Below are 55,731 nucleotides of genomic sequence, written 5' to 3'. Positions count from 1 at the left end.
TGGTTGCGGAGCTTGGCGTCCAGGTTGGACAGCGGTTCGTCCATCAGGAACGCCGACGGGTGCCGGGCGATGGCCCGGCCCATCGCGACGCGCTGGCGTTCGCCGCCGGAGAGCTGGGCGGGGAAGCGGTCGAGGAGTTCCTCGATGCCGAGCATCCGGGCGGTGGCGTCCACCCGGGGGCCCGGGTCGGCGCCGGGGGACTCGATGCGCAGCGGGAAGCCGATGTTGTCCCGGCTGGTCATGCTCGGGTACAGGGCGAAGTTCTGGAACACCATCGCGATGTCGCGGGCGGAGGGCGGCAGGTCGTTGGCCCACTCGCCGTCGAGCAGCAGCGTGCCCTCGGTGATCTCCTCCAGGCCGGCGATCATGCGCAGCACGGTCGACTTGCCGCATCCGGAGGGGCCGAGCAGGACGAGGAACTCGCCGGGCGCGATGTCCAGCGTGAGCCGGTCCACCACGCGGGCGCCTTTGGCGTAGACCTTGCTGATGTCGTGCAGGGAGATGGCGCGTGTCATGAGTGTCGTCCCTGGGGCCTGACGGGGCGTGTGAGTCACGGAAGTTAACGGAACGCACTCGGCCGAGGGAAGACACCGGGCGGCATCACGCGCTGCCGTCCAGCAGGTGAGAAAGCGGAGCGGAGGATTCAGGGCCTTGGGGGTGGTGGTGGGCCGACCTGCGGTGGCGGCGGGAACGCCGCCACCGCAGGTCACTTGACGCCGGTCAGGTGGGCGAAGACGACCACGTTGCTGGAGTATCCGGTGCGCCGGCTGAACAGGCCGCCGCAGGTGATCACGCGCAGCTCCGGGCGCCGGGACGGGCCGTACACCTCCTTGTCCGGGAAGCCGGACTTGTCGAACACCCGCACCCGGTCCACCGTGTACACCGCGGTGCGGCCGTCCGCACGCCGCACCTCGATGGTCTTGCCGGGCTTGACCAGGGCGAGCCCGGCGAAGACGGCGGGACCCTTCGTGGTGTCGCGGTGCCCGACGGCGATCGCGGTGCCCGGCTCACCGGGCGTGGGTCCGCCCTCGTACCAGCCGACGAGCTTGGGCCGGTCGACCGGGGGTGTCTCCAGCTGCCGGTCGTCGTTCAGCCGCAGCCCGGTGACCGGTGCGTCGATCCCCAGCGACGGGACGCGGAAGGTGGTGGGCCGGGACCTGGGCAGCGGGCCGGCCGGGGGCGTGGGGCGGGCCCGGACGCGTGCCACCTTGGGACCGGGCCGGGGCGGGACCGCCTGAGGGGAGCTGCGGGGCGGGGCCGGTGCGCCGGCGACCGCCGCCGGGCCCGCCTGGGCCGGGGCTGCCGGGTGGTCGTGTCCCGAGCACCGGACCCCCACCGTCACCAGGACGACCGTCAGCACGGCCGTCCTGGTGAGCCGGTAGGCACGGGTCCGGTACCAGGGCCTGCGTCTGCGCCTAGGCGGCACCATGGTTGCGCCGGCGCATCATCCGGAAGTACACCGCGGCACCGATGGCGACCACGCCGACGCCGGCCGCCGCGGTCACCGGCGTGTAGGCGGCCGCCGTGTCGACGAGCCCGCCGCCGCCCGCGTGCACGCCGCCGCGCGGCCCGTTCTGGTCGTGGCCGCCCCAGGCCGCGTCACCGCGCTGCTCGTGGTCCTCGATCTGGCCGGGGCCGTGCGCCCGGTTGTCCTTCTCGGGGCACTTGACGCGGAAGATCTTCTCCTTGGGCGTCCCGGCGATGATCCAGGTGAGCTTGTACTGGCCGTCGGCCAGCCCGAGCACGTCGGTGTGCCCGGCGCCCCCGGCCAGCGGGATGGTGCCCGTGGTGGTGGCGGCCGTGGGCAGCGGGGGCTGCGCCTCGATGGTGTAGGCGACGGTCGGCAGCCGGTCGAAGTTCACCGCGTCCAGGTAGAACTTGCAGACCACGGAGTCTTCCTTGGAGACGCCGTACGGAACGTGCTCGTTGTGGATCCGGATGTCGCCGTTCTCGCCCTGAGCCACCGCGGCCGGCGCAACGACCCAGGACGCACCGGACGCCGCGAGGGCGGTGAGGACGACGGCGGCGCCGGCACGGGAGCCGAAGGGACGTGGAAGTGTCAGGGTGGGCATACGGTTCCTCCGAGTCAGGACGATTTTCATACAAATCGCTCTTTCGCCCTGGACTCTGCGACACGGACCCTACGGGTCACGGCACCGCGCCCGGCGCGTCGTCAGATATCGCTCGTGCGGCGCAGCCGGGACCGCCTGCGCGCCTTCCCCCCGGCCGGCCGGCTCCCGCCGCCCGGCGCCCGCAGCGCGATGCCCGACGACAGCAGCAGCAACGCCCCGAGCATCACGAACGGCGCCGCCACCCCGGCGACTCCGGCGACCAGGCCGGCCGCCCCGGGCGCGGCCACCTGACCCAGGCGGTTGCCCGTCAGCCGCAGGGCGAGCGCGGTGGAGCGCGCCTCGTCGGGCGCCGCCTGCACGACCGTCGTCATGGACAGCGGCTGCCCCACCCCGAGGCAGAACCCGAGGGCGACGAGCATCACTCCGAGGGCCCACACGGGCAGCGGCAGCGCGATCCCGGCGCACAGCACGCCCGCCAGCAGACAGGTCGCCGTCAGCAGCAGTGTCCGGCCGAGCAGCCGCAGCAGCGGGGTGAGCACCAGACGGCAGGCGATGGTGGCCGCCGCCCGCAGGGAGAGCAGGACGCCGACGACACCCGGCGCGATGCCGCGGTGCTCACCGACCACCGGGAGGTAGGCCGTGAGCACGTCCGTCGCGGAGAGCACCGCGAGGCTGACCAGGATGCCCGCCGGAACGCCCCGCGTGCGCAGGATGCGCCCCACCGGCACCGGTTCCGTGCGTTCGGTACGGGACGGGGGCGCCGGGCGCCGGTGCTCGATGCGCCACAACGACGTGAACGCGACCCCCGCGCCCGCCCCCGCGACGAGCAGGGCCAGGGCGCTGCTGCCGGCCCGGTCCGCGCCGCCGATCAGGGCCCCCGCGGCGATCGGTCCGACGAGCTGGCCGAGGGAGGCCCCGATGGTGAAGTGGCCGAAGTTGCGGTCCTGTTCGTGCGGGGCCGACTGGCGGGCCACCAGCGACTGGGCGCCGATCACGAAGCACAGGTGGCCGAGGCCCATCACCCCGCTCCACACCGCCATCGTCCCGAGCGACCCGGCGAGCCCGCTGAGCGCACAGCCGCCGGCGATCAGGACGACACCGGCCGGCAGCAGCGGCGCGCACCGGCCGTGGTCGGTGCGCCGGCCGAGCGGTACGGCGGCGAAGAGCGGCAGCAGCGCGTACACACCGGCGATGACGCCGACCGCCCGCTCGTCGGCGCCCAGCGCGAGGGCCCGGTAGGAGACGGCGGGCCGGGCCATCGACACCGCCCCCTGCGCGAAGCCGAAGGCGATGACGAGGCGGAGCAGCCAGCCGCGGTTCCCACCGGGCGCCATGGGTTCTTACCTCCGGGAGGGGGTCAGACGGTGCCGAAGAGGACGGCCGAGCCGAGCACCACCAGCGAGGTCAGCGCGGCCCACTTCACGACGAACCGGGTGTGGTCGCCGAACTCGACCTTGGCCATGCCGACCAGGACGTAGACGGCCGGGACGAGCGGGCTGGACATGTGCAGCGGCTGGCCGATGATCGAGGCCCGGGCGACCTCCACCGCGGAGACGCCGTGCGCCTGTCCCGCCTCGGCGAGCACCGGCAGGATGCCGAAGTAGAAGCCGTCGTTGGACATGAAGTAGGTCAGCGGGACGCTCAGCAGGCCGGTGACGAGGGCCATGTGCGGGCCCATGCCGGCGGGGATGTTGTCCACCAGCCACTTGGCCATGTGGTCGACCATGCCGGTGCCCTGCAGGACGCCGGTGAAGACGGCGGCGGCGAAGACCATGCCGGAGACGTTGAGGACGTTCTCGGCGTGCGCGGCGATCCGGGCCTTCTGGTCCGGCATGTGCGGGAAGTTGACGGTCAGCGCGAGCGCGGCGCCGAGCAGGAACAGCACCGGGATCGGCAGCCACTCCATGATCATGGCGGTGAGCAGACCGACGGTGAGCAGCGCGTTGAACCAGTACAGCTTGGGGCGCAGGGTGGCGCGGTGCGGGTCGAGGCCCTGGAAGCTCTCGTCCCCGGACTCCTCCGGAAGGTCCACGCCGCCGCCCGAACCGCCGGTCGCCTGCTTGCCGCCCGTACCGGAACCGGAGCCGGCGCCCACGAGCACGGTCTCCTGCTCGGCGGGCTCCTCGACCAGCACCTCGTCCAGCGTCAGCACGCCGAGCCGCTTGCGCTCGCGGCGGCCCAGGACATAGGCGAGGGCGAAGACGAACAGCAGGCCCACGGCCAGGGCCGGGATCATCGGCACGAAGATGTCGCTCGCGTCGAGCTTCAGCGCGGTCGCGGCGCGGGCGGTGGGGCCGCCCCACGGCAGCGTGTTCATCACGCCGTTGGCCATGGCGGCCACGCCGGTCATCACGACCAGGCTCATCTTCAGGCGCTTGTACAGCGGGTACATCGCCGAGACGGTGATCATGAAGGTGGTCGAGCCGTCGCCGTCCAGCGACACGATCGCGGCGAGCACGGCGGTGCCCACGACGATCCGCAACGGGTCGGCTTTGCAGAACTTGAGAATCCCGCGCACGATCGGGTCGAAGAGCCCGACGTCGATCATCACACCGAAGTAGACGATCGCGAACATCAGCATCGCCGCGGTGGGGGCGAGGCCGGTGACTCCGTCGATGACGTAGTCGCCGAGCTTGGCGCCCTTGCCCACGAAGACACAGAACAGTGCCGGTATGAGCACGAGCGCCGCGATCGGCGACATCTTCTTCAGCATGATCAGGACCAGGAAGGTCGCGATCATGGCGAAGCCGAGGATGGTCAGCATGAGTGGATACCTAACGTTCGCCCTTGAACATCCCACCAGGGGCCGGCGGTGCGACGACGTTAGGTCGCGTCAAACAGCGTTAACAAGACGTTGACGTGCGAGCAATAAGCGCAAAACTCCAGGTCACAGCTCTGCCGAGGTGAGCTGGGTGAGCGTTTCGGTCACCGCGGACACTTCGACGGGCACGCCGTTGAGGACCGCGTTGCCGGACAGCGGGTCGAGCAGGCTGCCGTCGAGGAGCTGGTTGACGTTGGCTCCGGGGTCGGTGGCGGCGTGGCTCAGCCGGGTGCCGGGGCGGTCGTGGCCCCAGCCGTGGGGCAGGCTGACGACACCGGTGCGGACCGCGTCCGTGACCTCCACGGGGGTGGTGACCTCTCCCCCGGCGCCCTTCACGCGCACCACGGCTCCGTCGCGGATGCCGAGGCGCTCGGCGTCGGCCGGGTTCATGTGCAGGGTGCAGCGGTTGGAGCCGCCGGTGAGGGCGGGGATGTTGTGCATCCAGCTGTTGTTGGAGCGCAGATGGCGCCGCCCGACCAGGACCAGCCCGTCCGGGCGCTCGCGCAGGGCGGCCCGCAGCCGGGGCAGATCGCCGGCGATCGGCGCGGGCAGCAGCTCGATCCTGCCGCTGAGCGTCTTCAGCGGCTGCGGCAGCCGGGGCCGCAGCGGGCCGAGGTCGATGCCGTGGGGGTGGACCAGCAGCTTCTCCAGCGTCAGCCCCTCGGGTCGTACGCCGAAGCCGTCGCCGTAGGGGCCGAGGCGCAGCATCGCATCGAGCCGGCGTTCGGGGCCGTTGTCGCCGGTGAGCTGTGCCGCCAGTTCGCCGGGGTCCCGGCCGTGCACGGGTGAGTGCGGGTCGCGGACGGCCTTGGCGAGGGTCTGGTCGATCACCATCGCGTCCACGGCGGACGGATCGGCACCGTGCATGCCGGTGGCGGCCAGGATGAGCCGGGCGAGGATCTCGGTCTCGGCCATCCGGTCCGGTTCCAGCGGGACGGCGGGGCGGGTGTAGCGGACCTGGTTGCGCACGGCGAGGGTGTTGAAGGCGAAGTCGTGGTGCGGGCTCTGCGCGGGCGGAGGCGGCGGCAGGACGACGTCGGCGTGGCGCGAGGTCTCGTTGAGGTACGGGTCGACGCTGACCATGAAGTCCAGCGAGGCGAGGGCCTTGTCGAGGCGGTCGCCGTCGGGGGCGGACAGCACCGGGTTCGCGGCGATCGCGATCAGCGCGCGCACGGGTGCGCCGTCCTCGGTCGCGGTGTCGATCTCCTCGGACAGCGCGGACAGCGGCAACTCGCCCTTGGCCTCCGGGTGCTTGCTCACCCGGGAGTGCCAGCGGCCCAGTCGGAAGCCGCGCCCGGGGCCGGCCGGGCGGGGCGCCCTGTCCGTGGCGGCCAGCGGGAACAGGGCGCCGCCGGGGCGGTCGAGGTTGCCGGTGAGGATGGTGAGGACGTCGACGAGCCAGCTGCCGAGCGTGCCGAACGGGACCGTGCAGCTGCCGATACGGCCGTACAAGGCGGCGGACTCGGCCGCGGCCAGTTCGCGGGCGAGGGTGCGGATCACGCCGGCGTCGAGGTCGCAGGCGGCGGCCACGGCCTCCGGGGTGAAGTCCCGTATCGCTGCCTCGAGTTCCTCGACGCCCTGGACGTGTGCGGTCAGCTCGCCGAGCCGCACGAGCCCTTCTTCGAAGAGGACGTGGGTCATCGCCGCGAGGAGCAGGGCGTCGGTGCCGGGGCGGATGGCGAGGTGCCGGTCGGCGAGCCGGGCGGTGCGGGTGCGGCGCGGGTCGATCACCGTGAGCGTCCCGCCGCGGGCCTTGAGCGCCTTCAGCTTGCCGGGGAAGTCGGGGGCGGTGCACAGACTGCCGTTGGACTCCAGCGGGTTGGCGCCGAGGATCAGGAGGTGGTCGGTGCGGTCCAGGTCGGGGACGGGGATCAGGTTGGCGTCGCCGTACAGGAGCCCGCTGGAGACGTGCTTGGGCATCTGGTCGACGGTGGAGGCGGTGAACAGGCTGCGGGTGCCGAGGGCGCCGATCAGGACCGGCGGGTAGAGGCCGCCGGCCATGGTGTGCACGTTGGGGTTGCCGAGGACGACGCCGACGGAGTGCGGGCCGTACCGCTCGGCCACCGGACGCAGGCCGTCGGCGATCGCGTCGAAGGCCTCCTGCCAGGTGGCTTCGCGCAGTTCGCCGTCGCGGCGGACCAGCGGGGCGCGCAGCCGGTCGGGGTCGGAGTCGACAGCACCGAAGGAGGCGCCCTTGGGACAGACGAAGCCCTTGCTGAAGACGTCGTCGCGGTCCCCTCGGGCGCCGGTGACCCGGGTGCCCTCGATCGTCAGCGTCAGCCCGCAGGTGGCCTCGCACAAGGGGCAGATTCGCAGGGCGGTGCGGGACACGGGTCCTCCCGGGGGGTACGGCACGGCACGGCGTCACGGGTGACGCGCGGACCCGGGTGAGCATACCGAGCGGTATGGGCGAAGGGGAGGGCTGAGGGGGGTTCGGTGTGCGGGTGCGGGTGCCTGCGGCGCTGGGGGGCGTTTGCCTGCGGCGCCGGGTGCGTTGTCGTCTGCGGTGCGTTGTCGGGTGCCGGGTGCGTTGTGCCTGCGGCGCCTGGTCGTGATTCGGGTGCGGGTTCGTTGTGGCTGGTCGCCCGTGCCTGCGGCGCCTGGTCGTGTTTCGGGTGCGGGGTTCGTTGTGGCTGGTCGCCGGTGCCTGCGGCGCCTGGTTGTTCTTCGGCTGCGGGCCGGTGGGGGCTGGTCGCGCCGTTCCCCGCGCCCCTTTTTTTGCCTGCGGCGGCCCGTTGCGGTCCGTCGTGGCGGGCGTCGCCGCCTACGGGCGGTGGTCAAGGCGGGGCCGCGGTGGGGGGTGTCCGTCCTCGGTCCGGCCGGCCGTTTGCGACGGGGGTGCCGTGTCACGGTGCCGGGCGCTGCGGGCGTACACCCCCCACCCGTCCCCTTCCCGCCGTACGCGGGTGCGGGCCGTCGTCCGGCTGGGGTCAGTCCAGGGCCCGGCTCAGGTACGCCCGCAGGAGTTCGCGGGTTTCGGTGATGATGTTCTCGTCGCCCTCGGGGTTCATGCGGAACGCCAGCTGGACCAGGGTGTCGGCCGTTTCCACAGCGACCAGGAACGTGCGGCGCAGTGCCTCGTCCGGTTCGCGGCCCAGGAAGCCTGCCAGGAGGTCCGTCAGCCGGCCGGCGACGCGCAGGTTGGGTTCGGTGTGGGCGGCGCCGATGGGTATCTGGTTGCCGAAGTCGACGAGGGAGAAGCCGGGCGCCGTGCGCTTCATCGCGAGGTACTCGTCCAGCACCGCGTCCATCGCCGCGCGCCAGTCGCCCCGGGTGACCTTCTTGAGCCGCTCTACGGCCCGCTCGGTGTAGCGGTCGAGGTTGCGCTGGGCGAGCGCGTCGGCCATCTGCCGCTTGTTGCCGAAGAACCGGTAGACCGAGCCGATGGGCACGCCCGCCCGCAGCGCGACCGCACGGGTGCTCAGGGCGTCGTAGCCGACCTCGTCCAGCAGGTCGGCGCACGCGTCGAGGATCCTGGTCAGCCGTTCGGCGCTGCGCCGCTGCACTGGCGCTCGGCGAAGGGATGTCGCGTCGGGCACGGGCATCATGATGCCTTTCCGCCGGGGTCCGGTGAACCTCGGCCCCCGGCGCTCTGTGTTTCCTCCGACACCGTGATGTCCGCCGTGCTCTGCACCGCCTTGCCGTCGGCGGCCCAGACCGTGCCGTCGTCGGCGTAGAGGCGGACCGTGACGTGGTGCAGGCCGTGCGGGACCAGGCGGGCCGGCAGCCGGTACGCCGGTGTGCGCAGGTCGGCGACCCGGTGGCCGTCCACCGACAGGCGTGCCGTGCCGCGCCCGGCCACCGCCTCGGCGCGTGTGCCGGCCGGTGAGAGGCGGAAGCGGCGCAGGATCAGCCGTACGTCCCACGCGCCACCCGCGTGGGGCTGCACCTCGACGCCCACCTCGGGCGCGTGTTTCGCGCCGATCTCGCGATAGTGCCGCCCCTCCTCGTCCGTGTCGTCCAGGACCTTTCCCACGGGGCCGGCGGTGTCCCCCGTGCCCTGTTTCTCCCGGTCCCTCGCGTCGCCCGAGCCGCAGCCCGCCGGACCGGGAAACAGCAGGACAGCGACCACGAGGGCGCCGAGAAACCCACGCCTCCATGCCATGTCCGGAGCGTAGAACAGCCGTCCGGTCCGCCGGATCCTTCTGAGGTCGGGTTCCGGCCGTGGTCCTCCGGTAGGGCCCCGTATCCCCCTTGCGCCGGCGAAACCGCAATCCTACGGTGTTCCATAGGAATCCGGCGACGCAAGAGCAGCGCAAGGGAGCGAAGTGCATGAGCGGGGACGCGCGCAAGAGAGCCGAGGGGCTGACCTACCTGTCGGGGTTCGGCAACGAGCACAGCTCGGAGGCCGTCCCCGGCGCCCTGCCCATCGGCCGCAACTCGCCCCAGCGCGCCCCCCTCGGGCTGTACGCGGAGCAGCTGAGCGGGACGGCGTTCACCGAGCCGAGGGCGCACAACCGCCGCTCCTGGCTGTACCGCATCCACCCCTCGGCCGCCCACCCGGCGTTCACCCGCACCGGCAACGGCGCCCTGCGCACGGCCCCCTTCACGCAGACCGCGCCCGACCCGAACCGGCTGCGCTGGAACCCGCTGCCGGAGCCCGGGCCCGAGACGGACTTCCTGGCCGGGCTGTGGACGCTCGGCGGCAACGGTGACGCCACCCAGCGCACCGGCATGGCCGTGCACCTGTACCACGCCAACGCCTCCATGGACCGGGTGTTCAGCGACGCGGACGGCGAGCTGCTGATCGTCCCCGAGCGCGGCGGGCTGCTGCTGCACACGGAGTTCGGACTGCTGCACGCCGAGCCCGGCCATGTGGCGCTGATCCCGCGCGGGGTGCGCTTCCGCGTCGAGCTCCTCGACGACAGTGCCCGGGGCTACGTCTGCGAGAACTACGGCGCGCCCTTCCGCCTGCCCGACCTCGGTCCGATCGGCGCCAACGGTCTCGCCAACGCCCGGGACTTCCAGGCGCCGGCCGCCGCGTACGAGGACGTCGAGGGGCCGGTGGAGGTGGTGAACAAGTTCTGCGGCAACCTGTGGCACGCCACCTACGACCACTCCCCGCTGGACGTCGTCGCCTGGCACGGCAACCTCGTGCCGTACGTCTACGACCTGCGCCGTTTCAATGTGATCGGGACGATCTCCTACGACCACCCGGACCCGTCGATCTTCACGGTGCTGACCTCGCCGAGCGATACCCCCGGACTGGCCGGTGTGGACTTCGTCGTCTTCGCGCCGCGCTGGCTGGTCGGTGAGGACACGTTCCGGCCTCCGTACTTCCACCGGAACGTGATGAGCGAGTACATGGGCCTGATCGAGGGCGCGTACGACGCGAAGGCGGAGGGCTTCGTGCCGGGCGGCGGCTCGCTGCACAACATGATGTCGGCGCACGGACCGGACCGGGAGACGTTCGACAAGGCGAGCAGCGCCGAGCTGAAGCCGCAGAGGCTCGACGACGGGCTGGCGTTCATGTTCGAGACCCGCTGGCCGGTGACGCTCACCCCGCACGCGGCCCGCGCGGACCACCTCCAGCAGCGTTACGACGACGTCTGGCAGGGTCTCGAGCGTCACTTCCGTACACCGTGACCCGGTTGCAGTGACCCCGCCCCGACCGGTACGGATGGCCCCGTGACCTCCTTCGCTCCGGATTCGATCGTCCTGAACCGCAAGCTGCCGCTGTGGTACCAGGTGTCGCAGTCGCTGCGCGCCTCGATACTCGGCCGTTCGCCGCAGGACCCGCTGCGCCTGCCCACCGAGGAGCAGTTGGCCGGGCACTACGGCGTGAGCGTGCTGACCATGCGGCAGGCGCTGAAGGAGCTGGAGGAGGAGGGGCTGATCACCCGGCACCGGCGGCGCGGCACGTTCATCGAGCCCGCCGCCCAGCGGGGCGCCCCGGTGCGGCTGCTGGGCTCGGTGGACGCGATCGTGGCCCAGCAGTCCGGCATGGTGACCGAGCTGCTGGAGCACGGCAGCGGTCCGGTCCCGGCGGAACTCGCCGGCTTCTTCCCGGAGCTGGCCGAGGCGGCGACGTACCACCGGCTGCGCAGCGACGAGAAGACGGGTGAGCCGACCAACCACGCCCGCAACTGGGTGCGGCCCGAACTGGCCGCCCGTATCGACCCCGGGGACCTGACCCGCTGGCCGATGACGAAGGTGCTGCGGGACGTCGTGCGTGCGGACATCAGCCGGATCACGGACACCGTGGAGGCCCGGCTGGCCGACCCGGAGACCTCCCGGCTGCTCCAAGTGCCGCTGCTGAGCCCGATCCTGCACTACACCGGCGTCACCTACGACCAGCAGGGGCGGGTGCTGGACGTGGCGGTCATCCACTACCGCGGCGACCGCTTCTCCTTCACGGTCACCCTCGACGCGCATTAGCGCGTGCCGGAGCCCGCGAGGCCCGGGTGATCCGTACGGCGGCGGCCGGGCCCGTCGTACGATGCCCGGCGTGACGTACGACGACGTTCCGTTGCTGGCGGACCTCATGCCGTGGTCCGTCGCACCGCCGCGGCTCGGCCGCGGCTGGCCGGCGGGCCCCGACGCCGCGTCCCTGAAGGCCCGTTGGGACGCCCTGCTGAAGGCCGGGGCCCGCGACCGGGAGGCGCTGTTCGAGCCGACGCGGGCGCGCACCCTGCAATCGGCTGTCGGGCAGCTGCCCGGGCAGCGGGCCGGCACGGAGAGACTGGCGCGGGCGTCGGGTCCGTGCCCGGAGCCGGTGCGGGCGCTGGTCGCGCCGTTCGACGAGCAGTGGCTGATCCCCGACCACCGGCTGATCGACGCGGCCCGCCCGGAGCTGTGGCGGGTGGCGGACGAGCGGCAGGTGTTCGTGGTCGAGCTGCCGGACGGGCTGCTCGCCACGTCGTGCTTCCCGCTGCTGCGGGGCGGCCGGGTGCGGCCGCTGTACCGCCGCCCGGACGGCACGGAACCCAATCTCGCGCCCGGCCTGACCACCCATCTCGCCGGTCTCCTCGGCCTCCCGGTCACCGCCACGGACGTCCTCGCCTGGACGCTGACGGCCGTCCGTACCGACCACACCGTGCCGCTCACCTCCGATCCCGGGCTGTGGGCGCGCGGGGTGGAGCTGGGCCGGCGGGCCCTGTGGCTGATGCGGCGCGACGGCGAGCGGCCCAAGCTGCCCGGCGGGCGCCGCCCCTACGTCCGCGCCCCGCTGCCGCCGCGCCCGCTCACGCTGCACTACGACCGCGAGGAGGAGGCCCTCCACCTGGAGGACGGCCGTGTCGCGCCGGTGCCGACGGCGGCCTGGGACTACGAGGTGGACGGCGTGCGCGTGCTGGAGCAGTGGTGCGCGGCGCGGATCGCGGAGGGCGAGCCCGGCACCCTGGCCGCCATCCGGCCGGCGAAGTGGCCGCAGGCGTGGACGTCGGAGCTGCTGGAGCTGATCACCGTCCTCGCCCTGCTGGCGGACGTCCGCTCCATGCAGCAGGAGTGCGAGCTCTCCTGCCCCGTCACCGCCTCCGGTCTGCGCGCGGCGGGCGTCCTGCCGGTCCCGGCGTCGGCCCGCCGCCCGGCCTCCGTCCTGGACCATCAGGAGGAGGGCCCGGAGGGGCAGTTCGCGCTGCTCTAGCGAGGGCCCTGGTCCTGTGTGCGGGGTCCGAACGCGTCCAGCACCCGTCCCAGCGCCCGCTCGAACACCGCCTCCAGATCGATCGGCCCGGCGTCCTCCGAGAACGCCGCCGCCATCCGCGGGTACAGGCCGCTCGACACCTGGGCACCCAGGTAGGCGATCCGTACGGCGGTCTCCTCCTGCGGGGACCAGGGCAGGGCCCGGGTGCGCTCCGCGGTGGCCAGTTCGTTCGCCGTGTACGTCGTCACCACGCCGTTGATCATGGCGATGAGCTCCATCTTGGTGCCGTAGGACTCCTGGAGCGGGTCCAGGCAGGCCAGACAGTGCTCCAGATAGCGCAGGGCGTTCGGACTGAAGCCGTAGACGGGTGACATCAGGCGCGGCACCCAGGGGTGGCGGTGCATCAGCGCGCGGGTCTGGTGCGCGACCCGGAGCATGTCGGCGCGCCAGTCGCCGCTGGGCTCCCACAGCTCGTGCTCGGCGCTGACCGCGTCCACCATCAGCTCGTACAGGTCCTCCTTACGGGGGACGTAGTTGTACAGCGACATGGTGCCGCAGCCCAGTTCCGCGGCGATCCGCCGCATCGACACCGCGTCCAGCCCCTCGGCGTCGGCGACGCGCACCGCGGCCTCGGCGATGCCGGCCCGGGTGTACGCCGGTCTCGGCCCGCGTCCGGTGCGCTCGGGGCGCGCCCAGATCACTTCGGGTACGGCCGCTCGGCCCGCCATCGGTCATCACCTCGCCCCCCATCGTAGTTACGTACACCGTACGTAGTGCGGTATGGTCCTGCCATGACTTCTACGTACGCTGTACTTAGTGAAGGTCTGGAGAAGCGTTTCGGGGAGGTGCGGGCCCTCAGCGGCCTCGATCTCGCGGTGCCGGCGGGCACGGTCTGCGGTCTGCTCGGGCCGAACGGGGCGGGCAAGACGACGGCGGTACGGCTGCTGACCACGCTGCTGCGCCCCGACGCCGGCTCCGCCCGGATCGCCGGGCACGACCTGGTCCGCGAGGCCGACGCGGTACGCCGCCGGATCGGCGTCACCGGGCAGTACGCGACGGTCGACGGGGATCTGACCGGGCGGGAGAACCTGCGGCTGTTCGCGCGGCTGCACCGGGTGCGCGGACCGGCGGCGCGGGCCGGCGAGCTGCTGGAGCGCTTCGGGCTCGCCGAGGCCGCCGACCGCCCGGCGTCCACCTACTCGGGCGGCATGCGGCGCCGGCTGGATCTCGCGGCGAGCCTGGTGAGCCGCCCCGACGTGCTGTTCCTGGACGAGCCGACGACCGGTCTGGACCCGGCCGCCCGCAACCGGATCTGGGAAGCCGTGCGCGACCTGCGCGCGCAGGGCACGAGCGTGCTGCTGACGACGCAGTACCTCGAGGAGGCCGACCGGCTCGCCGACGACATCGCCCTCGTCGACCGCGGCCGGGTCGCGCACACCGGCAGCCCCGCCGAGCTGAAGGCGATCGTCGGCGCCCAGGCCGAGGTCGTCGTCGCGGACCCGGACGCGCTGGCCAAGGCGGCGGCGGTGCTCGACCGGCTGACCGGCGCGGAGCCGTCCTTCGACCACGACCGCCAGGCCGTGGCGGCGGTCACCCGGGACACCACCCTCACCCTGCCGCACCTGGTGCGCGCACTCGACGCGGCCGGGGTCCCGCTGCTCGACGCGAGCATCCGGCCCCCCACCCTCGACGACGTCTTCCTCAGGCTCACCGACCGGACGGAGGTCGCGGCATGACCGCGCTGAGGTACGACGGAACGGCGATGGCGGGCCGGCAGCTGCGCCGGCTGCGCAACAACCCGGGCCTGGTGGTCCTCACCCAGACCATGCCGGTCACGATGCTGCTCTTCTTCGGGTACGTCTTCGGCAGCGCACTGGCGATGCCCGGGGCGCAGTACCGTTCCTTCCTGGTGCCGGGGCTGCTGGTGGCGACCGCCGCGAACGGCCTGATGACCGGCATGTTCCAGGCCGCCCAGGACATCCACCGGGGGGTGACGGACCGGCTGCGCACCCTGCCGGTGAGCCGGGCCGCCGTACCGCTCGGGCAGGCGGCCGCCGATCTCGCCGTCACGGCCGCGGGGACGGTGCCCTTCCTGCTGGTCGGGCTGCTGGTGGGGTGGCGGATCGAGGGCTCGGCGCTTCAGGCGGCGGGCGCGCTGGGACTGCTGCTGCTGTTCCGGTTCGCCTGTTCCTGGGTGGGGATCTTCCTCGGGCTGCTGAGCCGCAGCGAGGAGGCGGCCGGGCAGCTGGGCAGCTCGACGTTCATGCTGCCGCTGCTGTCCAACGCCTACATCCCGGTCGACGGCATGCCCGGCTGGCTGCGCACGCTCGCCGAGTGGAACCCGATCAGCGCGGTGACGACAGCCCTGCGGGACCTGTTCGGCAACGCGCCCGTGCCCGAGGGCGCCGCCTGGCCGGTGGCCCACCCGGTGGCCGGCTCGCTGGCCTGGTGCGCGATGCTGCTGGCCGTGTTCGCACCGCTCGCCGTGCGCCGGTACGCGCGCGGGGAGAGCTGAATCACTGGAGAGCTGAATCACTGCTGACAAAGCGGGGGCAGCGGGTCATGATCCGGTCCATGGACCAGCTCCCGCTGCCCCTGGAGGGCATCACCGTCGTCGCCGTCGAGCAGGCCGTCGCGGCCCCGTTCGCCACCCGTCAGCTCGCCGATCTCGGCGCCCGGGTGATCAAGGTCGAGCGGATCGACGGCGGTGACTTCGCACGCGGCTACGACACGGCCGCGCGGGGCCTGGCCTCGCACTTCGTGTGGTGCAACCGGGGCAAGGAGTCCCTCGCGCTGGACCTGAAGGACCCGCGCGGCCTCGCCGTCGTGCGGCGCCTGGTCGCGCAGGCGGACGTGTTCGTGCAGAACCTCGCGCAGGGCGCCGCGGCCCGGCTCGGCCTGGACGCGGCCACGCTGTGCGCGCTTCACCCGCGGCTGGTCGCCGTGGACATCTCGGGGTACGGCGCGAGCGGCCCGTACGCGGACCAGCGGGCGTACGACATGCTCGTGCAGTGCGAGGCGGGGCTGGTGTCGGTGACCGGTACGCCGGAGCAGCCGGTGAAGGCGGGCATCCCGGCGGCGGACATCGCGGCCGGAATGTACGCCTTCTCGGGCGTGCTGGCGGCGCTGGTGCGACGCGGGGCGACCGGCCGGGGCGGTCCGGTGGAGGTCTCGATGCTGGAGGCGCTCGCCGAGTGGATGGGTCATCCGCTGCACCACGTCCTGCACGGCGGCACTCCCCCGGCCCGTACCGGTCTCGCGCACGCCGTCATCGCGCCGTACGACGCCTACCCGACGGGCGACGGCGGGCAGGTGCTGCTGTCGGTGCAGAACGACCGGGAGTGGCGGCGCCTGGCCGAACAGGTGCTGAAGCGGCCCGAGTTGGGGACGGACCCGGAGTTCGCGACGAACGCCGCGCGGGTCGCCCGCCGGGAGCGGACGGACGAACTGGTCGGTGCGGCGCTGGCCGAGCTGGGCACCGACGAGGCGCTGGCGCGGCTCCAGGCCGCGGGCATCGCCTGCGCGCGGCTGCGGAACGTGGTGGAACTGGCGGAGCATCCGCAGCTGGCGGCCCGTCAGCGGTGGCGTGAGGTGGGTTCGCCGGCCGGACCGCTGCGGGCGCTGCTGCCCCCGATCACGCTGCCGGGCGGGGCGGAGCCGCGGATGGGGGACGTGCCCGCGCTCGGCGAGCACACCGGGGCGGTGCTGCGTGCCGTGGGGATGACGGACGACGAGATCGCAGCGCTGCGCCGGGACGGTGTGGTCGCCTGAGCGCGAACCCTCAGTGCCGGTTGGTGCCGAACAGCGAACGGCGCAGCCGGCGCAGCGGGGCGAACAGCGAGACACCGCTCACCCGCGAGCGCCTGCCGGTACCGCCGCGTGCGGTGTCACGCGTCGTCAGTTCACGCATCAGCGAGGTCGCCTCGACCGTCTCGCGTTGCGGTATGGCGGGGCCGCCGAGCACCGAGAGGTGGCGGTCCAGACGCGAACTGGTCGCGCTGCTCCCGCAGGTGATCGCAGGGACCCTGGCCCTGCTGCGCATCGTTATCTGATCCATGTCACTCCCCACCCGTACGAGTCCACCCGGCCCGGGCAGGGTAACCCTATCGCCCCGGTGCGGCACTCGTGTATCGCGGCCACAGGATTCACCTTCCCCGTAAGGGGGTTGACGATGCCTCCCTGATTACTCTCCGAATCCGAGCGAATCCAGGGCGAGTTGGACAACCGGCTGACCGGTGGGCTGCGCCGAGCCACCGTCCGGCTCCACGGTTACAGCGAGTGATGTCGACGGCCGGGTGAGACCGGTCGCGACCAAGGGCGTGTCGCCGTCGATCAGCCCGAGGGAGCGGGGCCGTGCGCCGGGGCGCATGAGCCACAGCTGCCGGACGCGCCCGCCGGGCGGGGTGCCGTATCCGCGGAGCGTGATCACCGCCTGTCGCTCGGATACGGAAGCGATCACTCCGATCGTGCGGCCCTGGGCGTCCCGCCCGGTCGCCGACCGGGCGTCCGGCGCGGCCAGAACGTGGGCGATCTCACGTGCGCGGTCCCGCTCGGCGGCCAGCCGGTCCCCGGTCCGGCCGGCCTGGACGGCGAACAGCGAGGCGACGACGAGCGCGGCGGCGGCCGTCGCGGTGGCCAGCGGCACCAGCAGGGGGCGCGGCCGGGGCGCACGGGAGCGCGAAGGTGGCGGCTGCGTCCCCCATACGTGCGGGGGCAGCCGGGGCGAGCGGGCCGGTGCCGGTTCCTGCGGCGTGGCGCGTACGGCGGCCAGCACCCGTTCGCGCAGCGCGGGCGGCGCCGGGGCGGCCGCGGACCAGGCCAGCCGTACGGCGTCCTCGGCGAGGTCGCGCACCTCGGCGGCGCAGCGGGCGCAGCCGGCCAGGTGCTTGTCGAAGCGGACCCGCTCGGCGGCGTCGAGGGCGTCCAGGGCGTAGGGCCCGGCGAGCGAATGCGGATCACCACGCCGTACCAGGCGTCCGAACAGGCTCACAGGGCACCCTCCGGGAGGGAGAAGGTCCGCACGCGACGGGTCATGCCGTCCCCCCCAGGCACTCGCGCAGCCGGGACAGGCCGTCGCGCATACGGGTCTTGACCGTGCCCAGCGGCAGCGACAGACGGTCGGCGACCTCGCGGTAGGTGTATCCGTCGTAGTAGGCGAGGGTGACGGACTGGCGCTGAAGGACCGTCAGCCGGTCCAGGCAGCGGCGTACCCACTCCCGTTCGAGTCCGGCCTCGACCTCCTCGGTGACCTGGTCGAAGGCGGGCGCGGCGGCGCGCAGGGCCTCGCGGTGCTCGCGTTCGCCGGCCGCGCGGGCGCTGCGCACCCGGTCCACGGCCCGGCGGTGGGCGAGGGTGAGGACCCAGGCGAGGGCGCTGCCGCGCCGGGGGTCGAACCGGGCGGCGCAGCGCCACAGCTCCAGCAGCGCCTCCTGCGCCACCTCCTCCGCCTGGGCCGTGTCCCGCACCACCCGCCGCACCAGGCCGAACACCGGTCCGGACACCAGGCCGTACAACTCCTCGAAGGCCCGCTGGTCACCCCCCGCCACCCGCACCAGCAGCTCGTCCGCCGCCACCCGGTCCCCTTCTCGCCGGCCGCACCGGCCCCGTCCCCGCACTCCAGGCATCCGCACCGCACGCACCTCCGCAGGGGAGGTACGGATCGCGGGGGCGAAAACGCGGGTCGGGCGGGTGCCGAAAGAAATCCGCCGCCGGACCAATCCGCCGGCGCGGGCGCTGCGAAGACAAGGCGTCAGACAAGTCGGCACACAGGACGGACGGTATGGCACCCATCTCCAGCAGTGGCCTCTCCAGCAGTGGCCGGACGCGCGGCCCTCTCGCGGCGCTGATGTGCGGGGCGCTCGCGGCCGCCGGGCTCGCGGCGGCCGGCACCACCGCGCTGGCGCCGCGCGCGGCGCACGCCTCCAGCCACCGCGAGGCCCCGCTGATCTCCGGCACCCCGCAGTACGACAACACGGACCTGTACGCGTTCGTCAGCCCGGACCGGCCGGACACGACGACGCTCGTCGCCAACTGGATCCCGTTCGAGGAACCGGCGGGCGGCCCGAACTTCTACCCCTTCGCCGAGGACGCCCAGTACGACCTGCACATCGACAACGACGGTGACGCGCAGGGCGATCTGCTCTTCCGGTACACGTTCACCACGCACACGAAGAACAAGGCCACGTTCCTGTACAACACCGGCCCGGTCGACAGCCTCGACGATCCAGACCTGAACCTGACGCAGACGTACGACATCGATCTCATACGGATGAAGAACCACCACATGGCGTCGAAGACGAAGATCGCCGACGATGTGCCGGTGGCGCCGTCCGACGTCGGCAAGGCGTCCATGCCCCACTACGGCATGCTGCGCGACCAGGCCGTGCACAAGCTGCCGGGTGGCGCGGTGACGTTCGCCGGGCAGGCGGACGACCCGTTCTTCCTGGACCTGCGCGTCTTCGACCTGCTGTACGGCGGGAACCTGTCCGAGGTCGGCAACGACACGCTCAAGGGCTACAACGTCAACTCCATCGCCCTGCAGGTCCCCACCTCCATGATCACCGAGTCGGCCCACCAGCCGGTCGTCGGCATCTGGTCCACCACCCAGCGCAAGAACGCGCGCGGCCACTACACACAGGTCTCCCGGCTGGGCAACCCGCTGGTCAACGAGGTCGTCAACCCCCAGAAGGACAAGGACACGTTCAACGCCTCCGCTCCGGCGAAGGACGCCCGGTTCCTGAAGAACGTCACCGAGCCGGAGCTGCCCGAACTCATCGAGGGGATCTACAAGATCAAGGCACCGGCACAGCCGCGCAACGACCTGGTCGACGTCTTCCTCAAGGGCGTCCAGGGCCTCAACCAGCCGCCGCACGTCACCCCCGCCGAGGAACTGCGCCTGAACACCTCGGTGAAGCCCACCCTGCACCCCAAGCGGCTCGGTGTCCTCGACGGGGACACCGCGGGCTTCCCCAACGGCCGCCGGCTGACCGACGACGTGGTCGACGCCGCGCTCCAGGTCGTCGAGGGCGAGCTGGTGGGCTCCAAGAACGACCTGGGCGACGCGGTCGACGCCAACGACAAGGAGTTCGGCCACTCCTTCCCGTACCTGGCCCTGCCGACCGAGGGGTCGCGCGGACCGGTCGCCCAGGGCACGAGCGGCGGTGCGGACGTGCGCAGCCAGCTGGGCGACGCGCTGCGGCCCGCCGGAAGCACCACCAACACGACCCTGATCGCCGCGTCCGCCGCCTCGGGCGCCGCCGGCGTCCTGCTGATCGGCACCGCGCTGGCGTGGTGGCGGCGGCGCGTGCGGCGGCCGTACTGAACCCGGGACCCGGAACGGAGGGGACGGCGCCCGTGAGGGACGACGAGCTGCCTTACGACAGGCCACCGGCCGACGACAAGCCACCGACCGACGACGACAAGCCACCGGCCGACGACGACAACCTGCCGGACGACAAGCCCTTGGACTACGGGAGGACCGGCAGGCCGCGGCTCCGGTGGATCGCCGGGTGTGCCGTGCTGCTGGCCGTCGCGCTGACCGGAGGGAGCGTCGCGCTGGGCGGGACGCAGGACGGCGCGGGGACGAGCGTCGCCGCCGCGCCCGGCGCGGGGACCTCACCGGCCCTGCTGCGCGGCGGCGACCTGGACGCGGGGGTCCGGGCGCTGCAGGCCGGGCTGCGCGCCCAGCCACGGGACTTCACCGGCTGGGCGACCCTGGGCCTGGCGTACGTCGAGCAGGCGCGGACCACGGCCGATCCCTCCCGCTACCCGCAGGCGGCGCAGGCGCTGCGCCGCTCCCTGGCGCTGCGCCCGGGCAACGACGCCGCGCTGGCGGGCCGCGCCGCCCTCGCCGCGGCCCGGCACGACTTCGCCGGAGCCCTCGCCGACGCCGACCGCGCCCTGGCGCGGAACCCGTACAGCGAGCGCGCCCTGTGCACCCGTATCGACGCGCTCGTCGAACTCGGCCGGTACGACGAGGCGGCGCGGGCCGCCGACACGGCGGACGCGCGACGGCCGGGCGTGCCGGTGTTCACGCGGTACGCGTACGTGCGGGAGCTGCGGGGCGACGTGGCCACGGCCCGGCGGGTCCTGGAGCAGGCGCTCGCCGCGGCGACCGCGCCCGGCGACGTCGCCTACGTCGCCACCCAGCTCGGCCAGCTGGCCTTCGGCCAGGGCGACCACGCCGGCGCGCTGCGGCACTACGCCCGCGCGCTGGCCGCCGACGACGGCTACCTGCCGGCCCTGGAGGGCCGTGCCCGCACCCGGGCCGCCCTAGGCGACCGCACCGCCGCGATCCGCGGTCTGGAACAGGTCGTGGCCCGGGCCCCGCTGCCCGGTCCGCTCGTCGCACTCGGCGAGCTGTACGAGGACCGCGGCGACCGGGCCCGGGCGCGCGCGCAGTACGCCCTGGTCGACGCCTGGACGGCGCTGGCCCGCGCCAACGGGGTGGACGCCGACCTCGACACCGCGCTCGCGGCCGCCGACCACGGCGACAGGACGGCGGCCCTGCGCGCCGCCCGCGCCGAGTGGTCCCGCCGCCGCACGGTGCACACCGAGGACGCGCTCGCCTGGGCGCTGCACGTCAACGGGCGGGACACCGAGGCCCTGCCGCACGCCCGGCGGGCCCTCGCCACGGGGTACCGCAACGCCGCGTTCCTGTACCACCTCGGGACGGTCGAACGGGCCACGGGACACCGGGCCGAGGCGGACGCCCATCTGCGGGCGGCCCTGAAGCTGAACGCCGGTTTCTCGCCGCTGGGCGCCCGTGCCGCCCGCGCGGAGGTGGCCCGATGAGACGCCTCGTGTCCGGCGCCGCCGTACTGCTCGGCGCCTGCGCCCTGACCCTGCTGTCCGCGCCGGGCGCCGGGGCCCATCCCCTGGGCAACTTCACCGTCAACCGCTACGACGGCCTGGTCGCCGCCCCGGGCGCACTGCGCGTCGACCACGTCGAGGACCTGGCCGAGATCCCTGCGACCCAGGCCCGGCCGGAGATCGAACGGCTGGGCCTGAGCGGCTGGGCCCGCGCCCGGTGCGCCGATGCGGGGCACGGCAGCCGCGTCACCGTGGACGGCCGCCCGGTCGCCCTCGCCGTCGGCAGGGGCGTGGCCCGGGAGCGGCCGGGGCAGGCGGGGCTGCGGACGCTGCGCGTGGAGTGCCGGTTCACGGCTGTGCTGCCCCGGAACCGGGCCGTGGCCGTCGCGTTCCGCAGTGCCGGCGCCTCCTCCGGGCCGGGCTGGCGGGAGATCACCGCGCGGGGCGACCGGACGACGCTCACCGCGTCGGACGTGCCGCGGGAGTCCTCGTCGCGGGAACTGACGCGGTACCCACGGGAGTTGCTCTCCTCGCCGGCCGACACGTCGACCGCGGCCCTGCGGGTGCGGCCCGGCGGCCCCGCCCTCGCCACGGTCCCTCAGACGCAGGACGCGCCTGCCGCGTCGGTGCTGCCGCGGGGTGCCGACCGGTTCACGCGCGCTCTGGACGGCCTGGTCGCCCGGCACGACCTGACCGTGGGCTTCGCCGCCCTCGCCCTGCTCGTCGCGGCCGGTCTGGGCGCGCTGCACGCGCTCGCGCCGGGCCACGGCAAGACGGTGATGGCGGCGACGGCGACCGCCCGCGGCGGCCGGGCGCGGCTGCGGGACGTCCTGCCGCTCGCCGCGTCCGTGACGGTGACCCACACCCTCGGCGTGGTCGTCCTGGGCCTCCTGGTCACCGCGGGCTCCGCCGCGGCGCCCTCGGTGATCGCCTGGCTGGGCGTCGCGAGCGGCGCCCTGGTGACCGCCGCGGGCGTCACCCTCGTACGACGGGCCTGGCGCGACCGCGACCACGGCCATGGCCATGCCCACGGCCATGGTCATGGTCATGGTCATCATCACCACCATCACGATCACCCTCACGACGAGCCCGAGCCCGAGCCCGAGCCCGAGCACGCCCACGCCCACGCCCATGAGCACCGTCATCAGCACGCCGGGCGGGATCATCCGCGCTCCTCCCTCCGCGGCACGCTGCTGCTCGGCTTCGCCGGGGGGCTGGTGCCCAGTCCGTCGGCCGTGGTGGTGCTGGTCGGTGCGGCCGCGCTGGGCCGGGCGTGGTTCGGGCTGCTGCTGGTCGTGGCGTACGGCGCGGGGCTCGCCCTGACGCTGACCGCGGCCGGGGTGGCCGTGGTCCGGCTGGGCGGTACGGCGTCGCGGGCGCTGGGCCGGCGCCCGCGCTGGGCGGACGGCGCGGCCGCGGGGCTGATACGCCGGGCGGTTCCGCTGGGGTCGGCGTCCGTCGTGGTGGCGCTGGGCGCCGGATTGGTGCTCAAGGGGGCGGCAACGGCCCTCGGGTGAGCTACTTTCATGAAGGAGCAGGGATGTCCACCGGAGGCGAATGGGGGCGCCCGTGTCTTCAGAGCCGGGCCGTGAACGGCTGATCGCGGGTCGCTACCGTCTGCTGTCCCCGCTCGGGCAGGGCGGCATGGGCACGGTGTGGCGGGCCCGCGACGAGCTTCTGCACCGCGAGGTCGCCGTCAAGGAGGTGCGCGCCCCGGCCGGGCTGCCCGGCTCCGACGTGGAGCGGATGTACGCCCGCCTGGAGCGCGAGGCGTGGGCGGCGGCCCGGGTGACCAGCCGGAACGTGGTCACGGTGTACGACGTGGCCACCGAGGACGGCCGCCCGTGGATCGTGATGGAGCTGGTCCGCGGTATTTCGCTGGCCGAGCTGCTGGACGCGGAGGGGCCGCTGACGCCTCGGCGGGCCGCGCACATCGGCGCCGAGGTGCTGGCCGCGCTGCGGGCCGCGCACGACGTCGGGGTGCTGCACCGGGACGTGAAACCGGCGAACGTGCTGCTGGCCAACGACGGCCGGGTGGTGCTGACCGACTTCGGCATCGCGCTGGTCGAGGGCAGCTCGGCGCTGACGATGACCGGGGAGGTCATCGGCTCGCCCGAGTTCCTCGCGCCGGAGCGGGCGCTGGGCCGCCGGCCGGGCCCGGAGTCGGACCTGTGGGCGCTCGGTGTGCTGCTGTACGCGGCGGTCGAGGGTCACTCCCCCTTCCGCCACGACACCCCGATCAGCACGCTGCGCGCGATCGTGGACGACGAGCTGCCGCCACCGCACCGGGCCGGGCCGCTGGGCCCGGTGATCGCCGGGCTGCTGCGCAAGGACCCGGCCGAGCGGCTGCCGGCGGAGGCCGCCGAGCGGGACCTCCGGGTGATCGGGGCGGGCGGCGACCCGGGCGCGGCGACCGTGCCGGCCGGCGCGTACGCCCCGACGACGGTCGTCCACCGCGAGGAACGCCCCGGGGAGCACCGCGGGGAACCGGCGCCCACTCCCCCGCTGCCCGCGCCGGCACCCGCGTTCCAGGAGGAGCCCGGGCCGGACCGCCGCCGCCGTCGTGCCGCCGTGGTCGTCGCGGCGCTGGCCGTGCTCGCGCTGGCGGCCGGCGGGCTGACGTACGCGCTGCTGCACGCGCAGGGCGGCCACGGTGGCGGGAGTGCCGCGCCCACCACCGCACGGCGGACGCCGACTCCGACGACCGGTCAGCAGCACACCCGGCGGCAGGACACGCCGACGCCCACGCACAGCCGCAGCAGCGCGCCGCCGACGTCCTCGGCGCCGCCGCAGTCGGTCACGGTGACGGTGACGGGGACCCACACGGACTACACGGGCAGTTGCCCGCCGCCGGGCGCGCAGGCGCCGTCGTTCACGGCGACGTTCACGGTGGGGCGGCTGCCGGCGCAGGTGGAGTACCGGTGGGTGGCGCGGGACGGCGAGGTCACGCACACCGGGTGGAAGACCCTGTCGTTCCCCGAGGGCGGGGAGCGGACGCGGCAGGACCGGGTCAGCGTGACGACGTACGACCCGAGCGGCACGTACCGCAACGCGCTCGGGGTGGAGGTGCGCGCCCCGGTACGGGCCACGTCGAACCAGGTGCCGTTCTCGGTGACGTGCGTGGAGGAGACCCCGACGGGCGGGACCTCCCCCACGCCTTCGGCCTCCGAATCCCCGTGAGGAGTGAGGACTCGTCCGGCCGGCCTCAGGAGTTGGTCAGGACCGGCAGGTAGCCACCGGACTGGCCGGCGGCGGTGGGGTGGTAGGACTCGCCGATGCTGAGCCAGTTGACGCTGTGCAGCCAGGAGCTGCCGGAGCAGATCTCGTGGCCGGTGAACGTGGTGCGGACGTCGCCGAAGGTGAAGCCGTGGGCGGCGGCGCGGCGGGAGATGGCGGCGTCGATGTAGTCGGACGCGCCGTTGATGGCGGAGCGCTTGGTCTCGGACAGGCCGAGGCAGGCGGTGCCGAGCTTGTAGAAGCGGGGGTAGCCGAGGACGACGACGTGGGCGTTGGGGGCCTTGGAGCTGATCGCCGAGTAGACGGTGTCGAGCTTGCCGGGGAGCGTGGAGTCGACGTACGCCTTGGCGGTGTCGATGCGGGCGAGGCAGTCGCTGTCGGACTGGAGCACACAGGTCGTCATGACGTCGGAGAAGCCCGCGTCGTTGCCGCCGATGGTGATCGAGACCAGTCCGGTGGCGGTGCTGAGCGAGCCGATCTGATTCGCCATGACGTCATCCGTTCGGGCGCCCGAGCAGGCGACGAACGCGAACGACGAGGGGGCGTGGGCGGCGTTCCACAGGTAGGGGTACGCCTTCGTGCTGCGGTCGCAGTCACCGCTGGTGGAGATGTAGCTGCCGGCGCCCACACCGGAGGAGTAGGAGTCGCCGAGGGCCACGTAGCCGGTGGCCGCGGCGGTTTCGGAGGCCTGTGCCGCGCCGGCTCCGGCGAGGGCGGTGCCGGCGGCGAGGAGGAGTGAGCTGACGAATACGACAAGTCGGGAACGTCTCATGGAACCTCCCTTTAGCAGGATCTCTGCCGTAACCGTGGTACCAACTACGCGTGTTGACGGGAAGTGTCCATGTCAATTTTTTCCGGAAGCCTTCACAACCGGGTTCCGGCACTCCTCTGAAGGCCGCGCCTCGTTCGACCCCGAACGGATCGGCGCGCTGCCCGAGGCCGTCTTGACGCCCCGTCACGGCTGCGCGACATTGAAGCGGGGCATCCGGCGCTTCGGGGGGCAAAGTCGCCCATGCAGACCATCCGTATCACGACAGGTTCGACGGCTTCGGGGGACGAAGCGGGCAGAGCGGGGTCAGGACCGGGGAGGGACCTGACACCGCTGCTCACGGGTGCCGCGGTCGCGGTCGCCGGGGCGGCGCTCGCGCTCATGGACGCGGACACACCGCTGCGCGGCCCGTGCACCGCCTTCTTCCTGCTCGTGGCTCCGGGCTGTGCCATCGGCGCCGCCCTGCGCGGGCTGGATCGGTTCGGTCGCACCCTGGGCGCCGTTGCGGGTGCGATCGTTTCCAACATGCTGGTGGCCCAGGGCATGCTCGCCGTGCACCGCTGGTCGGTGCACGGCGGCGTCATCGCCGTGACCGTGCTCAGCGTCCTCACGCTCACCCTGGTGAAGGTCCGGCGCCGGCGCGACCGGGCGGAGGCAACGGGCAAACCGTCAGCATCGTGAGATCTGCTTCAGGTCTTGCCATAGAGGTTCAACCGTAAATATCGTCATACATCTCACTCGCAACGGTCCGTCAGCACGCGGCTCATGGGGAGGGCTCAGGACCGCGACGTTCCGGGGCGGGGGCGCGGTAGGGGGGTGCTCGGTGACCGCTCATGTGACCGAGTCGTGCCGCGCGACCGGCTGCCGCCCGACCGCGGCGGCCCGGCCAGCTTTACCAGCTCACCCACGAAGACCAGGCGTCGTGACGCCCTTTCGTGCGTGAGGACCCCCCTTTCGAACCGGACACACAGCGGCCGCCCAGGGGCGGGCGGTCCGCCGGACGAGAGGGACACCGACCATGAGTTCCGTTCTGCCTTCGCCCAGTGAAACCGCGCGCGCTGCCGACGAGGCCGCCGGGCACACCGCGGGCGCCTACCGGCCGATCTCCTCGCATCTGGCCATCACCCCGCCGGTGAGCGTGGTGATACCGGCCATGAACGAGGCGGAGAACCTGCCGTACGTCTTCAAGACCCTGCCCGACTGGATCCACGAAGTCGTCCTGGTGGACGGCAACTCCACCGACGACACCGTCGAGGTCGCCCGTGACCTGTGGCCCGGCGTCAAGGTCGTGCGCCAGCACGGCAGGGGCAAGGGGGACGCCCTCATCACCGGGTTCGAGGCGGCGAGCGGCGACATCATTGTGATGGTCGACGCCGACGGCTCCGCCGACGGCAACGAGATCGTCTCCTACGTCTCCGCCCTCGTCTCCGGCGCCGACTTCGCCAAGGGCTCCCGGTTCGCCAACGGCGGCGGCACCGACGACATGACCTTCGTCCGCAAGCTGGGCAACTGGGCGCTGTGCACGGCCGTCAACCGCAAGTTCGGGGCGCGCTACACCGACCTGTGCTACGGCTACAACGCCTTCTGGCGGCACTGCCTGGACAAGATCGAGCTCGACTGCACCGGCTTCGAGGTCGAGACGCTGATGAACATCCGCGTCGTCAAGGCCGGCCTGAAGGTGCAGGAGATCCCCAGCCACGAGTACCTGCGCATCCACGGCGCCAGCAACCTGCGGGCCGTCAGAGACGGGCTGCGGGTGCTGAAGGTGATCCTGAAGGAGCGCTCCAACCGGCGTGAGCTGCGCCGCCGGGAACGCCGGTCGCCGCTGCCCGGCACGGCCGGCCCGGGGCGGGGAGAGGCGTCTTGAACGCACCGGGCAGTTCCTCGCGCGCACCGGGCATCTCGGTCGTCGTCTGCGTGTACACCGAGGACCGCTGGGAGGACATCCTCGCGGCGGTCTCCTCGGTCGCCGCCCAGTCGTACCCGGCCCTGGAGACACTGCTGGTCGTCGACCACAACGCGGCCCTGTACGACCGGCTCGCGCACGAGTACAAGGAGACGCCCCGGGTCCGCGTCCTGGCCAACGCCGGGCCGCGGGGCCTGTCCGCCGGGCGCAACACCGGCATCGCCGCCGCCCGCGGCGAGGTGATCGCCTTCCTCGACGACGACGCCGTCGCCGAACGGGACTGGCTGGGCTACTTCGCGCACGGGTACGCGGACCCGCGGGTGATGGCGGTCGGCGGCCGTACCGTGCCGGTGTGGGCGTCCGGGCGGCGGCCGGCCTGGTTCCCGGAGGAGTTCGACTGGGTCGTGGGCTGCGCCTACAAGGGGCTGCCGCGCGGACGCGCCCGGGTGCGCAACGTGCTGGGCGGCAACGCCTCCTTCCGGCGTACGGCCTTCGACGCGGCGGGCGGCTTCGCCACCGGCATCGGCCGCGACGGCGACAGACGGCCGCTGGGCTGCGAGGAGACCGAGCTCTGCATCCGGCTCGGCCGGGCCCGGCCCGACGCGGTGCTGCTCCTCGACGACCGTGCCGTCATCCACCACCGGGTACCGAGGACACGCGAGCACTTCTCCTACTTCCGCGCCCGCGCCTACGCCGAGGGCCTGTCCAAGGCGCTGGTGGCCCGAAGCGTCGGCGCGGGCAAGGGGCTGGAGTCCGAACGCCGGTACACCACCCGGGTGCTGCCCGCCGGCATCGCCCGCGGCCTGCGCGACGCCCTGCTGGGCAGGCCCGGCGGCGCGGCCCGGGCCGGCGCCATCGTCGCCGGGGTGCTCACGGCTGCCGGCGGCTACGTCGTCGGCAGCGCACGGGCGCGACGCGGTGCGGTGACGTTCTCGTCGGGGCCGATCGAGGAAACCTCCGCGGGACGGGGCGGTGGTGGCACCGATGTCTGAGCGGAGCGTGCCGATCCTCATGTATCACTCCGTCACCGCCGCGCCCAACGACGCCACCCGCGCCCTGTCGGTGACGCCGCAGGCGTTCGCCGGGCAGATGGCGGTCGTCGACGAGCTGGGCCTCACCCCGGTGACCGCGGCTCAGCTGGCCGCGCACTGGCGCTCCGGCAGCCCGCTGCCGAGGCGGCCGGTGCTCATCACCTTCGACGACGGCTACGAGGGCGTGCACCGGCACGCCCTGCCCGTGCTGGCCGGGCACGGCTTCCCGGCGACCCTGTTCGTCTCCACCGGCTGGCTGCGCGGCGAGCACGACACGGGCGGCGGCCTGGACACCATGCTCGACTGGGACCAGGTGCGCGCCCTGCACCGGGCCGGGGTGGAGATCGGCGGCCACAGCCACACCCACCCGCAGCTCGACCAGCTGGGCGACGACGACCTGGAGCGCGAACTGACCCGCTGCCGGGACATCGTCGCCGGGGAACTGGGCGCGCCGCCGTTGTCGTTCGCCTACCCCTACGGCTACTCCAGCCGCCGGGTGCGGCAGGCGGTGCGCCGGGCCGGGTACGCCCAGGCGCTCGCCGTGGGCAACGCCCTCGCGCGGCGCCGCCAGGGGCCGTACGCCCTGCACCGGGTGACCGTGCGCCGGGTCACGGGGGCCGACGAGTTCGAGCGGCTGCTGCAGGGCCGCGCGATCGCCCGTACGTATCTCGGGGACCGGGCCCTGACCAAGGGGTTCGCGATGGTCCGCAGAGCCCGCCAGATCCGCCGGAAGGCCAGCAGATCCCGTGTCTGACACGACGACCACGACCACACCCCAGGAAGCGTCGAGCGAGCCGCGGCCGCCGGGACGCCGGATGCGGCTGCCCGGGTGGGGCCGGTTCCCGGGCGGCGGCAGTCAGCTGTTCCGCAACGCGTACGCGCTGATGCTGAACACCGGGATCTCCGCGGTGCTCGGGCTCGGCTTCTGGCTGGCCGCCGCCCGCTGGTACGACGCGTCGGCCGTCGGGCAGGGCTCCGCGGCGATCGCCGCGATGAAACTCCTCGCGGGGCTGACCGCGGTGACGCTCACCGGCGCCCTCGCCCGCTTCATCCCGGTCGCCGGGCGCACGACCGGCCGGCTCGTCTTCCGTACGTACGCGGGCAGTTCGGTCGTGGTGGCGCTGGCGGCCGGGGTGTTCCTGCTCACCCTGGACGTGTGGGGGCCGTCGTACCGCTTCCTGCACGGCACCCTCAACGGGCTCGGTTTCGTCGCCGCCGTCATCGCCTGGAACGTGCTCACCCTGCAGGACGGGGTGCTCACGGGGCTGCGCAGCGCGCTGTGGGTGCCGGTCGGCAACACCGTGTTCTCGGCCGTCAAACTCGCTCTGCTGGTCGCGTTCGCGGTGGCGATCCCCACCACCGGCGTGTTCGTCTCCTGGGTCGCCGCGATCGCCTTCTCGGTGCTGCCGCTGGGCTGGCTGGTCTTCCGCCGCCTGGTGCCCCGGCACGTGGCGGCCACCGCGCAGCGCGCGCAGCCGCCGTCGCTGCGGGAGATCGGGCGCTTCCTGGCCGGCGACTACACCGGTTCGCTGTTCTCCCTCGCGGTCGTCTACCTCGTCCCGGTGATCATCGCCTCGCAGGTCAGCTCCCGGGACAACGCGTACTTCTACATCACCACCACCATCGGCGGCACCTGCAACCTGCTCGCCATCAACATGGGCGCCTCGCTCACCGTGGAGGGCTCCCACGACCCGGGCCGGCTCGCCGCCGACACCCGGGCCGCTCTGCGGCGCATGGCCCGGATCATGCTGCCGGTCGCCGGGGTGCTGTTCGCCGGCGCGCCCTGGATCCTCGGCGTCTTCGGCCCCGGCTACGCCGACGCGGCGACCCCGCTGCTGCGCTGGTTCGCCGTGGGCGCGGTGCTGCGGGTCGTGATGGAGACGTACTTCGCGGTGCTGCGCGCGCAGAGCCGCACCGCCGGACTGGCCTGGCTGCAGGGCCTGCTGTGCGTGCTCGTGCTCGGCCTGACGCTGCTGCTCCTGCCGCGCATGGGCCTGACGGGCGCCGGGGTCGCCGAGATCTCCTCGCTCGCGGTGATCGTCGCGATCGCCGCGCCGAAGCTGTACCGGACGGTGAAGGCGCACCCGTCCCTGCCCGACACGGCCGCCCCCGACGGCGACCTCGCCGACCTGGGCGCCGGCGAGGTGAGCGTCGACGTCCGGGCGCGCCGGCCCGCCTGGTCGCTGGACAAGGACACCCTCGCCATGGGTGTGCACGTCGACTTCGACCACCTGGAAAGGCGGCCCGACGTCCGGCCCGGTCCCGGCACTCCCCCGGCGGGCACGCCGCTCGTGCCGGAACGGGCGCTCGGTCTGCCGGTGGAGACGCGTGAGCCCGGGTCGGACGCCTCGCTCGGGCCCGCCGAGATCGACGCGCCGTTCGAGGAGGTCTTCGACGCCGGGTTCGGCGAGCCGGAGACGGACGGGACGTTCGCGCAGGGAGAGGAAGCCGCCGTACGACCGGAAGCGGCCGTTGCCCCGGGGGATGTGGCGTCCGGAGAGCCGGTGCCGGACGAGCCGTCCCCGGCGCGTGGGCGCCTGATGCCGACCCGTCCCGGCCTGGTCCTCGGCTGTCTGCTCGTCGCCGCGCTGCTGCTGTACTGGGTGCCGGCGTCGCGGCTCGGCGACGCCGACCTGGACCGCATGGGCGGGCTGGGGCTGGTCTCGGTGCTGCCGGTGCCGACGCTGGCCGGGGCGGCGCTGCTCGTGACCGTCTTCGCCTCGCTGCTGTGGCTGGGCCGGGAACACAAGGGCCTGCTGCTGGTCACGCTGCTCGCGACGGTCGTGTCGCTGCACGCGCTGCCGGCCGTGATCGAGAGCCAGCCGCGTTTCCCGACGGCCTGGCAGCACCTGGGCTTCCTGGACTACATCGACCGCACCGGCTCCGCCGTCCCGGACCTGGACGCCCGCTGGAGCTGGCCGGGCTTCTTCGCGGCGGCCGCGTTCGTGCTGAAGGCGTGCGGGGTCACGGACGTCACCGAGGTCATCCGCTGGTGGCCGACCGCGATCCAACTGCTCTATCTCGCGCCGATGTTCCTGCTGGTGCGCTCGATGCGGGCGAGCTGGCGGGCGAAGTGGACCGGCGTGTGGATCTTCTTGCTGGGCGGCTGGGTCGGCCAGGACTACTTCTCCCCGCAGGGCTTCACCTATCTGCTGTATCTGATGTTCGTGGCGATCCTGCTGGTCTGGTTCCGCGCCCCGCGCGTGCTGTGGACGACGTACCGCCCCGGCGAGGCCGAGGTGGAGCCCACGAACCGCCGTCAGCGGGCCGTCCTGCTCGGGGTGCTGATCGGCCTGTACGCGGCGAGCGTGCCGGCCCACCAGCTCACCCCGTTCGTGATGCTGGGCGTCCTGGCCGCGCTGGTGGTGGCCGGCAGGTGCGAACTGCGCGGCCTGCCGCTGCTGTGCGCCGTCCTCGTCGCGGTGTGGGTCGGCTTCATGGCCGAGCCGTACTGGTCGGGCCACTTCGACGACCTGTTCGGCGGGGTCGGCGGGGTCGGCAGCAACGTCTCCTCGTCCGTCTCCGGCCGCATCGGAGGCGGCAGCTCCACGCACAAGCTGGTGCTGTACACGCGGGTGGCGCTGGCCGGCGGTGTGCTGGCGGCCGCCTGCTGGGGCTGGTGGCGGCGGCGCGAGCACCGCTACCGGGAGCGGTCGCTGCCGCTGCTCACCTTCGTACCGTTCCTGGGCTTCGGCATGCAGTCCTACGGCGGTGAGATGGCGCTGCGCGTCTTCTTGTTCGCCCTGCCCGGCGCCGCCCTGCTCGGGGGGCTCGCCCTGTTCCCGCGCACCGGTGTCACCGCGAAGGAGCGGGAGAAGGACCGGGTCAGCCTCGCCCCGCTGGCCGCGCTGCTGGCGGGGCTGCTGCTGGTCGGCGGCTTCCTGGTGGCCCGGTGGGGCAACGAGCCCTTCGAGCGGACCCGGGTCGGCGAGGTCGCCGCCATGGACTGGGTGTACGCCCACGACGATCCGACTCTCCGGCTGCTGTGGCTGACCAGCGACCCCGTGAACGACGTGACACCGGCGCTGCCGTGGGGCGCGAAGGACATGGAGAAGGTCGCCTATGTGCCGACGCTCGCGCCGAGCGACCCGGTGCTGGTGTCCGGGCTGGTGAAGGCGCTGAAGGACGCGGGCCCGAACTCGTATCTGATGATCAGCCGCAGTCAGGTCACCTATCTGCAGCTGGACGTCGGCTACTCGGCGACCTGGCAGCCGCGGCTGATGCAGAACCTCGACAAGCGGCCCGAACTTGCGAAGGTGTTCGCCGACGCGGACGCGACCCTGTACGCCCTGCGCGGGCGGTCCGCCGGCCAGGTGCCCAGGGCCGAGCCGGGCCCGATCGGGCCGCAGATCACGTGGACGCCGTGGTCGGTGGTCGGTGCGCTCGCCGCCGTCGCGCTGATCCTGCTGCTCGGCGCGCGCGAGGTGGTCCGGGTCGCGGCACGGCCGGGCGTGCGGCGGCTGCGGTGGCTGCAGAGCACGTTCTGGTTCGCGCTGCCGCTGCTGGCGGTGGTGTTCGCGTCGCTGGTGCAGCGGTTCTGGACGATGAAGTGAGGGCCGGGTGGCTCAGCGGGAGAGCCACTTCAGCCCGTACGCCGGCAGGTCGAAGCGTCTGCCGTCGACCTCGGCGCTGACCGGGCGGTCCAGGGTGTTGACGGCCAGGACCGTACGGTCGCTCGCCAGGACGCGGACGTGGGGGACGTCGTCCGGGGCGACCCGCACGGTGGTGCAGCGGGTGCCCGGCGGGAAGGCCGCGGCGAAGCGGGAGAGCAGCTCGTACATCGGCAGGGCGGCGCCGCCGGCCGCGGTGCCGGTGGGCGTCCACAGGCAGCCGGGGCAGGCGGAACCCTGCTCCTTCTGCGGGTTCCAGTAGAAGCCGGAGGACGCGCCGCCCTTGACCAGCGCGATCATCCCGGCGGCCTGCACGGCGACGCGGCGCTGCTCCGGCCAGCCCGTGCGCTCGTCGGCGGCGTCGGCCGGTTCAACGTAGTACTCGGCCCACCACAGCGGCAGGCCGCCGGTCTGCTGCCGCACCCAGCGGCCGACCGCCGTGAACTTGTCGGTGGCGGTGAACTCGTCCGGCAGCAGCTCGTCGTCGTTGGTGTAGCTGGAGCCGTCCACGACGACGAAGTCGGCGCCCGCCTTGTGCCGGTTCCAGTACGTGAAGGCGTCCAGGACCCGCTGGTCCATGGCACCCCACGGCCCGGTGAAGGTCTTCGAGGCCTCCGCCGCGCGCGGGTCGAGGCTGTCCATCACCAGATAGGGGCCGCCGACCATGATGTCCGGGCGGGTCTTCTTCAGCGCCTCGTACACGAGGTTGTACATGCGCGTGTAGCCCTCGTAGTCCCAGCGGGCCCGGCCGTCGTTCCAGAACCCCTTGAACTCGTTCCAGACGAGGAAGTGCTTCACGTCCGGGTAGCGCTTGGCGACGGTCGCGGCGAGCGCGGCGAAGTCGGCGTAGTGCTCGGGGCGCGGCGCGGTCTCCAGCGCCGCCTGGCTCCAGTCGGTCCGGTCCGCGCCGGGCACGCCGCCCTTCATCCAGTCGGGGGCGCAGCACAGGGTGATGACGGGAGTCGTACCGGAGGCACGCATGAAGTCGACGCGGCGGTCGAGGGCGGCGAAGTCGTAGCGGCCCGGCACCGGTTCGGGGTTGTCGGCGCCCCAGCCCATGAGGGCCTGGTTCTGCGGCAGCCGGCTGCCCTTCAGCCGGTCCCGTACGCGGGCCACGGCGGCCGGGCTGCCCTGGTCGGCGCTGAACTGTGTGTGCGTGAAGCCCCAGCCGACGTCCGGGCCCGCAGGGCCGCCCGGGCTCAGGGGCGTGCCGTGCACCTTGTCGCCGTCGGGTGTCGTACCCGCCGTGCCGCCGCCGCCCGGGAGTGTGCTGATCAGCGTCAGGATCAGGGCGAGCGCCGCCGCGCCCACGCCGAGCAGCGCGGTGACCTTCCACCGCAGTTCCCCCGAATTCCACCCATGACGTCCCCCCACGAGGGCAACAGTAACGGCGGCCGCAACGGGTGGAAACCACGTGCAGTCGGCCTCCTGCGGAGAATCCGGGAGGAAACAGGGTGCACGGCGGGTCCCGGTGCCGGATCATGGGCGCCATGCCTGCACACCCGCACGACGCCCTGCCGATCCGGCTCACCGTCGACGACTCCGACTCCCCTTCCGACGTCGTCGACGCGCTGTTCCTCGGCCGCTTCGCGACGGGCGAGCAGCCGTACGCGCACGCCGCGAACATCGACCGGGTGCGCTCGGGCGCGACGCTGCTGCCGCCGGGCTCACGGGTGCTGCGCGTGGCCCGCGACGACGACCGCAGCGCCACCCTCGCCGAGGGCGACGGCTGGACGCTGCTGGTCTCCCGCTGGAGCCGGGGCGCCGATGTGACGGTGACCGCCACCAGCGCCGAACTGGCGCAGGAGGTCCTCGGCCGCGCCACGGACGGCGCCGCGGACGAGCCCGAGCCGCAGCCGGAGAACGTCACCATGGGCTTTTGGTACGTCTCCCCGCGCCGCGGCCCGCACCGCACGACCCGGCAGATCTCCGCGGGCACCTGGCAGGAGGTCCGGGAGAACTACACGGCGCCGGTCGCCGAGGCGATGGACCGCCTGATGAAGACGACACCCGAGGACATCGCGGGGCGGCTGCTGTTGCTGCACGGCCCGCCCGGCACCGGCAAGACGTCCGCGCTGCGCACGCTGGCCCGCTCGTGGCGGGACTGGTGCCAGGTGGACTGCGTGCTGGACCCGGAGCGGCTGTTCTCCGACGTCGGCTATCTGATGGACATCGCGATCGGCGAGGAGGACGCGGCGGGCAAGGGCCGCTGGCGGCTGCTGCTCCTGGAGGACTGCGACGAGCTGATCCGCGGCGAGGCCAAGCACACGGCGGGCCAGGCGCTGTCCCGGCTGCTGAACCTGACGGACGGGCTGCTCGGGCAGGGCCGCAACGTCCTGGTCGGCGTCACCACCAACGAGGATCTGGAACGGCTGCACCCGGCGGTGGTGCGCCCGGGCCGCTGTCTGGCGCGGATCGAGGTCGGCCGGCTCACCCGGCCGGAGGCGGTGGCCTGGCTGGGCGGCGAGGCGCAGGGCCGGGAGAGCGAGGTCGGCCGGGAGGGGGCGACGCTGGCGGAGCTGTACGCGCTGCGCCGGGGCTCCTCCCCCACGGCGGTACCGGAGCCGCGGGGCGGGGCGGACGCGGGGCTGTACCTGTGAGGCCGTGACAGGGGTGCTTTGATGGGGGTATGACCCTCTTCGTCGGCACGTCGGGCTGGCAGTACCGGGACTGGCGGGACGTGCTGTACCCGTCCGGCCTGCCGCAGCGGCTGTGGCTGGAGGAGTACACGGGCGCCTTCGCCACGGTCGAGGTGAACAACGCCTTCTACCGGCTGCCCGCGCGGGAGACCTTCGAGGCGTGGGGTGCGCGGGTGCCGGCGGATTTCGTGGTCGCGGTCAAGGCGAGCCGGTACCTGACCCACATCAAGCGGCTGAAGGAGCCCGAGGAGCCGGTGCACCGGCTGATGAGCCACGCCGCGGGTCTCGGTGAGCGCCTCGGCCCGGTCCTGCTCCAGCTGCCGCCGACGCTGCGCGCCGACCCCGGGCTGCTGGACGCCTGCCTGGCCTGCTTCCCGGCGGGCACCCGGGTCGCGGTGGAGCCCCGGCACGATTCGTGGTGGACGCCCGAGGTGCGCGCGGTGCTCGAGTCCCGGGGCGCGGCACTGTGCTGGGCGGACGTCCTGGCCCGACCTGTCACCCCGCTGTGGCGCACCACCGGCTGGGGGTACGTCCGCTTCCACCAGGGCCGCGCGGCGTCCTGGCCGCACTACGGCCGCCGCTCCCTGGAGACCTGGGTGGACCGCGTCGCGACGACCTGGTCGGACGAGCACGACGTGTACGCCTACTTCAACAACGACCCGAACGCGGCGGCGGTGACGGACGCGGAGGTCTTCGCACGGGCGGCCCGGAGGGCGGGGCTGACGGTGACCCGCACACCGGGACTGGTGCACCGGCGCTGACAGCGACGCCGTCAGCGCCGCTCAGGCCCCTGTGCTCCCGTGGGCCGCGCGCAGGGCGTCCCGTACGGCTTCCAGCGCCGCGTCCTCCGTGAGGCCGAGCCGGCGGGCCCGCTCGACGTACGCCTGCGCGGCGGCGGCGAGTTCCCGTTCCGCGGCCGAGCCGGCGGCGGCCACGTACGTGCCGTGCCGGCCGCGCGTCTCGATCACGCCGTCGGCCTCCAGCGCCCGGTAGGCCTTGGCCACCGTGTTCACGGCCAGCCCCAGCGACTCGGCGAGGCCGCGCACGGTCGGCAGCCGGTACCCCACCGGCAGCGCGCCCGAGCGCGCCTGTTCGGAGATCTGCGCCCGCACCTGTTCGTACGGCGGCGCACTGTCATCGATGCGGATCTTCAGGCTCACGGGCCGATTGTCCCGTACCCGCCGGAAAATGAGAGGCATCCGCCCCCGTCCGGCCCGTAGCGTGCGCCCCCATGACAGTGATCGTCCGTGACCTGCGTCCCGAGGTCCGGGCGGACCTCGAAGGGTTCGCCCGGGTCCGCCATGCCGCCCTGCCCTACATCCTGTTCACCGCCGATTCCGTGCGGCACAACCTGGCCCACATGCCGGCGGCCGCCCACTTCGCGTCGCTGGTCGCCGAGGAGGACGGGGAGGTGATCGGCACCGCCCAGGTGGGACTGGCCCACGAGAGCGCCGAGCCGGGCCAGGGCTTCGTCAACGTCTATGTGCACCCGGACCGCGTCCGCCGCGGCGCGGGCGGCCTGCTGGTGCGCGCGGCGGAGGAGTACCTGGCGGGCCTCGGGGCGGTCAGGCTGTTCGCCTGGGTGCTGGACGAGCCGGCCAACCGCGCCTTCGCCGAACGGCACGGCTACCGCAGCAGCCGTTCCGCGCACTTCCTGCGCCGTGATCTGGTGGACCCGGTGCTGCCGCCGGTGCCGGCACTGCCGCCGGGCGTGGAACTGCGCACGGCAGCCGACTTCGCCGACGATCCACGCCCGGTGTTCGAACTGGACGCGGAGACCATGGCCGACGAACCGAGCGACGTGGACTCCTCGGTGTCGGAGTACGCGAGCTGGACCGAGCACTACTGGAAGCATCCGCTGCTGGACAAGGACCTGACCGTCGTCGCGGTCGCCGAGGGCCGTCCCGCGGCCTTCAGCGTGGCGTACACCGACGGCCGGGGCGGCTACTTCACCGCGATGACCGGCACCGCCCGCGCCTTCCGCGGCCGGGGCCTGGCCAAGCTGGCGAAGATCGCGTCCCTGCACCGAGCCCGGGCGGCCGGCTGCACACAGGCCTTCACCGGCAACGACACCGGAAACGAACCGATGCTCGCGATCAACAAGTGGCTCGGGTACGACATCTGCGCGACGGAGGTCAGGTATGTCCGCGAACTCGGCTGACGGCACCCCCCAGGTGGACGTGGTCCTCGTCAAGGCGGGCCGTACGAAGATCCGTTACCCGGCGGAGCTGCTCGCCGACGACGGCGTCCGGATCACCGTGCGGGCGCCCTGGGCCGGGGACGGGGTCCGCGACTTCGGCTTCGTGCGCTTCGAGGCGGGGGACGTGTTCACGGAGGTCTACTGGCGGGACCGCTGGTACTCGGTGAAGGAGGTCCGCGACGCCTCGGGCGCAGTGAAGGGCTGGTACTGCGACATCACCCGCCCGGCCACGCTGACCGGTGACGAACTCGTCGTGGAGGACCTCGACCTGGACCTGTGGCGGTCCGCCGACGGCCGTGACGTACGCCGGCTGGACGAGGACGAGTTCGCGGCGAGCGGCCTCGCGCAGTCCGATCCCGAGGCGGCGGCCGCGGCGGTGGCCGCCCTCGACACGCTGGAGGCCCTGGCCCGCGGCGACCGCTTCACCGACCTGCTCGCCTAGCCGCTGCCCGGACCGGGCTCACCGGGTCGCCGCACGGCCCCGGTCGCCCCGTCGCTTCACGGGCCCCCTCGCCCGGTCGCTTCACGGGCCCGCTCGCCCGTCGTTTCACGGACCCGCTCGCCCGGTCCGTCGTGTCCGCGCCACCGCGCCCCGGGTTCAGACGACGGCCACCACCGCGTACCGCTCGTCGTCCACGGCGCGCCCCCACAGCAGCGGGTCGTCCGACAGCCGCTCCAGGCGCACCTCGGCGGCGAGCGGGGCGAGCAGACCGGTGAGCCGGTCCGCGGGTATGCCGACCGGGCTGAGCGTGCCCCACACGCCCTCCACCAGCACCAGCCGTCCGCCGGGGCGCAGCAGCCGCCGCCAGTGCGCCAGCACCCGCGCCGGGTCGGGGAGCGTCCACAGCACGTGCCGGACCAGCACCACGTCGTACGCCCCCTCCGCCACGGGTGGTTCCGCGGCGTCACCGAGCAGGAACCGCGCGTCACGGCCGGCGAGCTTGGCGCGGGCCCGTTCCAGCATCGCGGGCGCGCTGTCGACGCCGGTCACGCGGTGTCCCTGTGCGGCGGCGAGGAGTGACAGGCTGCCGGTGCCGCAGCCGAGGTCCAGCACGTCGCACGGGTGCGGCGGCAGCCAGGCGCGCAGCCGGTCCGCCCAGGCCGCGCGCACCTCGGGGGCGCGCAGCCCGTGATCGGGTTCTTCATCGAATTCGGCCGCCTGCGCATTCCAGTAGGCGGATGGGGGAATCACAGCGTCACTTGTGTTTTCCATGCAGCCGACGATGACACCAACCACTGACATCCCGGATCGTGACGGCCGCCACTGACAGGGCGGCGCCGATGAGGAACTCTCGCCGAAAGGGTCTACCTCCGTGAGAACGCGGAACCCGGTGGATCCTGAAGGAGGCAGCCATGCGCCGTATGACCGTGCAGAAGCCCCTGAAGAAGACGGACACCCGCCGGGTCCGTGAGGAGACCGACGAGCGCCCCGCCGGCCGTCCGGAGGTGCGAAAGGACATCGCGCGCACCTGGTGGCCCGACGGATGAGAGGGCCGCGCCCGGCTCCCGCTTCTCAGCCGAGCGACTTGCGGTAGTGGATGCGGTCGTAGGGCCCGTCCACCCGCCGCTCCACGACCTCGTAGCCGTACTTGGGGTAGATCTCCTGGTTCTCCCACATCAGCGCGTTGGTGTAGAGCCTGACCTCGGGCAGGGCGAGCGCACGCGCGTGTGCGTCGACGAAGTGCAGCAGCCGCCGCCCCACGCCGCGTCCGTGCGCGTCGGGGTGGACGGCGATGCTGTCCAGGAAGAGATGGCCGGCGCGCGGCTCGACCACCACCAGCCCGGCCACCGGATCACCCGTCACGAACACCTTGCCCGCGGCGACCTCGGCGGCGTGGTCGGCCTCCATGGGCTGCGGCACCACGCCGATGCGTGCGATGTAGTGGTGGTAGGCGGCGTCGGTGACGGCCTTCACCGCGGGCACGTCGGCGGCGACGGCGGGCCGGATCTCGTTGTCGATCATGCCGGCACGGTAGCTACCTGAGCCCAGTCTGAGCACCCCCTTAACGCGACCATAAGGATCTCCTCCCGCCGCTCTCAGCAGGCGATTTCCCGCTGCGCCGGGGCTAGCTTCGGATCGCCCCCACGGGTTACCGGTCCAAGTCCCCGGCTCTTTCGAGGAGTTCCTCCATGCGTGCTCGCCGCACGGCCGCCACCGCCGCCGCCCTCGGCCTGGCCCCGCTCGCCCTGACCGCCCTCGCGGCGGCGCCCGCCGCCGCGCACGGCACGATGGGGGATCCGGTCAGCCGGGTGTCGCAGTGTTACGCGGAGGGCGCCGAGAGCCCGAAGTCGGCCGCGTGCAAGGCGGCGGTGGCGGCGGGCGGCACGCAGGCGCTGTACGACTGGAACGGCATCCGCGTCGGCGACGCCGCCGGGCGCCACCGGCAGCTGATCCCGGACGGCAGGCTGTGCAGCGCGAACAACGAGGAGTTCAAGGGCCTGGACCTGGCCCGCGCCGACTGGCCGGCGACAGGCGTGCACAGCGGCGCGTACCCGTTCAGGTACCGGGTGACGGCCCCGCACAAGGGCACCTTCACGGTGTACCTCACCCGGCCCGGCTACGACCCCACCCGGCCCCTGGCCTGGGACGACCTGGACCTGGAGCACCCGGTGGCGACGGCCACCGACCCGGTCGCGGCGGGCGGCTTCTACACGTTCACCGGCACCCTGCCCGAGCGTACGGGCCGTCAGCTGCTGTACGCCGTCTGGCAGCGCTCGGACAGCCCGGAGGCGTTCTACTCCTGCTCGGACGTCACCTTCGGCGGCGCCGCGTCCGGCGGGACGGCGCCGGGCGGTACGGCATCCGGGGGTACGGCGACCGGCGGTACGCCGTCCTCCGGCGCGGCTCCCGTGCCGAGCGCGTCGGCGCCCTCCGAGGAGCAGATCGCCGCGGGTGCCGGCAGGTCGACGGTCGCGCACCACGGGCACGGGGCCGCCGACGCACCGACGTCGGCCCCGCCCACGGCGGTACCGAAGGCGGCGGCACCGGAGGCCGAGCAGCCGAACCGGCCGGAGGCGGCGGGCGCCGGTGAGCACCTCGCCGAGACCGGCGGTGACGGCAGCACCCCGTACGTCGCGGTGGGCGGCGCGGCCGCGCTGGCGCTCGGCTCGGCCGCCCTGTTCGTGTCCGTGCGCCGCAGGGCGACGGTCCGCAAGTGAGCGTGAGGGGGCCCGGCCGGCGGCTCAGGCCGGCCGGGCCCCCTTCCGGTCCGGGTCGTCAGCCGACGGCGGACGCGCAGGTGGTCGGGGTGGCGTGGGCCGGGTCGAGGGCGTTGGCCACCTCGTGGAAGGCGATCCGGTCGGTCAGCCCGACGAGGACGTGCTCGGACAGGTCGAGCGGGCACAGGTCCTGCAGCAGCACGTTCCTGACGTCGGGCCCGCTGAGGTACTGGCTGCGGTACGGCGTGACGACCTCGTCGTACCGGGTGGCGAGGACCGTGTAGTGGACGCCGGGTACGGTGTCGCCGCCGGCGTTGAGCCTGGTCAGCAGGTCGGAGCCGACGACCTGCTGGGCGAGCGCGGGGGTGGCCGCGTTCAGCAGGTACGCGGCCCCGGGGAAGTACGGCAGCAGCCCGGTGAGTCCGCTCAGGGTGGTGCCGTGGTTGCTGGGCGCGATGCCGACGAGGGCGTTCACCCGGTCGGCCCCGCCGAGGAACTTCAGGTAGTAGCGGGGCATCATGCCGCCCTGGGAGTGGCCGACGAGGTCGGCCTTGGCGGCGCCGGTGGCGGTGAGCACCCGGTCCACGAACTCCTTGAGCTGCTGCGCCGACCGGTCGATCGGGCCGAGGCCGTGGAAGACGGGGACGCCCGGCAGCTGGCCGTAGTCCAGGGAGTAGACGCAGTAGCCGCGGTCCTCCAGGTAGGGGGCGAGGCCGAGCCAGTTGTCGACGGAGTTGCCGAGGGTGCCGTGGACGAGGACGACAGGACGCGGATGGGCGGCGGACGGCTTGCAGGAGTAGTCGTTCCAGCCGGTGCTCGGTGCGGCGGCGTGGGCGGCGGTGGCCGGGACGGTGACGGCGGCGGCCGTCAGCAGCAGCGCGGCCAGTGGTCTGAGCAGGCGCTTCCAGGGCAGCATCGGGTGATCTCCTTGCGGCTCAAGGGAGTACGACGACAGGACGCCCTGTGACCCGGATCACGAGGATGCTGTTCATTCGTCAAGTTACGAACGAGTAGCAGACGTGTGAAGTTACGCGTCAGTAAAAACTTCCACTGGTAGCCACGACGACGACGGCTTCCTGATAACGCCTCACCAGGCGGGGCGCACGGGGCCGTCGACGGGAAGACGCCCCAACCGCTGCGCCATCAGCCGCACCTCGGACTCGCCCAGCACGTCCGCCCACGCCCGCACGGCCTCCACCGCAGCCTCCTCCGCCGCCCGGGTGCAGGCCCACCCGCGCTCGGTGAGCACGACCAGCCGGGCCCGAGCATCCCCGGGATGCGGCCGCCGCTCGGCGTACCCCTTGCGCACCATCTCGTCCACCAGCTGGCTCGCCGCCTGCTTGGTGACCCCGAGGTGTGCGGCGAGATCGGTGACCATGGCCCCGTTCGGCGCGAGCCGCGCGAACGCGAACCCGTGGGCGGGCCGCACGTCACCGAAGCCACGGGCGACGACGCCCTCCTGGATGCGCTGCGTGAGGTCGCCGGCGGCGGCGAGCAGGGCGGCGGTCAGGGCGAGGGCGTCGGAGTTCTGCACGAGGGCATTGAAACACCCTTGCCAAAGTGGTCAAGCTGGTTGACCATATAGTCAAGTAGCTTGACCACTGGAACGGAGAGTCCCATGCCCGTCGTCCGCTCGTCACAGGTCCGCACCCATGAGATCCACGGCGCCCGCTTCGTCTCGTACGCCACTCCGCTGACCGGCAGCAAGGAGCTGTGTGCCTGGCGGGGCGAGATCCCCGCCGGCACCAGGGCACCCGCGCACACCGTCAACCGGGAGGAGATCTTCCACCTCCTCGTCGGCGAACTGCTGATCACCCTCGACGGCCGCACCGAACGCGTCACGGCGGGCGACACGGTGATCGTCAACCCCGGCGCGACCCTGGCCGTCGAGAATGCGACCGACCACACGGCGATCTCCTGGGTCACCACCTCGATCGGCCTGGAAGCCGAACTGGCCGACGGCACCCGCCTCACACCGCCGTGGGCGAACTGACCTGCCGTTACGCGGCGAGCGCCCCCGGCATCACCGCGCGGGGCCCGAACCTCGCTCGCGCGCGGTCCGCGACCTCCTCGATCCGTCGGACCCGGTCGTCCACCGGGTCGAAGGTGAGCTGGTGGGAGGCCGCTTCTGCGGGCCCGAGCCCCTCCGCGCGCAGAACGATCGCCCGCACCCGGGCGCGTTGCAGCCCCAGCGCCTCGTACATCCCGTACGCCGTCCTGGTCAGCGCCGGTGAGTGGGCGGTGGACTCCGGCAGGGTGCGGCTGCGGGTGGTCGCCGACCGGTCGGCGTAGCGGACCGTCAGGGTCAGGGTGCGGCAGACCTTCTCCACCGCGCGCAGCCGGGCACCGATCTCGTCGGCGGCGGACAGCAGGGCACGGCGGTGCCGTCCGGGGTCCAGTTCGTCGCGGTCGAAGGCGCGTTCCGTGGCCAGCGACCGGGAGACGGCGTTGGGCACCACCCGGCCGCGGTCGACACCGTTCGCCTTCTCGTGCAGGTCGCGTCCGGTCTTCGCGCCGAGCAGCCGCTGAAGCGTGGACAGCGGCGCCGCCGCGAGACGGCCGAGGGTGTCCAGGCCGTACTCGCACAGGGTGCGGGCGGTCGCGGTCCCCACACCGGGCAGCGCGGAGACGGGCCGGCCGGCGAGGAAGTCCGCGGCCTCCGCCTCGGAGACCGCGCACGTCACCCCGGGCCGGGCCTCCCGCAGCGCCATCCGGGCGAGCATCGGGCCGGGCCCGGCGCCGGTCACGCAGTCGACGCCGTACCGGGCGAGGGCGCGCACCCGGATCACCGCGGCCAGTTCCACGGCGCTGCGCCCGAAGTACCGCTCCGCGCCCCGCAGATCGGCGAGCGCCCCGTCCGGCGGCAGCGCCTCGACGACCGGGGTGAACTCCTCCAGCAGTCCGAGCAGCCCGGGCAGGGCCGCCTCGTACATCGGCGGCAGCTGGAAACGTACGCAGAGGATGGTCATCCCGCACTCCCCGGACTCTGGTGCCACAACTTCCGTACGGCAGAGGGCCCTTGTGAGGCCTCCTGCCCCGCGGGCCGCAGGTCGGCCCACGGGTGCATCTCGTATCCGGTGGACAGCCTGATGCGCCGCCCGCCGGTCGGGTCACCGCCCCCGTCGTCCTCGGCGGCCGGTGCCGCCAGCCGCGCCGCGACCTCCTCGAGGCCGCCCTCGGCGCGCAGTTCCACGAGTTCGGCGAGGTTCCAGGCGGCGGACCCCACCACGCTCAGGCTGCGCGGCCCGCGCCGCTGCACCACGCCCCGCACCAGCAACAGCCAGGAGTGGAAGACGGTGTGGGCGCAGGCGTCGTGCGAGTCGTCGAAGAAGGCGAGGTCGACCAGGCCCGTGCCGTCGTCCAGCGTGGAGAAGATGACCCGCTTGCCGGACCGGATCGGCGGCGTCTGGGTGGCCGCCTTGGCGCCCGCGACCAGCACGGTCTCCCCGTGCCGCGCCTCGCGCAGCCGCCGCGCCGACACCACGCCCAGCTCCTTGAGGAACTCCCGGTGGTCGTCCATCAGATTGCGTGAGGCGTCCATCGACAGCACGCCCAGTTCGGCGCTGAGCCGTTCGGCGTCGGACAGGTCGGGCAGCCCCGCCGCCGCGGTCCTGCGCCCACCGGCGAGCGGGAGCTGGGCCCCGCCGGCGCCCCGGGCCGAGCGGTGCAGCTCGGTCAGATGCAGTTGCAGATCACGCCGGTTGGCACCGAAGGCGTCCAGCGCGCCGACCTGGGCGAGCCGCTGGGCGATCGGCCTGCTGGGCCGGGCCCGCTCCCAGAAGTCCACCAGCGAGGCGTACGGCTGCCCGTCGGCGATCCGCGCCGCCTCGGCCTCGCTGATGCCGTGCACATCGGACAGGGCCAGCCGCAGCCCCCACATCTCGCCCTGCTTACCGGACACCAGTTCGATCCGATGGGCGGCACCGGACGCGTTCACGTCCAACGGCAGGATCGGCACCCCGCGCCGCCGCGCGTCCGCCAGCAGCAGCCGCTTCGGGTACATCCCCGGGTCGTGCGTGAGCAGCCCGGCGTAGAAGGCGGCCGGGTGGTGCGCCTTCAGCCAGGCCGACTGGTAGGTGGGCACGGCGAAGGCGACGGCGTGCGCCTTGCAGAAGCCGTACGACCCGAAGGCCTCGACGATCTCCCAGGTCCGCCGGATGGTCTCGGTGTCGTACCCGTTCTGCGCCGCCCGCTGCGCGAACCACACCTTGATCCGCCCCTGCGACTCCGGGTCGGACAGCCCGCGCCGCACCCGGTCGGCCTCGCCGCGCCCGCACCGGGTCATGATGTCGACGATGTCGATGATCTGCTCGTGGAAGACGACAACCCCGTACGTCTCCTTCAGCGGCCCTTCCAGGTCGCGGTGCGGATAGCGCACCGGCGCCCGTCCGTGCCGTGCCTCGATGAAGGGGCGCACCATGTCGGCGGCGACGGGCCCGGGCCGGAACAGCGAGATGTCGACCACCAGGTCCTGGAAGGTGGAGGGCTGCAGCCGCCCCACGAGGTCCCGCTGCCCCGGGGACTCGATCTGGAAGCACCCCAGGGTCTCGGTGGACCGGATCAGCTGATACGTGGCCGGGTCGCCCTCCGGCACCGCGTCGAGGTCGACCCGCTCCCCGCTCACCCGCGCCACCTCGGCGACCGCGTGCGCCATCGCCGACTGCATCCGCACCCCGAGCACGTCCAGTTTGAGCAGCCCGAGGTCCTCCACGTCGTCCTTGTCGAACTGCGACATCGGGAAACCCTCGCCGCTGGTGGGCATCACCGGCGTACGCGCGAGCAGGGAGGCGTCGGACAGCAGCACCCCGCACGGGTGCATGGCCACCCCGCGCGGCAGGGCGTCCAGGGCCTCGACCAGCTCCCACAGCCTGCCGTACTTGTCCCGCTCGGCGGCGAGCTGCCGCAGCTCGGGCAGCTCGTCCAGGGCCGCGCGGGCGTCCCGCGCCCGGATGTGCGGAAAGGACTTGGCGATCCGGTCGATCTCGGCGGGGTCCATGGACAGCGCGGCGCCCACGTCCCGGATCGCGTGCCGCACCCGGTACGTCTCGGGCATGGCGACCGTGGCGACCCGCTCGGTGCCGAAGCGGCCGATGATCGCGCGGTAGACCTCCAGCCGGCGCGCGGACTCCACGTCGATGTCGATGTCGGGCAGGACGACCCGCTCCTTGGACAGGAAGCGTTCCATCAGCAGGCGGTGCTCGACCGGATCGGCATGGGCGATCCCCAGCAGATGGTTGACGAGGGACCCCGCGCCCGATCCGCGAGCGGCGACGCGGATCCCCATCCGCCGTACGTCGTCCACGACCTGAGCGACCGTCAGGAAGTAGGAGGCGAAACCGTGGTGGGCGATGATGTCCAGCTCGTCGTGCATCCGCTCCCAGTACCGCGGCCGCCCCGCGTACCCCATCCGCAGCATGCCCGCGACGGCCCGTGAGGCGAGCGCCCGCTGCGCGGTGCGCCGCCCGGCGCCCACCAGGTGGGCCTCGGGGAAGCGCACGGTCCCGATCCCCAGGTCGTCCTCGGGGTCGACCCGGCACTCGGCGGCGGTGGCCAGGGTCTGCTCCAGCAGCCGGTACGCGGTGTCCCGCCGGTAGCCGGCGGCCTCGACCACCCGCTCGGCGACGCCAAGCATCTCCCCCGCGTCCTTCAGCCAGGCCTCACCGGAATCCAGCTCCCCGGCGATGGGCACGAGCCGCCGCGCGGCGTCCAGCACGTCGGCGACCGGGCCCATCCCCGGATCGGCGTACCGGACGGCGTTGCTCAGCACGGGCCGCACGCCCTGCTCCGCGGCGAAGCCGACCGTGCGGGCGGCGAGCCGCAGGGACCCCGGGCCCGTCCCCTCCCGCCCGTGCCAGACGGCCTCCAGCCGCAGCGCGTCCCCGTAGACCTCGCGCCACGGGCCCAGCAGCCGCGCGGCGCGGTCCGGTCGCCCGGCGGCGAGCGCCCGGCCCACGTCGGAGCCGGGCCCGAGCAGGACGACGAGCCCGTCCCCCCGGTTGTCGTCCCAGCTCAGCAGGGGCGTGTCACCGTCCCCTCGATGCGCCGCCGTGACGATCCGGCACAGGTCGGCCCAGCCACGGGCCCCGTCCCCGGCGAGAAAGGTCGCCCGGGGAGCCGACTCGTCCACGAAAGCCCCGCCCCGCACGGGAGTGCGGCGCCTGCCCTCACCGGAACCGCCCTCACGCGGACGCACGGCGAGGTCCGCCCCGAACAGCGGGCGGACCCCCGCCTTGGCGCAGGCCTTGGCGAAGCGGACCGCCCCGGCGACGGTGTCCCGGTCGGTGAGCGCGAGGGTGTCCATGCCGCGCTCGGAGGCGCGCTCGGCCAGGCGCTCCGGGTGCGAGGCCCCGTACCGCAGGGAGAACCCGGAGACGGTGTGCAGATGCGCAAAGCCCGGCACACACACCTCCTCGAACATCAGTTCCCAACAAGACCACCATACCCCCATCCCCGAACACTTGTACGACATCCGTTCGGGCGTGTCCCACCTGCGCAAACGCCGTCCCGCCGAAACGGTGGAACCATGACGCAGACCACCGACGCCGACACACCCCGTAGCCCCTCCCACGCCTCCTTCCTCACCGAGGTGAAGGACGCCGTCACCCCCCGGGCCACCTTGTTGGTGATCGGTGTGATCGCCCTCCAGCTGCTCTTCATCGCGTCCTATGTCGGGGCCCTGCACAACCCCAGACCCCGGGACGTCCCGTTCGGCGTGGTCGCACCGGCCGCGGTGGCCGGCCAGGCGGTCACCCGCCTCGGCAACCTCCCCGGTTCCCCCCTGGACCCCCGGGCGCTGCCCGACGCGGCGACGGCCCGCCGCCAGATCCAGAACCGGGACATCGACGGCGCCCTGGTGGTCGACCCGTCCGGCCGCACCGACACCCTCCTGGTCGCCTCCGGCGGCGGCAGGGTCCTCGCCACGGTGCTGGAGAACCTGACCACGGCCCTGGAAGCGTCACAGCACCGCACGATCCGCACCGTCGACGTGGCCCCCGCGTCCCGGACGGACTTCAACGGCCTGACGTCGTTCTACCTGGTGGTCGGCTGGTGCGTGGGCGGTTATCTGTGCGCCTCGATCCTGGCGATCAGCACCGGCGCCCGCCCCGCGAACCCGCGCCGCGCGACGATCCGGCTGGCCACGATGGCACTGGTCGCCGCCGTCGGCGGCCTCGGCGGGGCGATCATCGTCGGGCCCGTCCTGGACGCCCTGCCCGGCAGCGTGGCGGCCCTGTGGGGCCTGGGCGCGCTGATCACCTTCGCCGTCGGCGCCGCGACGCTCGCCCTCCAGGGGCTCTTCGGCATCGTCGGCATCGGCCTGGCGATCCTGCTGGTGGTGATCGCCGGCAACCCCAGCGCGGGCGGCGCGTTCCCGCTGCCGCTGCTGCCCCCGTTCTGGCAGACGATCGGCCCGGCCCTGCCGCCGGGCGCCGGCACCTGGGCGGCCCGCTCGATCGCCTACTTCCACAGCAACGCCATGACGTCGGCCCTGCTGACGCTGGGGGCGTGGGCGCTGGGCGGCATCGTGGTCACGCTCACGGCGGCGGAGATGCGGCGCAGGCGCACGGCACAGCCGGCATAGCCGCGCGGGTCGCGTCAGCGGGCCGGGTTCCACGACGGGCGGACCGCGCCCGGGGTACGCCCGCTCCCGCGTCGCGTCCAAGGAGGAGGCCCCCGCACGCGGCAGGCGTACGGGGGCGGGCGCAGTCACAGGGCCTGTCGTTCGGTGACGCCGGGGTGATCCAAACGGCAGGCCCTATGCGCTCACGTCAGTAGACGTGCACCCCGTAGGCGCTGAGCGCCTCGGTCACCGGCTGGAAGAAGGTCGTCCCGCCGGAGGAGCAGTTGCCGCTGCCGCCGGAGGTCAGGCCGTAGGCCACACCGCTGTTGGAGTACAGCGGGCCACCGGAGTCGCCCGGCTCGGCGCAGACCGTGGTCTGGATCAGACCGTAGACGATGTCACCGCCGCCGTAGTTGACGGTCGCGTTGAGCGCGGTGACCTGCCCGCTGTGGATGCCGGTGGTCGACCCGCGCCGGTAGACGGTCGTGCCGACGGACGGCGTGGCCGCGCTCTTGATGTCCACGCTGCCCACGGTGCCCGACTTGGCCACCGAGGAGTTCGTGTAGCGCACGATGCCGTAGTCGTTGCCGGGGAAGGACGAACCGGCGGTGGAGCCGAGCGTGGTCGAGTGGGAGGAGTTGGACCACCAGGTGCCGGCGCCGTCGGTGCAGTGACCGGCGGTCAGGAAGTAGTAGTTGCCGCTGGAGTCCTGGACGTTGAAGCCCAGCGAGCAGCGCCAGCTACTCGCATAGATGGCGTCGCCGCCGGAGATCAGCTTGTTGAACTTGCCCGGGGTGCGCTTGATGGTGAGCGCGCCGGCATTGCTCCCGGCCTGCTCCTTGATCTTGCTGATCTCGGCCTGCGTCACCGTGCTGTCGGCGGTGACGACCACACGGCCGCTCTTGCTGTCGACGGCCCAGGCGGTACCCGGGATGTCGGCCTTCAGCACCGAGTCGCTCGCCTTGGTCAGCTGCGCGGCGCTGAAGGTGGTGGGAGCGTCGGACGCGTTCGCGCTGGGGATCGCGATCGCGGCGGCGGCCACGAGTCCGGTGGAGACGGCGATCAGCCGGGTCCGTCTCGAAAGGCCGCTGCGGGGAGTGGTGCGCTTGATCCTCACGTGTCGTTCCCTCCATGGGAAGTCGGGGGCCCGCGTGGGGTCGGGGCCCGTGAGGCGCAGCCAGGAGACAGGACGCCCGGATTCCGGGCTTCACATGCCCCTGACAAGCGCTGAGGGGGAGTATTCGGCCGAACGGCCGGTAGGCGCAAGGGTGCCTTTCGGCCGTCACGTTTTGACACACCTTTACCCAACGACCGCTCCGGCCGGAGTCGATCGGCCCCCAACGGACCCGGGTTCAGGCCACGTTCCGCTCGCCCGAGGTTCCGTGGCATCGACGCCACGCCCCACGATCCGCTCTGCGCCGTACCGGCGCCCTTCACGGCGTACGAGGAGAGCCGCACCGTGCGGGTCGAGAGCGCCGACGGGCGTGAACGGGGGCTCGGGCCGGGCGGTGAGCCGGCCTTCGCCCTCGGCGGGCGGGAGCTGACGCTGAAGGTGTCCGGAAGTCGTCCCTCCCTTCTTCGTCATGCGCTGCTCATCCCTTTCCTGCCGGGGCCGCGATCCCCAGATGCGAGCGCAGCGTCGCGCCCTCGTACTCCGTACGGAACGCGCCACGCTCCTGCAGCAGCGGCACGACCCGCTCCACGAACTCCTCCAGACCGGCGGCCCCGAGGAGGAACCCGTCGGCGGCCTCCTCCCGTACGTACGCGTCGAGTTCGGCGGCCCGCACTCCCGCGGGGGAGCCGCCGGGAACATCGCACCTGGCGAGGACCCTCAGCTCCACCGCCGCCCGCCCGTACCGCGCCAGCCGCCCCTTGACGTCGGCGTACAGCTCCCGCCCGGCCCCCACCGAGCCGTACGGCACGACGAGCACGTCGGCACGGGCGGCGGCGAACTCCCGCTGTTCCTCGGACTGCCCCGTCACGATCACGACGGGCCGCCCCTGCGGCGAGGACGGCACGGCGAAGTCCGCTTCCCAGACCTCCCGCACGAGGTCCACGCAGGGCGCGCCCCCGGAGGCCGGGTGCCAGCCGGCCCGTCCCCCGCTGAGCCCGTCCAGCGTGGCGAGGCGGCGCACCAGGTCGAACGGCTCGCAGCCGGCCGCGTCGACCGTGGCGGCCAGCCCGGTGTGCGCGGTGACGGCCGCGAGCGCGCCGAGCACCGTCACCGGCTCCCCCTCCCCGGCCACCAGCACGAAGTCGAACAGCCCCCGCTCGGCGGTCCGGGCGAGGCGCTCCAGCTCCGGGAAGCCGCCGGGCCCCCCGACGCCGTCCACCCGCACCGCCAGATGCATCCGCCGGCTCATGCCACGCTCCCGGCCCAGCTCACGGCCCGCGCGAGCCCCAGGTGTTCGCGCAGCGTCCCGCCCGGATAGAAGGTGCGGAACAGTCCGCGGTGCTGGAGCACCGCCACCGTGCCGTTGACCAGCCGTTCCAGGTCCCTGCGTGGCTCGACCGGCACGAGGTGGAAGCCGTCGACGGCCCCTTCCGCGTGCCATCGGGCGATCAGTTCGGCGAGGTCCACCGGCCCGCCCCGGTACAGCGGGCCCTGGATCGTGGGCCGGGGCCCGCCGCCCCCGTGGCCGGGCGCGGCGGCGCGTTCACCGTCACCGAGGTCGATCCGCAGGCTGGCCAGCACCCGCAGCTCCCGGGGATCACGGCCGTACTGCGTGGCGAGCGCGGCCAGTTCACCGCGCAGGCCGGCGGCCTGGGCCGCACCGGCCGCCCGTACCAGGGCGACATCGGCGTACCGGGCGGCCGCGGTCCGGGCCTGCCGGTCGGTGGCGTCGACGATGTGCACAAGATCCCCCGGCGAACGCTCCGGTGCGCCCGTGTCCTGGGCGAGCCGGCCGGCCCGGCCGGCGCTGACCCAGTCGAGGACGGCGACGGCGCCCGCCTCGCGGCCGGGGTCGGTCACCGCCGGCACCAGGCCGATCCGGCCGGTCTCGGGCGCGACGCGGGCCAGCACGCCCGCCGTGTCGAGTCCCGGTCCGGCGAAGCCGCCGTCCACGGTCACGAAGTCCAGCCCGCCGCGTTCGGCGAGGCGTGCCAGCTCGACGTAGGCACCGGCGTCGTACGCCCCCGGCTGGTCGATCGCGGCGCCGAGATGCAGCAGCCCGCCCATGCCCGGACCTCCCCTCCCCCGCACCCGCTCACAGCACCTTCGACAGGAAGGCCCGCGTGCGCTCGTGTCGTGGGGCGTCCAGCACCTCACCGGGCGGCCCCTGCTCGACGATGCGGCCGTCGGCCATGAAGACGACGGTGTCGGCGACCTCGCGGGCGAAGCCGATCTCGTGGGTGACGACGATCATCGTGGTGCCCTGGTGGGCCAGGTCCTTGATGACGTCGAGGACCTCGCCGACCAGCTCGGGGTCGAGCGCCGAGGTCGGCTCGTCGAAGAGCAGCAGCCGGGGTTCCAGGGCGAGGGCACGGGCGATGGCGACGCGCTGCTGCTGGCCGCCGGAGAGCTGGCGGGGGTAGGCGCCCGCCTTGTCGGCGAGTCCGACCCGCTCGAGCAGCCGCAGGGCCGTCTCCTCGGCCTCCTGCCGGGGGCGCTTCAGGGCGGCGACCGGTGCCTCGGTGACGTTCTCCAGGACGGTGAGGTGCGGGAAGAGGTTGAAGTTCTGGAAGACGAACCCGATCCGGGTGCGCTGTTTGAGGATCTCGCGCTCGGGCAGCTCGTGCAGCTTGTCGCCGGAGCGGCGGTAGCCGACGAGGGCGCCGTCGACGCTGATCGCGCCCCGGTCGACCTTCTCCAGGTGGTTGATGGTGCGCAGCAGGGTGGACTTGCCGGAGCCGGAGGGGCCGAGGACGACGGTGACCTCTCCGGCGCGTACCTGCAGGTCGATGCCGTCGAGCACCTTCAGCGGGCCGAAACTCTTGTGGACGGACCGGATGTCGACCATGACGCTCATGGGAATGTCCTCAGGTGTCGAAGGGTGGCGAAAGGTGGCGAAAGGTGTCGAAAGGTGGTGAAAAAGGGGGGTCAGGCGGCCGCGGGGCGGGCGAGGGAGCGCAGGAAGGTCAGCGCGGAGCGTGCGGTGGCGTCGTTCTGCCGGAACGCCGGCCCGCCGGTGCGGGGCCGGGTGAACGCGCCGGAGGAGCGGGCATCGGTATGGGGGCCGAGCGCGAAGCGGCGCGGATGCGGCCGCCCGGCACGGTCGAGGATCCGTCCGTCGGCGGGGTCGACGCGCAGCAGCCCGTCCGGGGTCTCGGCGGCCCCGTCGGCGTGCAGTTCGCGCAGCAGGGGGTCGCGGCTGCCACTGACCGTCGGCGCGGGCAGCCGCGCCTCGACCAGCGCCCGCGCCTCGATCAGCACACCCGGCACGGTGGGGCTGGAGGCGCGGAACACGCCGTCCTCGGCGGCCACCTCCATGCCGGCGCCGACGAAGCGGACGATCCCGGCCCGGGACAGCACGAGCAGCTGCCGCAGCCGGGGTGCGGGCGGCCCGGAGGCGAGGGAGCTGAAGAACCCGTGCCACCAGGTGCCGACGTCGCCGAGCCGCACCAGCTGCCCGTACACCGAGAGCAGGGCGAAGAAGACGGCCAGGTCCGGGCTGTGCGCCGGGTCGTGGCGGCGCCGCAGGTCCTCCTCCACGTAGGCCCGCAGCCCTTCCTGAAGGGCGTCGGGGGAGGCGTACCGCACGCCGTCCAGCGGCCGGTCCAGGGCGGCGAGGTCGAGGCGGTCGCGTACGTCGGGCACGGCCGCGGCGACCAGGGCGTCCAGGTCGGCGCCGCCGGCCGTGGCGTACTTCTTCTCGAAGACCGCCCAGGAGACGGCCGTCCGCTCGGGGTGGGCGGTGAACAGGCGGTGGTAGTGGGCGAAGCCGAGTTCCTTCGCCACCAAGGGCCATACGTCCCTGCGGAAGTCGAACCCTCCGGGCCGGGCCAGCAGCTCGGCGGTCTGCGCGGGTCCGAGGAAGCGCGGCAGCGGCGGCCGCTCGCCGGTGAGGTCGTAACCGATCTTCGCGTGGTACGGCACTCCGCGCCGCGACCCGACGTACAGCACCGGCTCGCGCCCGGACGGGACGTAGGTGTCGCCGTCGTAGCGGCCTCCGCGGCCCTCGGTGAGCAGCACCATCAGGTCGACGAAGGCGAGCCCGAAGCCGCGCACCAGGACCTTCTCGCCGGGCGCGAGCGCGGTCAGGTCGCTGTCGGCGGTGTAGTCCGGCGGCAGGTGGACCAGGCCGTGCTCCCGGGCGTACGCGGTCAAGCGGTGCTGTTCGTCGTCGGGTTCGGCGTCGAGATGGCCGACGGTGAGCACCACCAGGTCGGCGAGGAGGGGCCGGGGGCGGCCCTCCAGCCACACCTGCTGGCGGCCTTCGCGGGGACCGCTGACGCGCAGGGCGCGGCGTCGGTGGTGGTGGACGGTGATACCCGGGGGCAGCGCGGCCAGGGTCTGCTGGTGCACCCAGCTCAGGTAGGCGCCATGCAGCTGCCGGTCGGCGAAGGTGCGGCCGTCGATGCCGGCCCATTCGTGCAGGGTGGGGCCGGGGCGCACGGGGCCGGCCATGTCGACGGTGTCGTCGGTGAACATGGTGATGTCCGCGGCATGCGAGTTCATCCAGAGCAGGGGTGACTGGGCGGCGCGCCAGACACGTCCGGCGCCCGGCGGGTACGGGTCCACGAGGTGGATGTCGAGGCCGGAACCGGCGTACAGCTCCGGGGCGTTGGCGGCGATCCGCTCGATGACGCCGGTCCCCCGCGGGCCGGCGCCGACGATGACCAGGGCGGGCCTCATCGCCGCGGCTCCGTTCCGCGCGCGTACCGCTTCTCGAGGTAATGCTGGCCGATGCCGAGCAGTGAGGTGACGACGGTGTACCAGAGGGTCGCGACCATCAGCAGCGGGATCACCTGGTAGGTGCGGTGGTAGATCAACTGCGTGGAGAACAGCAGGTCGTTGACGGCGATGACGCTGACGATGGAGGTGCCCTTCAGGGTGCCGATCAGCATGTTGCCGGCCGGCGGCACGATGGAGCGCATGGCCTGCGGCAGCACGATCCGCCACCAGCGGCGCAGGCGGCCCAGACCGAGCGCCTGGGCGGCCTCGATCTGTCCGCGGTCGACGGAGAGGATGCCGCCGCGCACCACCTCGGCGGCGTACGCGGCCTCGTGCAGGGTCAGGCCGATGACGGCGACGGCGACCGGGCTGAGCAGGTCGACCGTCCGCACGCCGAGGACGCGGGGGTACAGCGCCCCGATGTTGAACCACAGCAGCAGCTGGACCAGGATCGGGATGGAACGGAACAGCCAGACGTAGCCCCAGCTCACCGCGCGCAGCACGGGGTTGGCGGACAGGCGGGCTGCGGCGAGCAGGGTGCCGAGCGCGAAGCCGAGGGCCATCACGACGGCGGTCAGCCACAGGGTGAGCCACAGGCCGCGCAGCACGGAGTCGGTGGTGAAGTACGCGGCGACGACGTCCCATTGGAAGGCGTCGTTGCGCGAGACGGAGGTGAGCGCGAGGGCGAGCGCGACGAGGACGACGACGGCGGCCGCCCACTGGCCGTAGCGGCGCCGGGGCACGATGCGCGGGGTGTCGGCCGCTTGTGGGATGCCGGGCGCCGCGGGCACTTTGGCGAGGGTGTCGGAAGACATGCGAAGGCTCCGTGACCAGGTAGGTCGTACACGGGTGGTGCCTTCACACGGGGCGCGCCGAGCGGCGCGGTACGGCCGAGCCCCTCAGCAGGGCCGTCGCACGACTGTACGGGTCCGTTTCCCCTCGCTGTCAAGGCTGTCCACACTATGAGCCGTACGTCTCAAGTCGGTTGACGCACAACCGGGGACCTGTTCCACTTGGCCCATGCATCCGCAGTGGCTGGTCTCGCGCTCCCACATCGACTTCGGTCGCGTGTGGTCCTGTTCCTGTTGAGCTGACCCCCTGCGCCTTCCGCCGCCCTGATCCGGCGGGCGCTCCTTTCGTGTTTCTCTCCGCATGCCTTCACACGCGCACCCCTCCCCTCGCGTTGTTCCCCGGCGTTTCCACGCCCCTTTTCTGCTGCTCACAGGAGACCGCACACCATGCGTACGTCCACACGTACCCGCTTGAGGCATTTCACCCCGTTCGCCCTGATCACCTCGGCTGCCCTGCTCCTCAGCGCGTGCGGTTCCGGCTCCAGCGGCGCGGCGGACGCGGCCGGCGCGGCGGCGGCCGCCGACAAGGTGCCCACGAAGGACGTCGTCTCCGGCGTCCGCAAGGACAGCGCGGCCGCGAGACTGCTGCCGGCCGGCGTGCGGGACGTCACCGTCGCGATCAGCGTCGGCGGCACACCGCCCGGCA

51 protein-coding genes (2 of these 51 only partly in view) are annotated in these 55,731 nt (G+C 73.3%); 24 read left to right on the top strand and 27 right to left on the bottom strand.

What is annotated here, in order from left to right:
* From ACZ64A_RS28880 to ACZ64A_RS28845, 8 genes are all read right to left on the bottom strand, one after another.
* Positions 1-515, bottom strand: partial view of an ABC transporter ATP-binding protein gene (locus tag ACZ64A_RS28880; protein WP_469814454.1) — the start only. It extends 820 nt beyond the left edge of the window; 515 of the gene's 1,335 nt are visible here — the first part of the coding sequence; the start codon lies at positions 513-515; the stop codon falls past the left edge of the window.
* A 191-nt stretch (positions 516-706) separates the two neighbouring features.
* Positions 707-1,429: a class F sortase gene (locus ACZ64A_RS28875; RefSeq protein WP_469814452.1), complete on the bottom strand. Its 723-nt coding sequence runs from the start codon at positions 1,427-1,429 to the stop codon at positions 707-709.
* Positions 1,416-2,072: a hypothetical protein gene (locus ACZ64A_RS28870; protein WP_469814450.1), complete on the bottom strand. Its 657-nt coding sequence runs from the start codon at positions 2,070-2,072 to the stop codon at positions 1,416-1,418. Before ACZ64A_RS28870 ends, ACZ64A_RS28875 begins: the two co-directional genes overlap by 14 nt.
* Positions 2,073-2,173: 101 nt before the next feature.
* A complete protein-coding gene (locus ACZ64A_RS28865; RefSeq protein ID WP_469814448.1) occupies positions 2,174-3,406 on the bottom strand; it encodes an MFS transporter in 1,233 nt (410 codons plus the stop codon).
* A 23-nt stretch (positions 3,407-3,429) separates the two neighbouring features.
* Entirely contained in the window at positions 3,430-4,836 is a 1,407-nt protein-coding gene (locus ACZ64A_RS28860) for a CitMHS family transporter (protein ID WP_469814446.1), read from the bottom strand.
* Positions 4,837-4,959: 123 nt separating this feature from the next.
* Entirely contained in the window at positions 4,960-7,224 is a 2,265-nt protein-coding gene (locus ACZ64A_RS28855) for a molybdopterin oxidoreductase family protein (protein WP_469814445.1), read from the bottom strand.
* 599 nt (positions 7,225-7,823) lie between these two features.
* Positions 7,824-8,441 carry a TetR/AcrR family transcriptional regulator gene (locus tag ACZ64A_RS28850; protein ID WP_469814443.1) on the bottom strand — a complete coding sequence of 206 codons (618 nt, stop codon included), beginning with the start codon at positions 8,439-8,441 and terminating at the stop codon, positions 7,824-7,826.
* Entirely contained in the window at positions 8,438-8,998 is a 561-nt protein-coding gene (locus ACZ64A_RS28845; RefSeq protein ID WP_469814441.1) for a hypothetical protein, read from the bottom strand. Before ACZ64A_RS28845 ends, ACZ64A_RS28850 begins: the two co-directional genes overlap by 4 nt.
* 167 nt (positions 8,999-9,165) lie before the next feature.
* On the opposite strand from ACZ64A_RS28845, the gene hmgA reads away from it, so the two are divergent.
* From hmgA to ACZ64A_RS28830, 3 genes are all read left to right on the top strand, one after another.
* A complete protein-coding gene (gene hmgA / locus ACZ64A_RS28840; RefSeq protein ID WP_469814440.1) occupies positions 9,166-10,479 on the top strand; it encodes a homogentisate 1,2-dioxygenase in 1,314 nt (437 codons plus the stop codon).
* A 42-nt stretch (positions 10,480-10,521) separates the two neighbouring features.
* Positions 10,522-11,271, top strand: coding sequence for a GntR family transcriptional regulator (locus ACZ64A_RS28835; RefSeq protein WP_469814439.1), 750 nt, complete (start codon positions 10,522-10,524; stop codon positions 11,269-11,271).
* Between the two features lie 61 nt (positions 11,272-11,332).
* Positions 11,333-12,478: a type ISP restriction/modification enzyme gene (locus ACZ64A_RS28830; protein WP_469814437.1), complete on the top strand. Its 1,146-nt coding sequence runs from the start codon at positions 11,333-11,335 to the stop codon at positions 12,476-12,478.
* Here the strand turns inward: ACZ64A_RS28830 and ACZ64A_RS28825 are convergent.
* Positions 12,475-13,206, bottom strand: a complete 732-nt coding sequence (locus tag ACZ64A_RS28825) for a TetR/AcrR family transcriptional regulator (RefSeq protein WP_469814435.1) — start codon at positions 13,204-13,206, stop codon at positions 12,475-12,477. The two genes, ACZ64A_RS28830 and ACZ64A_RS28825, sit on opposite strands and share 4 nt — an antisense overlap.
* Before the next feature lie 63 nt (positions 13,207-13,269).
* Here ACZ64A_RS28825 and ACZ64A_RS28820 point away from each other — a divergent pair, with 63 nt between their 5' ends.
* From ACZ64A_RS28820 to ACZ64A_RS28810, 3 genes are read left to right on the top strand one after another with little or no spacing between them, the layout of a single operon-like run.
* Positions 13,270-14,214: an ATP-binding cassette domain-containing protein gene (locus ACZ64A_RS28820; RefSeq protein WP_469814433.1), complete on the top strand. Its 945-nt coding sequence runs from the start codon at positions 13,270-13,272 to the stop codon at positions 14,212-14,214.
* Positions 14,211-14,993, top strand: a complete 783-nt coding sequence (locus ACZ64A_RS28815) for an ABC transporter permease (protein WP_469814432.1) — start codon at positions 14,211-14,213, stop codon at positions 14,991-14,993. Before ACZ64A_RS28820 ends, ACZ64A_RS28815 begins: the two co-directional genes overlap by 4 nt.
* 59 nt (positions 14,994-15,052) lie before the next feature.
* Positions 15,053-16,249, top strand: a complete 1,197-nt coding sequence (locus ACZ64A_RS28810; protein ID WP_469814431.1) for a CaiB/BaiF CoA transferase family protein — start codon at positions 15,053-15,055, stop codon at positions 16,247-16,249.
* A 10-nt stretch (positions 16,250-16,259) separates the two neighbouring features.
* Here ACZ64A_RS28810 and ACZ64A_RS28805 read toward each other — a convergent pair whose 3' ends face one another.
* The 3 genes from ACZ64A_RS28805 to ACZ64A_RS28795 form a co-directional block, all read right to left on the bottom strand.
* Positions 16,260-16,535 carry a hypothetical protein gene (locus tag ACZ64A_RS28805; protein WP_469814430.1) on the bottom strand — a complete coding sequence of 92 codons (276 nt, stop codon included), beginning with the start codon at positions 16,533-16,535 and terminating at the stop codon, positions 16,260-16,262.
* Positions 16,536-16,661: 126 nt separating this feature from the next.
* On the bottom strand, positions 16,662-17,468 hold the full coding sequence (locus ACZ64A_RS28800; RefSeq protein WP_469814429.1) for an anti-sigma factor: 807 nt from the start codon (positions 17,466-17,468) through the stop codon (positions 16,662-16,664).
* A 40-nt stretch (positions 17,469-17,508) separates the two neighbouring features.
* The gene (locus ACZ64A_RS28795) at positions 17,509-18,051 is read right to left on the bottom strand and encodes a sigma-70 family RNA polymerase sigma factor (RefSeq protein ID WP_469814427.1); all 543 of its coding nucleotides are present in this window, start codon (positions 18,049-18,051) and stop codon (positions 17,509-17,511) included.
* A gap of 206 nt (positions 18,052-18,257) precedes the next feature.
* On the opposite strand from ACZ64A_RS28795, the gene ACZ64A_RS28790 reads away from it, so the two are divergent.
* Genes ACZ64A_RS28790 through ACZ64A_RS28775 form a run of 4 tightly spaced genes read left to right on the top strand, consistent with a single transcriptional unit; the run spans position 18,258 to position 24,469 of the window.
* Positions 18,258-19,799 (top strand): DUF4331 domain-containing protein, encoded by a 1,542-nt coding sequence (locus ACZ64A_RS28790; RefSeq protein ID WP_469814426.1) that lies wholly within the window; start codon positions 18,258-18,260, stop codon positions 19,797-19,799.
* Positions 19,800-19,831: 32 nt separating this feature from the next.
* Positions 19,832-21,271, top strand: coding sequence for a tetratricopeptide repeat protein (locus tag ACZ64A_RS28785; protein WP_469814425.1), 1,440 nt, complete (start codon positions 19,832-19,834; stop codon positions 21,269-21,271).
* Entirely contained in the window at positions 21,268-22,806 is a 1,539-nt protein-coding gene (locus ACZ64A_RS28780; protein ID WP_469814424.1) for a HoxN/HupN/NixA family nickel/cobalt transporter, read from the top strand. The genes ACZ64A_RS28785 and ACZ64A_RS28780 overlap by 4 nt, the downstream gene beginning before the upstream one ends.
* 52 nt (positions 22,807-22,858) lie before the next feature.
* Positions 22,859-24,469, top strand: a complete 1,611-nt coding sequence (locus ACZ64A_RS28775) for a serine/threonine-protein kinase (RefSeq protein ID WP_469814422.1) — start codon at positions 22,859-22,861, stop codon at positions 24,467-24,469.
* 25 nt (positions 24,470-24,494) lie between these two features.
* Here ACZ64A_RS28775 and ACZ64A_RS28770 read toward each other — a convergent pair whose 3' ends face one another.
* On the bottom strand, positions 24,495-25,298 hold the full coding sequence (locus ACZ64A_RS28770; protein WP_469814421.1) for an SGNH/GDSL hydrolase family protein: 804 nt from the start codon (positions 25,296-25,298) through the stop codon (positions 24,495-24,497).
* Positions 25,299-25,538: 240 nt separating this feature from the next.
* On the opposite strand from ACZ64A_RS28770, the gene ACZ64A_RS28765 reads away from it, so the two are divergent.
* The 5 genes from ACZ64A_RS28765 (at position 25,539) to ACZ64A_RS28745 (ending at position 32,785) form a co-directional block, all read left to right on the top strand.
* Positions 25,539-25,976 carry a hypothetical protein gene (locus ACZ64A_RS28765; protein ID WP_469814420.1) on the top strand — a complete coding sequence of 146 codons (438 nt, stop codon included), beginning with the start codon at positions 25,539-25,541 and terminating at the stop codon, positions 25,974-25,976.
* Positions 25,977-26,313: 337 nt separating this feature from the next.
* Positions 26,314-27,162, top strand: coding sequence for a glycosyltransferase family 2 protein (locus ACZ64A_RS28760; protein WP_469814419.1), 849 nt, complete (start codon positions 26,314-26,316; stop codon positions 27,160-27,162).
* Positions 27,159-28,193, top strand: a complete 1,035-nt coding sequence (locus ACZ64A_RS28755; protein ID WP_469814418.1) for a glycosyltransferase family 2 protein — start codon at positions 27,159-27,161, stop codon at positions 28,191-28,193. Before ACZ64A_RS28760 ends, ACZ64A_RS28755 begins: the two co-directional genes overlap by 4 nt.
* Positions 28,186-28,986 carry a polysaccharide deacetylase family protein gene (locus tag ACZ64A_RS28750; RefSeq protein ID WP_469814417.1) on the top strand — a complete coding sequence of 267 codons (801 nt, stop codon included), beginning with the start codon at positions 28,186-28,188 and terminating at the stop codon, positions 28,984-28,986. The genes ACZ64A_RS28755 and ACZ64A_RS28750 overlap by 8 nt, the downstream gene beginning before the upstream one ends.
* Positions 28,979-32,785: a lipopolysaccharide biosynthesis protein gene (locus ACZ64A_RS28745; protein ID WP_469814416.1), complete on the top strand. Its 3,807-nt coding sequence runs from the start codon at positions 28,979-28,981 to the stop codon at positions 32,783-32,785. Before ACZ64A_RS28750 ends, ACZ64A_RS28745 begins: the two co-directional genes overlap by 8 nt.
* 12 nt (positions 32,786-32,797) lie before the next feature.
* Here ACZ64A_RS28745 and ACZ64A_RS28740 read toward each other — a convergent pair whose 3' ends face one another.
* Positions 32,798-34,216 (bottom strand): GH39 family glycosyl hydrolase, encoded by a 1,419-nt coding sequence (locus tag ACZ64A_RS28740; RefSeq protein ID WP_469814414.1) that lies wholly within the window; start codon positions 34,214-34,216, stop codon positions 32,798-32,800.
* A 116-nt stretch (positions 34,217-34,332) separates the two neighbouring features.
* Between ACZ64A_RS28740 and ACZ64A_RS28735 the strand changes: the two genes are divergently transcribed.
* Both ACZ64A_RS28735 and ACZ64A_RS28730 read left to right on the top strand, forming a co-directional pair.
* A complete protein-coding gene (locus ACZ64A_RS28735; RefSeq protein WP_469814412.1) occupies positions 34,333-35,442 on the top strand; it encodes a DUF5925 domain-containing protein in 1,110 nt (369 codons plus the stop codon).
* Positions 35,443-35,471: 29 nt separating this feature from the next.
* Positions 35,472-36,242, top strand: a complete 771-nt coding sequence (locus ACZ64A_RS28730; RefSeq protein WP_469814411.1) for a DUF72 domain-containing protein — start codon at positions 35,472-35,474, stop codon at positions 36,240-36,242.
* Positions 36,243-36,263: 21 nt separating this feature from the next.
* Here ACZ64A_RS28730 and ACZ64A_RS28725 read toward each other — a convergent pair whose 3' ends face one another.
* On the bottom strand, positions 36,264-36,641 hold the full coding sequence (locus ACZ64A_RS28725) for a GntR family transcriptional regulator (protein WP_469814410.1): 378 nt from the start codon (positions 36,639-36,641) through the stop codon (positions 36,264-36,266).
* Between the two features lie 71 nt (positions 36,642-36,712).
* On the opposite strand from ACZ64A_RS28725, the gene ACZ64A_RS28720 reads away from it, so the two are divergent.
* Entirely contained in the window at positions 36,713-37,642 is a 930-nt protein-coding gene (locus ACZ64A_RS28720; RefSeq protein ID WP_469814409.1) for a GNAT family N-acetyltransferase, read from the top strand.
* Positions 37,623-38,123: a ribonuclease FAU-1 family protein gene (locus ACZ64A_RS28715; RefSeq protein ID WP_469814407.1), complete on the top strand. Its 501-nt coding sequence runs from the start codon at positions 37,623-37,625 to the stop codon at positions 38,121-38,123. Before ACZ64A_RS28720 ends, ACZ64A_RS28715 begins: the two co-directional genes overlap by 20 nt.
* A gap of 156 nt (positions 38,124-38,279) precedes the next feature.
* Here the strand turns inward: ACZ64A_RS28715 and ACZ64A_RS28710 are convergent, their stop codons facing one another.
* On the bottom strand, positions 38,280-38,894 hold the full coding sequence (locus ACZ64A_RS28710) for a class I SAM-dependent methyltransferase (RefSeq protein WP_469814405.1): 615 nt from the start codon (positions 38,892-38,894) through the stop codon (positions 38,280-38,282).
* Positions 38,895-39,034: 140 nt separating this feature from the next.
* Between ACZ64A_RS28710 and ACZ64A_RS28705 the strand changes: the two genes are divergently transcribed.
* Positions 39,035-39,169: a hypothetical protein gene (locus tag ACZ64A_RS28705; protein WP_361625759.1), complete on the top strand. Its 135-nt coding sequence runs from the start codon at positions 39,035-39,037 to the stop codon at positions 39,167-39,169.
* A gap of 25 nt (positions 39,170-39,194) precedes the next feature.
* Here ACZ64A_RS28705 and ACZ64A_RS28700 read toward each other — a convergent pair whose 3' ends face one another.
* On the bottom strand, positions 39,195-39,644 hold the full coding sequence (locus ACZ64A_RS28700) for a GNAT family N-acetyltransferase (RefSeq protein WP_469814403.1): 450 nt from the start codon (positions 39,642-39,644) through the stop codon (positions 39,195-39,197).
* A 167-nt stretch (positions 39,645-39,811) separates the two neighbouring features.
* Here ACZ64A_RS28700 and ACZ64A_RS28695 point away from each other — a divergent pair, with 167 nt between their 5' ends.
* Entirely contained in the window at positions 39,812-40,840 is a 1,029-nt protein-coding gene (locus tag ACZ64A_RS28695) for a lytic polysaccharide monooxygenase auxiliary activity family 9 protein (protein ID WP_469814402.1), read from the top strand.
* 58 nt (positions 40,841-40,898) lie between these two features.
* Here the strand turns inward: ACZ64A_RS28695 and ACZ64A_RS28690 are convergent, their stop codons facing one another.
* Together ACZ64A_RS28690 and ACZ64A_RS28685 are read right to left on the bottom strand one after the other, a co-directional pair.
* Positions 40,899-41,756 (bottom strand): esterase/lipase family protein, encoded by an 858-nt coding sequence (locus ACZ64A_RS28690; protein WP_469814400.1) that lies wholly within the window; start codon positions 41,754-41,756, stop codon positions 40,899-40,901.
* A gap of 171 nt (positions 41,757-41,927) precedes the next feature.
* Positions 41,928-42,374 (bottom strand): MarR family winged helix-turn-helix transcriptional regulator, encoded by a 447-nt coding sequence (locus ACZ64A_RS28685; RefSeq protein ID WP_469814399.1) that lies wholly within the window; start codon positions 42,372-42,374, stop codon positions 41,928-41,930.
* An 84-nt stretch (positions 42,375-42,458) separates the two neighbouring features.
* Here ACZ64A_RS28685 and ACZ64A_RS28680 point away from each other — a divergent pair, with 84 nt between their 5' ends.
* Positions 42,459-42,833, top strand: a complete 375-nt coding sequence (locus tag ACZ64A_RS28680) for a cupin domain-containing protein (RefSeq protein ID WP_469814805.1) — start codon at positions 42,459-42,461, stop codon at positions 42,831-42,833.
* 7 nt (positions 42,834-42,840) lie between these two features.
* Here the strand turns inward: ACZ64A_RS28680 and ACZ64A_RS28675 are convergent, their stop codons facing one another.
* Together ACZ64A_RS28675 and ACZ64A_RS28670 are read right to left on the bottom strand one after the other, a co-directional pair.
* The gene (locus tag ACZ64A_RS28675) at positions 42,841-43,809 is read right to left on the bottom strand and encodes a DNA polymerase Y family protein (protein WP_469814398.1); all 969 of its coding nucleotides are present in this window, start codon (positions 43,807-43,809) and stop codon (positions 42,841-42,843) included.
* On the bottom strand, positions 43,806-47,240 hold the full coding sequence (locus tag ACZ64A_RS28670) for a DNA polymerase III subunit alpha (protein ID WP_469814397.1): 3,435 nt from the start codon (positions 47,238-47,240) through the stop codon (positions 43,806-43,808). Before ACZ64A_RS28670 ends, ACZ64A_RS28675 begins: the two co-directional genes overlap by 4 nt.
* Positions 47,241-47,363: 123 nt before the next feature.
* On the opposite strand from ACZ64A_RS28670, the gene ACZ64A_RS28665 reads away from it, so the two are divergent.
* Complete coding sequence (locus ACZ64A_RS28665) at positions 47,364-48,419, top strand: DUF3533 domain-containing protein (RefSeq protein WP_469814395.1); 1,056 nt, start codon at positions 47,364-47,366, stop codon at positions 48,417-48,419.
* A 187-nt stretch (positions 48,420-48,606) separates the two neighbouring features.
* On the opposite strand, the gene ACZ64A_RS28660 is transcribed toward ACZ64A_RS28665, so the two are convergent.
* The 6 genes from ACZ64A_RS28660 to ACZ64A_RS28635 form a co-directional block, all read right to left on the bottom strand.
* A complete protein-coding gene (locus ACZ64A_RS28660; RefSeq protein WP_469814394.1) occupies positions 48,607-49,515 on the bottom strand; it encodes a S1 family peptidase in 909 nt (302 codons plus the stop codon).
* 475 nt (positions 49,516-49,990) lie between these two features.
* Positions 49,991-50,761, bottom strand: a complete 771-nt coding sequence (locus ACZ64A_RS28655) for an LLM class flavin-dependent oxidoreductase (RefSeq protein WP_469814393.1) — start codon at positions 50,759-50,761, stop codon at positions 49,991-49,993.
* Positions 50,758-51,579 (bottom strand): LLM class flavin-dependent oxidoreductase, encoded by an 822-nt coding sequence (locus ACZ64A_RS28650; RefSeq protein WP_469814392.1) that lies wholly within the window; start codon positions 51,577-51,579, stop codon positions 50,758-50,760. The genes ACZ64A_RS28655 and ACZ64A_RS28650 overlap by 4 nt, the downstream gene beginning before the upstream one ends.
* A gap of 28 nt (positions 51,580-51,607) precedes the next feature.
* Entirely contained in the window at positions 51,608-52,369 is a 762-nt protein-coding gene (locus tag ACZ64A_RS28645; protein ID WP_469814391.1) for an amino acid ABC transporter ATP-binding protein, read from the bottom strand.
* Positions 52,370-52,440: 71 nt separating this feature from the next.
* The gene (locus ACZ64A_RS28640) at positions 52,441-54,195 is read right to left on the bottom strand and encodes an FAD/NAD(P)-binding protein (RefSeq protein ID WP_469814389.1); all 1,755 of its coding nucleotides are present in this window, start codon (positions 54,193-54,195) and stop codon (positions 52,441-52,443) included.
* Complete coding sequence (locus tag ACZ64A_RS28635; protein WP_469814388.1) at positions 54,192-55,049, bottom strand: amino acid ABC transporter permease; 858 nt, start codon at positions 55,047-55,049, stop codon at positions 54,192-54,194. Before ACZ64A_RS28635 ends, ACZ64A_RS28640 begins: the two co-directional genes overlap by 4 nt.
* Before the next feature lie 423 nt (positions 55,050-55,472).
* Between ACZ64A_RS28635 and ACZ64A_RS28630 the strand changes: the two genes are divergently transcribed.
* On the top strand, positions 55,473-55,731 hold the 5' portion of the coding sequence (locus ACZ64A_RS28630) for an ABC transporter substrate-binding protein (RefSeq protein WP_469814386.1). Its footprint extends 695 nt past the window's final position; only the first 259 of its 954 coding nucleotides appear in the window; its start codon is at positions 55,473-55,475; its stop codon lies off the right edge, out of view.

This window comes from Streptomyces sp. NPDC104814, assembly GCF_055583185.1.
Note: the sequence above shows the minus strand (reverse complement) of the source record. Positions and strands in the feature narration are given on the sequence as shown.

Excerpts from the sequence above, each read along its gene's own strand:
- ACZ64A_RS28870 (WP_469814450.1), bottom strand. The coding sequence starts at position 2,072 with ATGCCCACCCTGACACTTCCACGTCCCTTCGGCTCCCGTGCCGGCGCC.
- ACZ64A_RS28655 (WP_469814393.1), bottom strand. The coding sequence starts at position 50,761 with ATGAGCCGGCGGATGCATCTGGCGGTGCGGGTGGACGGCGTCGGGGGG.
- ACZ64A_RS28705 (WP_361625759.1), top strand. The coding sequence starts at position 39,035 with ATGCGCCGTATGACCGTGCAGAAGCCCCTGAAGAAGACGGACACCCGC.
- ACZ64A_RS28665 (WP_469814395.1), top strand. The coding sequence starts at position 47,364 with ATGACGCAGACCACCGACGCCGACACACCCCGTAGCCCCTCCCACGCC.
- ACZ64A_RS28820 (WP_469814433.1), top strand. The coding sequence starts at position 13,270 with ATGACTTCTACGTACGCTGTACTTAGTGAAGGTCTGGAGAAGCGTTTC.
- ACZ64A_RS28715 (WP_469814407.1), top strand. The coding sequence starts at position 37,623 with ATGTCCGCGAACTCGGCTGACGGCACCCCCCAGGTGGACGTGGTCCTC.
- ACZ64A_RS28875 (WP_469814452.1), bottom strand. The coding sequence starts at position 1,429 with ATGGTGCCGCCTAGGCGCAGACGCAGGCCCTGGTACCGGACCCGTGCC.
- ACZ64A_RS28825 (WP_469814435.1), bottom strand. The coding sequence starts at position 13,206 with ATGGCGGGCCGAGCGGCCGTACCCGAAGTGATCTGGGCGCGCCCCGAG.
- ACZ64A_RS28760 (WP_469814419.1), top strand. The coding sequence starts at position 26,314 with ATGAGTTCCGTTCTGCCTTCGCCCAGTGAAACCGCGCGCGCTGCCGAC.
- ACZ64A_RS28720 (WP_469814409.1), top strand. The coding sequence starts at position 36,713 with ATGACAGTGATCGTCCGTGACCTGCGTCCCGAGGTCCGGGCGGACCTC.
- ACZ64A_RS28860 (WP_469814446.1), bottom strand. The coding sequence starts at position 4,836 with ATGCTGACCATCCTCGGCTTCGCCATGATCGCGACCTTCCTGGTCCTG.
- ACZ64A_RS28865 (WP_469814448.1), bottom strand. The coding sequence starts at position 3,406 with ATGGCGCCCGGTGGGAACCGCGGCTGGCTGCTCCGCCTCGTCATCGCC.
- ACZ64A_RS28730 (WP_469814411.1), top strand. The coding sequence starts at position 35,472 with ATGACCCTCTTCGTCGGCACGTCGGGCTGGCAGTACCGGGACTGGCGG.
- ACZ64A_RS28805 (WP_469814430.1), bottom strand. The coding sequence starts at position 16,535 with ATGGATCAGATAACGATGCGCAGCAGGGCCAGGGTCCCTGCGATCACC.
- ACZ64A_RS28650 (WP_469814392.1), bottom strand. The coding sequence starts at position 51,579 with ATGGGCGGGCTGCTGCATCTCGGCGCCGCGATCGACCAGCCGGGGGCG.
- ACZ64A_RS28710 (WP_469814405.1), bottom strand. The coding sequence starts at position 38,894 with ATGGAAAACACAAGTGACGCTGTGATTCCCCCATCCGCCTACTGGAAT.
- ACZ64A_RS28695 (WP_469814402.1), top strand. The coding sequence starts at position 39,812 with ATGCGTGCTCGCCGCACGGCCGCCACCGCCGCCGCCCTCGGCCTGGCC.
- ACZ64A_RS28815 (WP_469814432.1), top strand. The coding sequence starts at position 14,211 with ATGACCGCGCTGAGGTACGACGGAACGGCGATGGCGGGCCGGCAGCTG.
- ACZ64A_RS28830 (WP_469814437.1), top strand. The coding sequence starts at position 11,333 with ATGCCCGGCGTGACGTACGACGACGTTCCGTTGCTGGCGGACCTCATG.
- hmgA (WP_469814440.1), top strand. The coding sequence starts at position 9,166 with ATGAGCGGGGACGCGCGCAAGAGAGCCGAGGGGCTGACCTACCTGTCG.
- ACZ64A_RS28640 (WP_469814389.1), bottom strand. The coding sequence starts at position 54,195 with ATGAGGCCCGCCCTGGTCATCGTCGGCGCCGGCCCGCGGGGGACCGGC.
- ACZ64A_RS28750 (WP_469814417.1), top strand. The coding sequence starts at position 28,186 with ATGTCTGAGCGGAGCGTGCCGATCCTCATGTATCACTCCGTCACCGCC.
- ACZ64A_RS28770 (WP_469814421.1), bottom strand. The coding sequence starts at position 25,298 with ATGAGACGTTCCCGACTTGTCGTATTCGTCAGCTCACTCCTCCTCGCC.
- ACZ64A_RS28765 (WP_469814420.1), top strand. The coding sequence starts at position 25,539 with ATGCAGACCATCCGTATCACGACAGGTTCGACGGCTTCGGGGGACGAA.
- ACZ64A_RS28780 (WP_469814424.1), top strand. The coding sequence starts at position 21,268 with ATGAGACGCCTCGTGTCCGGCGCCGCCGTACTGCTCGGCGCCTGCGCC.
- ACZ64A_RS28810 (WP_469814431.1), top strand. The coding sequence starts at position 15,053 with ATGGACCAGCTCCCGCTGCCCCTGGAGGGCATCACCGTCGTCGCCGTC.
- ACZ64A_RS28645 (WP_469814391.1), bottom strand. The coding sequence starts at position 52,369 with ATGAGCGTCATGGTCGACATCCGGTCCGTCCACAAGAGTTTCGGCCCG.
- ACZ64A_RS28700 (WP_469814403.1), bottom strand. The coding sequence starts at position 39,644 with ATGATCGACAACGAGATCCGGCCCGCCGTCGCCGCCGACGTGCCCGCG.
- ACZ64A_RS28635 (WP_469814388.1), bottom strand. The coding sequence starts at position 55,049 with ATGTCTTCCGACACCCTCGCCAAAGTGCCCGCGGCGCCCGGCATCCCA.
- ACZ64A_RS28850 (WP_469814443.1), bottom strand. The coding sequence starts at position 8,441 with ATGATGCCCGTGCCCGACGCGACATCCCTTCGCCGAGCGCCAGTGCAG.
- ACZ64A_RS28790 (WP_469814426.1), top strand. The coding sequence starts at position 18,258 with ATGGCACCCATCTCCAGCAGTGGCCTCTCCAGCAGTGGCCGGACGCGC.
- ACZ64A_RS28680 (WP_469814805.1), top strand. The coding sequence starts at position 42,459 with ATGCCCGTCGTCCGCTCGTCACAGGTCCGCACCCATGAGATCCACGGC.
- ACZ64A_RS28675 (WP_469814398.1), bottom strand. The coding sequence starts at position 43,809 with ATGACCATCCTCTGCGTACGTTTCCAGCTGCCGCCGATGTACGAGGCG.
- ACZ64A_RS28690 (WP_469814400.1), bottom strand. The coding sequence starts at position 41,756 with ATGCTGCCCTGGAAGCGCCTGCTCAGACCACTGGCCGCGCTGCTGCTG.
- ACZ64A_RS28845 (WP_469814441.1), bottom strand. The coding sequence starts at position 8,998 with ATGGCATGGAGGCGTGGGTTTCTCGGCGCCCTCGTGGTCGCTGTCCTG.
- ACZ64A_RS28735 (WP_469814412.1), top strand. The coding sequence starts at position 34,333 with ATGCCTGCACACCCGCACGACGCCCTGCCGATCCGGCTCACCGTCGAC.